The 57,671-nt window shown below is 60.7% G+C and carries 46 protein-coding genes, 1 tRNA gene and 1 pseudogene (1 of these 48 running past the window's edge); 19 read left to right on the top strand and 29 right to left on the bottom strand.

The genetic code is table 11. The annotated features are described in order from the left end of the window. A protein-coding gene (locus F6S08_RS21665) for a GGDEF domain-containing protein (protein ID WP_137212746.1) crosses the window boundary here: on the bottom strand, positions 1-532 show its 5' portion. The gene continues 395 nt to the left of window position 1, outside the view; the window shows 532 of its 927 coding nt (coding positions 1-532); the start codon lies at positions 530-532; the stop codon falls past the left edge of the window. 283 nt (positions 533-815) lie between these two features. After that, positions 816-1,958, bottom strand: coding sequence for an FMN-dependent L-lactate dehydrogenase LldD (gene lldD / locus F6S08_RS21660; RefSeq protein WP_065923910.1), 1,143 nt, complete (start codon positions 1,956-1,958; stop codon positions 816-818). 100 nt (positions 1,959-2,058) lie between these two features. Between lldD and F6S08_RS21655 the strand changes: the two genes are divergently transcribed. The 5 genes from F6S08_RS21655 to F6S08_RS21630 all read left to right on the top strand — a co-directional run bounded on the left by F6S08_RS21655 (position 2,059) and on the right by F6S08_RS21630 (position 13,318). Then, the gene (locus F6S08_RS21655; protein ID WP_315872331.1) at positions 2,059-2,955 is read left to right on the top strand and encodes a LysR family transcriptional regulator; all 897 of its coding nucleotides are present in this window, start codon (positions 2,059-2,061) and stop codon (positions 2,953-2,955) included. Between the two features lie 60 nt (positions 2,956-3,015). Next, positions 3,016-3,091: transfer RNA gene (locus F6S08_RS21650), tRNA-Asn, on the top strand. A 529-nt stretch (positions 3,092-3,620) separates the two neighbouring features. Further along, a complete protein-coding gene (locus F6S08_RS21640) occupies positions 3,621-5,342 on the top strand; it encodes a ShlB/FhaC/HecB family hemolysin secretion/activation protein (RefSeq protein WP_137212745.1) in 1,722 nt (573 codons plus the stop codon). A 33-nt stretch (positions 5,343-5,375) separates the two neighbouring features. After that, the gene (locus F6S08_RS21635) at positions 5,376-13,112 is read left to right on the top strand and encodes a DUF637 domain-containing protein (RefSeq protein WP_137212744.1); all 7,737 of its coding nucleotides are present in this window, start codon (positions 5,376-5,378) and stop codon (positions 13,110-13,112) included. Between the two features lie 5 nt (positions 13,113-13,117). Continuing rightward, positions 13,118-13,318, top strand: a complete 201-nt coding sequence (locus F6S08_RS21630; RefSeq protein WP_065923907.1) for a hypothetical protein — start codon at positions 13,118-13,120, stop codon at positions 13,316-13,318. Positions 13,319-13,521: 203 nt separating this feature from the next. On the opposite strand, the pseudogene tnpC reads toward F6S08_RS21630, so the two are convergent. Continuing rightward, positions 13,522-14,628, bottom strand: a pseudogene (gene tnpC / locus F6S08_RS21625) (IS66 family transposase); the annotation flags it as partial. 188 nt (positions 14,629-14,816) lie between these two features. Further along, positions 14,817-15,710 carry a LysR family transcriptional regulator gene (locus F6S08_RS21620; protein WP_027603978.1) on the bottom strand — a complete coding sequence of 298 codons (894 nt, stop codon included), beginning with the start codon at positions 15,708-15,710 and terminating at the stop codon, positions 14,817-14,819. 94 nt (positions 15,711-15,804) lie between these two features. On the opposite strand from F6S08_RS21620, the gene F6S08_RS21615 reads away from it, so the two are divergent. Beyond that, positions 15,805-16,971: an MFS transporter gene (locus F6S08_RS21615; protein WP_027603979.1), complete on the top strand. Its 1,167-nt coding sequence runs from the start codon at positions 15,805-15,807 to the stop codon at positions 16,969-16,971. Between the two features lie 297 nt (positions 16,972-17,268). On the opposite strand, the gene F6S08_RS21610 is transcribed toward F6S08_RS21615, so the two are convergent. Further along, entirely contained in the window at positions 17,269-18,201 is a 933-nt protein-coding gene (locus F6S08_RS21610; protein ID WP_065947611.1) for a LysR family transcriptional regulator, read from the bottom strand. A 109-nt stretch (positions 18,202-18,310) separates the two neighbouring features. On the opposite strand from F6S08_RS21610, the gene F6S08_RS21605 reads away from it, so the two are divergent. The 7 genes from F6S08_RS21605 (at position 18,311) to F6S08_RS21575 (ending at position 25,018) form a co-directional block, all read left to right on the top strand. Further along, entirely contained in the window at positions 18,311-19,396 is a 1,086-nt protein-coding gene (locus F6S08_RS21605; protein ID WP_315872330.1) for a TauD/TfdA family dioxygenase, read from the top strand. Between the two features lie 4 nt (positions 19,397-19,400). Further along, a complete protein-coding gene (locus F6S08_RS21600) occupies positions 19,401-20,159 on the top strand; it encodes a sulfite exporter TauE/SafE family protein (RefSeq protein WP_027603982.1) in 759 nt (252 codons plus the stop codon). A 16-nt stretch (positions 20,160-20,175) separates the two neighbouring features. Further along, a complete protein-coding gene (locus F6S08_RS21595) occupies positions 20,176-20,655 on the top strand; it encodes a YbaK/prolyl-tRNA synthetase associated domain-containing protein (RefSeq protein ID WP_027603983.1) in 480 nt (159 codons plus the stop codon). A 405-nt stretch (positions 20,656-21,060) separates the two neighbouring features. Next, entirely contained in the window at positions 21,061-22,164 is a 1,104-nt protein-coding gene (gene wecB / locus F6S08_RS21590) for a non-hydrolyzing UDP-N-acetylglucosamine 2-epimerase (protein ID WP_074847370.1), read from the top strand. Next, positions 22,161-23,267, top strand: coding sequence for a glycosyl transferase (locus F6S08_RS21585; RefSeq protein ID WP_065923904.1), 1,107 nt, complete (start codon positions 22,161-22,163; stop codon positions 23,265-23,267). The genes wecB and F6S08_RS21585 overlap by 4 nt, the downstream gene beginning before the upstream one ends. Beyond that, positions 23,245-24,156: a glycosyltransferase family 2 protein gene (locus F6S08_RS21580; protein ID WP_315872329.1), complete on the top strand. Its 912-nt coding sequence runs from the start codon at positions 23,245-23,247 to the stop codon at positions 24,154-24,156. Before F6S08_RS21585 ends, F6S08_RS21580 begins: the two co-directional genes overlap by 23 nt. Continuing rightward, positions 24,149-25,018, top strand: coding sequence for an NAD(P)H-binding protein (locus tag F6S08_RS21575; protein ID WP_065947614.1), 870 nt, complete (start codon positions 24,149-24,151; stop codon positions 25,016-25,018). The genes F6S08_RS21580 and F6S08_RS21575 overlap by 8 nt, the downstream gene beginning before the upstream one ends. Here F6S08_RS21575 and F6S08_RS21570 read toward each other — a convergent pair whose 3' ends face one another. Genes F6S08_RS21570 through F6S08_RS21540 form a run of 7 tightly spaced genes read right to left on the bottom strand, consistent with a single transcriptional unit; the run spans position 25,019 to position 34,356 of the window. Beyond that, positions 25,019-27,088 carry a glycosyltransferase gene (locus F6S08_RS21570; protein ID WP_315872328.1) on the bottom strand — a complete coding sequence of 690 codons (2,070 nt, stop codon included), beginning with the start codon at positions 27,086-27,088 and terminating at the stop codon, positions 25,019-25,021. It lies immediately after the preceding gene. A 13-nt stretch (positions 27,089-27,101) separates the two neighbouring features. Continuing rightward, positions 27,102-28,079, bottom strand: a complete 978-nt coding sequence (locus F6S08_RS21565; RefSeq protein ID WP_315872327.1) for a class I SAM-dependent methyltransferase — start codon at positions 28,077-28,079, stop codon at positions 27,102-27,104. Between the two features lie 19 nt (positions 28,080-28,098). Further along, positions 28,099-30,255, bottom strand: a complete 2,157-nt coding sequence (locus F6S08_RS21560) for a glycosyltransferase (RefSeq protein ID WP_315872326.1) — start codon at positions 30,253-30,255, stop codon at positions 28,099-28,101. Between the two features lie 11 nt (positions 30,256-30,266). Then, positions 30,267-30,971: a 2OG-Fe(II) oxygenase family protein gene (locus F6S08_RS21555; RefSeq protein ID WP_065923900.1), complete on the bottom strand. Its 705-nt coding sequence runs from the start codon at positions 30,969-30,971 to the stop codon at positions 30,267-30,269. Then, complete coding sequence (locus F6S08_RS21550) at positions 30,964-32,286, bottom strand: polysaccharide pyruvyl transferase family protein (protein ID WP_137212739.1); 1,323 nt, start codon at positions 32,284-32,286, stop codon at positions 30,964-30,966. Before F6S08_RS21550 ends, F6S08_RS21555 begins: the two co-directional genes overlap by 8 nt. After that, positions 32,283-33,551 (bottom strand): ABC transporter ATP-binding protein, encoded by a 1,269-nt coding sequence (locus tag F6S08_RS21545; protein WP_065923898.1) that lies wholly within the window; start codon positions 33,549-33,551, stop codon positions 32,283-32,285. Before F6S08_RS21545 ends, F6S08_RS21550 begins: the two co-directional genes overlap by 4 nt. Further along, entirely contained in the window at positions 33,541-34,356 is an 816-nt protein-coding gene (locus F6S08_RS21540; RefSeq protein ID WP_074847364.1) for an ABC transporter permease, read from the bottom strand. The genes F6S08_RS21545 and F6S08_RS21540 overlap by 11 nt, the downstream gene beginning before the upstream one ends. A gap of 256 nt (positions 34,357-34,612) precedes the next feature. Here F6S08_RS21540 and F6S08_RS21535 point away from each other — a divergent pair, with 256 nt between their 5' ends. Continuing rightward, positions 34,613-35,071, top strand: a complete 459-nt coding sequence (locus tag F6S08_RS21535) for an Hsp20 family protein (protein WP_027603994.1) — start codon at positions 34,613-34,615, stop codon at positions 35,069-35,071. A gap of 53 nt (positions 35,072-35,124) precedes the next feature. On the opposite strand, the gene F6S08_RS21530 is transcribed toward F6S08_RS21535, so the two are convergent. From F6S08_RS21530 to F6S08_RS21520, 3 genes are all read right to left on the bottom strand, one after another. Continuing rightward, positions 35,125-36,402 (bottom strand): cation:dicarboxylate symporter family transporter, encoded by a 1,278-nt coding sequence (locus F6S08_RS21530; RefSeq protein ID WP_315872325.1) that lies wholly within the window; start codon positions 36,400-36,402, stop codon positions 35,125-35,127. A 95-nt stretch (positions 36,403-36,497) separates the two neighbouring features. Then, positions 36,498-37,706 (bottom strand): pyridoxal phosphate-dependent aminotransferase, encoded by a 1,209-nt coding sequence (locus F6S08_RS21525; protein WP_315872324.1) that lies wholly within the window; start codon positions 37,704-37,706, stop codon positions 36,498-36,500. Between the two features lie 11 nt (positions 37,707-37,717). Beyond that, positions 37,718-38,380, bottom strand: coding sequence for an RraA family protein (locus F6S08_RS21520; protein ID WP_315872323.1), 663 nt, complete (start codon positions 38,378-38,380; stop codon positions 37,718-37,720). Positions 38,381-38,502: 122 nt separating this feature from the next. On the opposite strand from F6S08_RS21520, the gene F6S08_RS21515 reads away from it, so the two are divergent. Together F6S08_RS21515 and F6S08_RS21510 are read left to right on the top strand one after the other, a co-directional pair. Further along, positions 38,503-39,399, top strand: coding sequence for a LysR family transcriptional regulator (locus F6S08_RS21515; protein WP_315872322.1), 897 nt, complete (start codon positions 38,503-38,505; stop codon positions 39,397-39,399). 64 nt (positions 39,400-39,463) lie between these two features. Then, positions 39,464-40,519 carry an NAD(P)-dependent oxidoreductase gene (locus F6S08_RS21510; protein WP_315872321.1) on the top strand — a complete coding sequence of 352 codons (1,056 nt, stop codon included), beginning with the start codon at positions 39,464-39,466 and terminating at the stop codon, positions 40,517-40,519. A gap of 27 nt (positions 40,520-40,546) precedes the next feature. On the opposite strand, the gene F6S08_RS21505 is transcribed toward F6S08_RS21510, so the two are convergent. The 4 genes from F6S08_RS21505 to F6S08_RS21490 all read right to left on the bottom strand — a co-directional run bounded on the left by F6S08_RS21505 (position 40,547) and on the right by F6S08_RS21490 (position 45,285). Next, entirely contained in the window at positions 40,547-42,958 is a 2,412-nt protein-coding gene (locus tag F6S08_RS21505; protein ID WP_315872320.1) for a TonB-dependent siderophore receptor, read from the bottom strand. 75 nt (positions 42,959-43,033) lie between these two features. Continuing rightward, on the bottom strand, positions 43,034-43,984 hold the full coding sequence (locus F6S08_RS21500; protein WP_065923889.1) for a FecR family protein: 951 nt from the start codon (positions 43,982-43,984) through the stop codon (positions 43,034-43,036). Beyond that, a complete protein-coding gene (locus F6S08_RS21495) occupies positions 43,981-44,502 on the bottom strand; it encodes a sigma-70 family RNA polymerase sigma factor (RefSeq protein ID WP_065923888.1) in 522 nt (173 codons plus the stop codon). Before F6S08_RS21495 ends, F6S08_RS21500 begins: the two co-directional genes overlap by 4 nt. A gap of 141 nt (positions 44,503-44,643) precedes the next feature. Continuing rightward, positions 44,644-45,285: a TetR/AcrR family transcriptional regulator gene (locus F6S08_RS21490; protein WP_065947625.1), complete on the bottom strand. Its 642-nt coding sequence runs from the start codon at positions 45,283-45,285 to the stop codon at positions 44,644-44,646. A gap of 122 nt (positions 45,286-45,407) precedes the next feature. On the opposite strand from F6S08_RS21490, the gene F6S08_RS21485 reads away from it, so the two are divergent. Both F6S08_RS21485 and F6S08_RS21480 read left to right on the top strand, forming a co-directional pair. Beyond that, entirely contained in the window at positions 45,408-46,625 is a 1,218-nt protein-coding gene (locus tag F6S08_RS21485; protein WP_074847357.1) for an MFS transporter, read from the top strand. Between the two features lie 93 nt (positions 46,626-46,718). After that, positions 46,719-47,516, top strand: coding sequence for a DNA/RNA non-specific endonuclease (locus F6S08_RS21480; protein ID WP_315872319.1), 798 nt, complete (start codon positions 46,719-46,721; stop codon positions 47,514-47,516). 9 nt (positions 47,517-47,525) lie between these two features. Here the strand turns inward: F6S08_RS21480 and F6S08_RS21475 are convergent, their stop codons facing one another. The 3 genes from F6S08_RS21475 to F6S08_RS21465 are packed head-to-tail and all read right to left on the bottom strand — an operon-like array spanning position 47,526 to position 48,904. Beyond that, complete coding sequence (locus F6S08_RS21475; RefSeq protein WP_027604002.1) at positions 47,526-47,705, bottom strand: DUF1289 domain-containing protein; 180 nt, start codon at positions 47,703-47,705, stop codon at positions 47,526-47,528. 24 nt (positions 47,706-47,729) lie between these two features. After that, positions 47,730-48,632 (bottom strand): CDF family Co(II)/Ni(II) efflux transporter DmeF, encoded by a 903-nt coding sequence (gene dmeF, locus F6S08_RS21470; RefSeq protein WP_065923884.1) that lies wholly within the window; start codon positions 48,630-48,632, stop codon positions 47,730-47,732. After that, complete coding sequence (locus F6S08_RS21465; RefSeq protein WP_074847356.1) at positions 48,629-48,904, bottom strand: metal/formaldehyde-sensitive transcriptional repressor; 276 nt, start codon at positions 48,902-48,904, stop codon at positions 48,629-48,631. The genes dmeF and F6S08_RS21465 overlap by 4 nt, the downstream gene beginning before the upstream one ends. A 487-nt stretch (positions 48,905-49,391) precedes the next feature. Between F6S08_RS21465 and F6S08_RS21460 the strand changes: the two genes are divergently transcribed. After that, complete coding sequence (locus F6S08_RS21460) at positions 49,392-50,603, top strand: YeeE/YedE family protein (protein WP_074847355.1); 1,212 nt, start codon at positions 49,392-49,394, stop codon at positions 50,601-50,603. A 1-nt stretch (position 50,604) separates the two neighbouring features. On the opposite strand, the gene F6S08_RS21455 is transcribed toward F6S08_RS21460, so the two are convergent. The 7 genes from F6S08_RS21455 to F6S08_RS21425 form a co-directional block, all read right to left on the bottom strand. After that, positions 50,605-50,766, bottom strand: coding sequence for a DUF2986 domain-containing protein (locus F6S08_RS21455; RefSeq protein ID WP_065923882.1), 162 nt, complete (start codon positions 50,764-50,766; stop codon positions 50,605-50,607). Between the two features lie 80 nt (positions 50,767-50,846). Next, positions 50,847-52,073, bottom strand: coding sequence for an MFS transporter (locus F6S08_RS21450; RefSeq protein WP_315872318.1), 1,227 nt, complete (start codon positions 52,071-52,073; stop codon positions 50,847-50,849). A gap of 228 nt (positions 52,074-52,301) precedes the next feature. Beyond that, on the bottom strand, positions 52,302-52,820 hold the full coding sequence (locus F6S08_RS21445) for a DUF2569 domain-containing protein (RefSeq protein WP_065923880.1): 519 nt from the start codon (positions 52,818-52,820) through the stop codon (positions 52,302-52,304). An 83-nt stretch (positions 52,821-52,903) separates the two neighbouring features. Beyond that, positions 52,904-54,139 carry a type II toxin-antitoxin system HipA family toxin gene (locus F6S08_RS21440; RefSeq protein ID WP_065923879.1) on the bottom strand — a complete coding sequence of 412 codons (1,236 nt, stop codon included), beginning with the start codon at positions 54,137-54,139 and terminating at the stop codon, positions 52,904-52,906. Beyond that, complete coding sequence (locus F6S08_RS21435) at positions 54,132-54,377, bottom strand: helix-turn-helix domain-containing protein (RefSeq protein WP_027604011.1); 246 nt, start codon at positions 54,375-54,377, stop codon at positions 54,132-54,134. Before F6S08_RS21435 ends, F6S08_RS21440 begins: the two co-directional genes overlap by 8 nt. A gap of 87 nt (positions 54,378-54,464) precedes the next feature. Next, the gene (locus F6S08_RS21430; RefSeq protein ID WP_065923878.1) at positions 54,465-55,505 is read right to left on the bottom strand and encodes an alpha/beta hydrolase family protein; all 1,041 of its coding nucleotides are present in this window, start codon (positions 55,503-55,505) and stop codon (positions 54,465-54,467) included. 96 nt (positions 55,506-55,601) lie between these two features. Continuing rightward, on the bottom strand, positions 55,602-57,623 hold the full coding sequence (locus F6S08_RS21425) for a methyl-accepting chemotaxis protein (RefSeq protein WP_315872317.1): 2,022 nt from the start codon (positions 57,621-57,623) through the stop codon (positions 55,602-55,604). Positions 57,624-57,671 lie beyond the last annotated feature (48 nt).

Below are 57,671 nucleotides of genomic sequence, written 5' to 3'. Positions count from 1 at the left end.
GGTTCAGGTGCCGGCGCGCCATGTCGATTTCCCGTTGCAGGGTCTGGTCCATGGCAATGCGGTTGCCCGTTTCGGTCAACGGGTCGCGCAGGGCGCTGCGGGTGGCGACGCGGTAGAGCAGGGCGTTGCGCATCGGGTAGAGCAGGGTCGACAGCAGTGATTCGAGCTGGCCGAGTTCCTCTTCCAGCAGGCGCTGGTTGCGGCGAAAGACCAGCTCGCCGAGGTGCTCGCCTTCGTGGCTGAGGCTGTAGCTCACCGAGTGGTGGCCACGGTGGCCGAACTCCAGGCGCAGGTCACTGGTTTCGTGGCGATATTGCAGGGCATCCAGGGGGACCAGGCGCTGGATCTCACGGAAAAACACCGCGAGGATACGCTGCGGTTCCAGGCTGGTCTGCAATTGCATCCCCAGTTGCTGGCGAAGTTGTGCGACGGTCGTCGGGCGGCGAGGTACGAGTGATGGCTGACCAAAGCCCAGGCGTTGCAATTTTGCACTGTCGAAGTCAATTGCGTTGGTCTGGGTGGGGGTTTTCATAAGCAAACGGCCTCTAAGCACTTAGCTGTCTTACAGGCTGGATGAGAGTGGCAAATGCCAGGCGTCTTACTGTTCCTTCAGTTCCGTAAAACATTGGAAACAGTTTAGACCGCTTTACTGGGGGTTTATAACCCCTGGGCACTGCCGCACGTCTTGTCATCGCTTGACCTGCTTGGAAGGTGTTAGAGCGAGATTCGTGCCATTTCGTTTAAATAAATAAAAAACCTTACAAATCAAAGACCGTTTTTACAGTAAAAAAACGGTCGTTAAGCACTGACGTCAGTTATTTGGCTGATTGCACCAGCGTGTTGTGGTCAATCTGGTCGATGGACGTGACACCGGTCAACGTCATGGCCACGCGCATTTCCTTGGCGAAGATGTCCAGCAGGTTCTCTACCCCGTGCTGCCCGTCGGCGGCCAGTGCATAGGCGGTGGCGCGTCCGAGCAGGCACGCCTTGGCGCCGAGGGCGAGCATGCGCACCACGTCCAGCCCGGAACGGATGCCGGAGTCCACCAGCACCGTCAGGTCATCGCCCACGACATCGGCAATTGGTGGCAGAGCCTTGGCGGTGGACAGCACACCGTCCAGCTGACGGCCGCCATGGTTGGAAACCACGATGCCATCGGCGCCGAAACTCACTGCGTCCCTGGCGTCCTGAGGATCGAGGATGCCCTTGATAATCATCGGGCCTTTCCAGAAGTCGCGGATCCACTCCAGGTCTTTCCAACTGATGGAGGGGTCGAAGTTATTGGCCAGCCAGCCGATGTAATCTTCCAGGTGAGTGGGTTTGCCGAGGTACCTGGAGATATTGCCCAGGTCGTGGGGGCGGCCCATGAGCCCTACGTCGAACGCCCATTGCGGCTTGGTGACGGCTTGCAACATGCGCCGCTGCGCCGCGAACGGCCCGGACATGCCCGAGTGGGCATCGCGGTAGCGCGCACCGGGCGTGGGCATGTCCACGGTGAACACCAGGGTGGTGACCCCCGCCGCCTGGGCCCGCTCCAGGGCATTGCGCATAAAGCCCCGGTCCTTGAGCACATACAGCTGGAACCAGATTGACTGCGGGCTCTGCGACGCCACTTCTTCAATCGAACACACCGACACTGTCGACAGGCAGAAGGGGATGCCCTTGTTCGCCGCCGCCTTTGCCGCCTGTACTTCGCCGCGCCGCGCATACATGCCGGTCAAGCCGACAGGGCTGAGGATGACCGGCATGTCCAGGGCCTGGCCGAACAGCGTGGTCTTGAGGCTCAGGTTATCGACATTGCGCAGCACGCGTTGGCGCAGGCTGATCTCGGCCAGGTCCGAACTGTTCGCGCGCATCGTGTGCTCGGCGTAGGCACCGCCGTCGATGTAGTCGAACAGGAAGCGCGGCAGCTTGCGTTTGGCCGCTGCGCGGTAGTCGGAGGCGGACGAGATGATCATTAAGCGTGTCTCCACAAGGCTGGGCGGGTCAGGATAGGCAAATATATGTCATGATAAAAACAACTTTTATCGCTAGATACCAGTCGCTAAAGGAATACCCATGAACTTGAGAACGTTGCGCACGTTCGTCGAAGTGGTGCGCCAGGGCGGATTCTCCCAGGCCGCCGACGTGGTGGCCTTGACCCAATCCACGGTGAGCAAGGCGGTCAAGACCCTGGAGGAAGAACTCGGCATGCCGCTGCTCGATCGCCTGGGTCACCGCAACGAACTCACCGCTGCGGGTGAGATCGCCTACCGCCGCGCCCTGGTACTGCTCGCCGAACACCATGACCTGGTCGCCGAGATCAACGACCTGCGCGGCCTCAAGCGCGGCGTGTTGCGCATCGGCCTGCCACCGGTGGGGTGCGGGGTGTTGTTTGCGACGATGTTTGCCACCTATCGCAGTCGTTATCCGGACATCGACATCGAACTCACCGAATACGGTAGCAAGAGATTGCGCGAGTGCCTGGAAGCGGGGGAGGTCGACCTCGCTGCGTTGCTGCTGCCGGTGGATGCAGGTTTCGATTATCAGCCCGTGCGCAACGAACCGCTGATGGCCGTACTGCCCAGGAGCCACCCCCTGGCCCAGCGTCAACGCATCGACTTCGCCGATCTGGCGGATTCGCCGTTCATCCTGTTCGAAGCCGGCTTCGCCCTGAACGCCAAGATCCTCGCCGCCTGCGAGCGCAAAGGCGTGATACCCCGCGTGGCGGCGCGCAGCGGGCAGATCGACTTCATCGTCGACCTGGTCGCCGCCGGCCTCGGCGTCGCCTTCCTGCCCCGCATGCTGGCGCACAAGCATCAACACGCAGGCATCGCCCTGATCCCTCTCGACGAACCCCACACCGACTGGCACATCGCCCTGGCCTGGCGCGCCAGCGCCCACCTGCCACCCGCCGTGCGCGCCTGGCTGGACCTGGCCAAGGAGCAGCAGCTTTCAGCCGGTCATCCGAATTAATCGTCCAGGCCGTCAGGGAAAGCTTGACTTCTCCTTTTCAATCAGTAACATACGGCGCATTCCGCGATAGCTCAGTTGGTAGAGCAAATGACTGTTAATCATTGGGTCCCTGGTTCGAGTCCAGGTCGTGGAGCCAGATAGGGAAAAGCCTGCAGCGATGCAGGCTTTTTTTTGCCTTGGATTTTTCCGGGGCGATCAAAGCGCGCAGCGTGACCCGCATGAATGCATCTCAAATCCTACGATTCCGAGGTCAATATCATGAAAGTCACTGCGGTCGTTTCAACCAAAGGCGGGCCGGGTAAAACTGCGGTTGGCGTCAATCTGGGCGCGTTCTGCGCCGATGATGGGGTATACCTCACTGGCCGCACTCCTCTAAAAAAGGCAATCAGCCAATAGCACCACCATTGAGCGGTTTTCTCCCATAAAAAACTGCCGGCTAAGCCAGAGGCGCGAATTTACCTCCCAATTGCGTTGCCAAGTACGGACCTGAATTGCATGTTCACGATTTCTGTTAAGTAATTGATGTTAAAGGCCTTAATTTTTCAGACTACAAGTGATCGTGTGTCACCACTGAAACAAAGTTGTACATTTAATTGACGCCACTAAAACGCCACCATAAGATCGCCGCCAAGTGATGGCACAAAGCCATGTAGAGGGATCTAGAAATGTGGCGTTCGGCACACCGGACCAGGCTCAGTCTGCTGTCCGCTTTTTTTTGCCTGGGCTTTGCTGGGACAGCTCAAGGCGCTACCCCGCAGAACACGCCCGGCGTTACTGATCTGATCCGTGACCGCCAGGATCGCCTGCTCGAAGAGCAACAACGCCGACTCGAAGAACTCAAGGACCTGCCCGGCAAAGCTGCTACGCCTACCAAGCCGACAGCGCCCGCCGACACGCGCTGCTTTGCGATCAACACCATCGAACTTGCCGGCGCCGATGCCTTGTCCGATGGCGAGCGCGCCAGTCTGATCAAACCCTATATCGGCCAATGCCTCGGCGTGGCGCAGCTCAATGATCTGCTCAAAGTCATCACCGATCACTACCTCGCCAAAGGCCTGGTCACCAGTCGCGCCTATCTGCCGCAGCAAAACCTCGCCAGCGGAAACCTCAAGGTACAAGTGGTGGAAGGCCGGCTGGAAAGCTTGAAGGGCGCCGAAGGCAGCGGCATCACCGGCCGCCAGCTGTTTATGAGCTTCCCAGGCAAACCAGGCGATTTGCTCAACCTGCGCGAAATCGAGCAGATGGTCGACCAACTGAACCGTCTGCCCTCCAACCAGGCCCAGATGGAATTGGCCCCCGGCAAGGAAGTCGGCGGCAGCGACGTGCTGGTCAAAAACACCCCGCAAAAACCTTGGCGCGTCGGCCTGTCCCGCCACAACGGTGGCCAGCGCGCCACCGGCGAACAGCAGTGGGGCGCCAGCCTGGATTGGGACAACCCGCTGGGCCTGGCCGACCAACTCTCCCTGCGTGGCGGCCACGATGCCGTCAGCGACCACCAAAAAACCTCGCGCAATTCGATGCTCAATTACAACCTGCCATTTGGCTGGTGGAACCTCAATTACAGCTACAGCGAAACCGAATACCGCTCGCTGGCCCAGGCCAGCGGTTTCAACTTCAAGCAGTCCGGCGACAGCCAGAACCATCAACTGCGCCTGGAACGGGTGATTCACCGCGACGCCCTGAGCAAAACCTCCCTCAGCACCGGCGTGGCGTACCTGCGCACCAACAACTTCATCGAAGACAGCAAGCTCGCGTTGAGCAGTAACCGCCTCAGCGAAACCCAGTTCGGCATCAACCATGGTCGACGTATCGGCGGCTCATTCCTCAACATCGACCTGGGCATGCAGGACGGCATTGGCGCATTCGACGCCCAGGCCAACCACAATCCGCGCCCCGGCCAGGCCGATGCGCGCTACCGCAAATACACCGCGACCCTGAGCTACCTGTACCCGTTCAAGCTGTGGGGCGAGTCGTTCAGTTTCAGCAGCCTGATGACCGGCCAGCGCAGCGAAGACGTGCTGTTCAGCCCCCAGCGCATGAGCCTGGGCGGGCAGTCATCGATACGTGGTTACAAGGATCAAAGCCTGGCCGGCGATAGCGGCGGCTACTGGCGCAACGACCTGCGCTGGAGCCGCCCGGTGACCATCGCGTGGTTGCAGCCGGTGTTCAATGAATACGGCACCAGCCTTGGTTATGACCAAGGCGTGATCAGCCATGGCCGCTACAACGCCGAACAGCACGGACGCATGAGCAGCAACTCCGTGGAGTTGTTCGCGCGCGGCCAGAACGTCGCCGCCACGGTGACCTTTGCACACTCTTTGGAACGCCCGGGGCCGATCACTGAACGTGAAGCGCCGGTCTATTTTCGCCTGGATTTCTTCCTTTAAATTTTTACCGCCCCTTGGGCATCGAGACATCACATGGACGTTCGCCAGTTCGCCTTTCTTGCGCGCCAACCTTCTGCGGCCTTGAAAACGCGCTCCACTTTCCTGGGACTGCCCAAGCGCGGCTTGGCGTTGATCCTGGCCAACGCGATGTTCTGGCAGCCGTTGCTGGCGCAGGCGGATGGGATTGTGGTCAGCGCGCCGGGGACTACGCTGGGCCAGGCGGGCAATGGCGTACCCATCGTCAATATCGCGGCGCCCAATGGCAGCGGGTTGTCCCATAACCAGTTCCAGGATTACAACGTCGGCCAGCAGGGCGTCATCCTCAACAACGCCACCAGCCGCACCCAGTCGACCCAGTTGGGCGGGATTATCCTCGGCAACCAGAACCTCAACGGCACAGCAGCCAGCGTGATCCTCAACGAGGTCAACGGCGGCAGTCCGAGTCAGTTGCGCGGGTACACCGAGGTGGCTGGGCAGTCGGCCCACGTGATCGTGGCCAACCCGTATGGCATCACCTGCAATGGCTGCGGTTTTATCAATACCCCGCAAGCCACGTTGACCACCGGTAAAGCAGTGATCGAAAACGGCCAGGTCAATCGTTACCAAGTCGACGGAGGCAGCGTCGCCATCGAAGGTGCGGGCCTTAATGCCAACAACATCGATCGCTTCGAAATCATCACCCGCTCGGCCAAGCTCAATGCGGAGATCCAGGCCAAGAACCTGACGATCATTGCCGGCGCTAATGACGTTGACGCCAAGACGCTCAAGGCCACCGCGCGTGCCGCCGACCCGGCGACTGCACCGCAACTGGCGATCGACTCTTCGTCCCTGGGTGGGATGTATGCCGGGGCGATCAAGCTGGTCAGCAGTGAAGCTGGGGTCGGGGTAAAGCTTGACGGGAAAATGGCCGCCAGCGCGGGCGATATTCAGATCGCCGCCAATGGCGACCTGACCGTTGCGCAACTCGCTGCCACTGACGCAGTGACCGTCAAAGCTGCCAGTACCGATATGCAGGGCACGGTTTACGGCAGTAGCGTGAACTTGCAGGCCCGCGATGCGCTGAGTATCCAGCAAAACATCGCGGCTCGTGACCAGATCGTGCTTCGTACCCAGGGGCGGTTGACCAACAACGCGATCATCGAAGCGGGCGTCAACGACGACAACACCCGCAATACCACGGGCGATATCAAGATCCGCGCCCAGGACATGCATAACAACGGCAGTGTGGTTGCCAGCCATGACGTGCGTGTTTCGGTGGATCAAGCCCTGGATAACATCGGCGGTATTGTCAGCGCGCAACGTCTCGCGAAAATTACCGCAGGTACGCTGGATAACCGCAATGGCGGCAAGGTGCTCAGCGCTGATAAGGCCCGCATCAACGCAGATAATCTCCTCAATGCCCAAGGCAAAATTTATAGCCAGGGCGACTTGCGCATTGTCAGCGCAGACCTGGATAACCGCGGCGGTGCAATCGCCAGCAAGGTAAGTATCCGGCTGACTGGCGGCAGACTCAACAACAGCGACAACGGCAGCTTGATCGGCGAGCAAACGCTCACTATCAAAGCCGATCAGGTGCTTAACCAACTGGGCCTGATCTCTGGGTTGCAGGGCCTTGAAGTCAAAGGCGGCAAGCTCGACAACAGCAACCACGGCAAGCTCTCCAGCCTCAACGGCGAAGTCAGCGTCAAGCTCAGCGGCGATCTGGACAACAGCAACGCAGGCGCGCTGGTTAGCCAAAAAGCGCTGATGGTCAGTGCGGACAACATCGATAACCGGCAGGGTAGCCTGTCCAGCGGAGCAGGACAGACGCTCACCGTCAACGGTGTGTTGGATAACAGCGACAAGGGCCAGATGGACAGCGCAGAGACGCTGGTCGCCGCCGCCATGACGCTGCGCAACGTCAGCGGCGCCATCAGCTCCCAACTCGGCCTGACCGTCACCGGTACCGATGTGGACAACACTGCCGGCAGCATCGCGACCAACGCAGAGGCCACCCTTGATCTGCTGGGCACCCTGACCAACACCAAGGGCACAGTCGCCAGTGTGGGAGACCTGCTGCTCAAGCGAGCCGATCAGGTCGATAACCAGGGCGGTCAGCTCGCCAGCCAGAGCATGATGACGCTGCTTATCGGTGGCCTGGACAACCGTAACGGCGGCACAGTCGCCGCCAACGGTCAGCTTCTGTTGACGGCCACCGGCAAGGTGCAGAATGACAACGACGGTCTGATCTACAGCAAGAACGCAAACCTCAACCTGCATGTCGCCAGCGTGGAGAACAGCAACGGCACGCTGCAAAGCCAAACGACGCTGGTGCTTGAAACCAAAGGTGATGTCGACAACCTCGACGGCAAAATCATCGCCCAGGACGGCGAACTGAGCGTTACCGCCGACAACGTGGATAACCGTGGCGGCACGCTGTCCAGCCTGAAAAACGCCTTCACCGCACGCCTTGTTGGCGTACTCAAGAACGGTTACGACCTCGACGGCAAAGGCGGCACGGTCCAGGCGAGCGCGCTTGATTTGCGCGCGCTGGCAGGTATCAACAGCAACGGCGGACGCATCGCTGCACAAGATGGTGACGCGCTGATCGACACCCGAACTGCTGACTTCGATAACCGCAAGGGTGGGCTCTATGCAAAGCAGGGCGTGATCGTCACCGGCAACAACTTCGACAACAGCGGCGATAAAGGTGGCCAAATCTCCGGCCAGATAATCGACCTGACCCTCGACGGTGATTTGAACAACCGACTCGGCATTATCGAAAGCGACAGTACCCTAACGATCACAGCGGCCAGCATCGACAACCAGACCGGCAAACTGCGCGCACTCGGCAACAGTGGCATCACCCGCTTCCAGATTGGTGGGCGGCTGAATAACCAGAGCGGCATGCTGGAGACGGCAAACAACGATATCAACCTCACGACCGGCAGTTTGCTGAACACTGGCGGTAGCATCGTGCATGCCGGCAAAGGCAACTTTGGTGTGGCCAGCAGCGATGTAATGAACGCCGGCGGCAGCTTCACCACGGGCGGTGACCTGACTCTGGATGCCGAAAGCTGGACCAACAGCGGGGTCATTCAGGCCGGCACGCTCAACGTCAACATTAAGGACTTCACACAAACCGCTACCGGGCAATTGTTGGCGTCGACGGCGTTTGTCGGTACAGGCGACACCTGGGTCAATGACGGCGTGATCGGCAGCGACGGGACGCTGGGCCTGAAGTTGACCGGTGGCTACTCGGGCAGCGGCCGGATGAGCAGCCTGGCCGAGCTGAAAGTGGCTGCCTCTCAGCTGGACCTCGGCGCTACCGCCAGTATCACGGGCGGCGGTAAAACCGATATCAATGTCATCGGCCAGTTGAATAACTACGGCCGATTGACCTCTGGCAGCGATATGACCGTGACTGCCACGGGCCTCGCCAACTACGGGGCCCTGGCGGCCTCGCAAGACCTGGTCATCAACGCTGAGACACTCCTTAACGATCAGGCCGAAGACGGCAGCCGCGGCTTCATATTCAGCGGTCGGAATATGAGCCTCCAGGCGAACAGCATCAAAAACCGCTACGCCGACATCTACAGCATTGGCAATCTTATCGTCACAGGCAGAGCGCCAGGCAGCTCAGCCCAACGCCTGGAAAACCGCTCCGGCAGCATCGAGGCCGGCGGCGACATCAACGTCGACGCCGCAAACTTCGCTAACCAGCGCGACAAATTCAGCATGGAGCAGGTGGTCGTAGGCGGCTTCATGACCATGTCCTGCGTACAACACTGTGACGGCCCTCAAAGCCCACGTGTGCGTGGCCCGGTATTCATTTACAAAACAGTTGAAAGCACCGTGAGCGTTGACTCACCCATGGCCACATTTGTGTCTGGGCACAACCTCACGGTTAACAGCACAAGCGTCCTCAACCAATACAGCCTGCTGTCGGCGGCAAACGACCTATCCATCACCAGCACCAACATCACCAACCAGGCGGCTCTTTCCGCATCGGGCACATCCGGTCACGAGGTGGGCGCCGGCAACTGGGTTTCGGGGAGTGACTTTTACCGGTTGATGAGCGATGTACGCACCTACAACAACCAGCATCCGAGTTCGGGGCCGTTTGATCCCGTGGCGTTTGGCCAACTGGTCGCGAAGTTTGATCCTTCCTTGTTTTATGGCATCAACGACCCTGTGACGGTACAGGCCGATGGCAAAGCGGCTGCACCGGCCATCATCCAGGCTGGCGGCGCCTCCAAAGTCTCAGCAAGTAACGACATCAGCAATCTGGTGGTTCAGAAAACCACGACGGCCGTTGAGGAGCGGTCAGTGAACACCAGCGTTTTCAGCGTGACCCAACCTTCAACCGTCTTGCTCAACCGCCAGTTGCCGCCGGACCTGGCAGAACTGCAAGTTGACCCAACTGCGTTGCCGGGTTTCAGCCTGCCGACGGGTCAAAACGGCTTGTTCCGACTAAACGCCCAGGACACCTCGGGTGCGGCCGTCAGCCAAATCGTGGGCGTGCAAGGCCTCCCTAACAGCGTGACGGCGGTCAAGCCGCCGAAGTACCTGATCGAAACCAACCCCGCACTCACCGACCTCAAGCAATTCATGAGTTCGGACTACTTGCTCACACGCCTTGGCTACGACCCCGATACCAGCGCCAAGCGCCTCGGTGACGGGCTCTACGAACAACGCTTGGTACAGCAAGCTGTGGTCGCTCGCACCGGCCAAGCCTTCATCGATGGCCAGACCTCCAATGAGGATCAGTTCAAGTACCTGATGAACAACGCGATCGCGAGTAAGAATGAACTCAATCTCGCAGTTGGTGTGACCCTGACGTCGCAACAGGTCGCGGCGCTGACTCACGACATAGTCTGGCTTGAAGAACATGAGGTTAATGGCGAGAAGGTGCTGGTGCCGGTGTTGTACATGGCGCAGGCCAATAATCGGCTGGCACCTAATGGGGCGCTGATTCAAGGCACCGATGTGACGATGATCGCCGGCAAGAACCTGACCAATGCCGGTACATTAAAAGCCACCAATAACCTGTCTGCCGTTGCTGGCCAGGACATGGTCAGCAGCGGGCTGGTGCAGGCGGGTGGTCGATTGGATCTGTTGGCCAGCAAGGACCTCACCAACAAGGCGGGCGGCGTTATCGCCGGTAAGGATGTGGCGTTAACGGCGCTTACAGGCGATGTAACAAACGAGCGCACGGTGACTTCGTCGCAGATTGCTTACGGAAAAGATCAGGTTCGTAACGATTACGTCGACAGCGCGGCTCGCGTCGAGTCGGCCAACGACCTGAATATTTCGGCGGGGCGAGATATCAATAACATCGGTGGCGCACTGCAAAGTGGGCGTGACGTGATCTTGGGCGCCAGTCGGGACGTGAACATCGCTTCCGCGCAGGCCACCAATAGTCTGGGTCGCGGCGTCAACCGCAACAGCAGCAGCACTACTCAGTACAGCGCCAGTATCAGTGCCGGGAGGGACGTTTCGGTTCAGGCTGGCCGCGATGTTACGGTTGTTGCGGGCGACATCGATGCTGAGCGGGATATCGCCATGGTCGGGGCGGGTGACGTAACTATTGCTTCAGCCGCAGATGAAAACCATTTTCTCTTCAAAAGTAAAAAGCTGACGATTCAGGAGGACCACGTCCGGCAGGTCGCGAGCAGTATAAGCGCTGGTGGGAATGTGGCCGTGACGGCCGGTAAAGACATGGCGGTGATCTCCAGCAGCATTACTGCTGGCAAGGAAGCGTATCTCGCAGCGGGTAACAAACTTGGAGTTTTCGCCGCTCAGAACAGTGATTACTCCCTTTACGATGAAAAGAGCAAAGGCTCTTTCGGCGCCAAGAAAACCAAGCGTGACGAAGTCACGCAAGTTACCAATATCAGTAGTCAGATCACCTCTGGCGGCGACATGGTGCTCGCCAGCGGTGGAAACCAGCGCTATCAGGCAGCGAAGCTCAACAGCGGCGAAGACCTGATTATCAACAGTGGCGGTTCAGTGACCTTCGAGGCAGTCAAGGATCTGCATCAGGAGAGCCACGAGAAGAGCAGTACTAGCCTGGCTTGGACATCGATGTCGACCAAAAGCGCGACCGATGAAACATTGCGTCAGAGCCAGATCACCGCGAAGGGAGAACTGGTGATCAATGCTGTTGAAGGCCTACACATTGACGTGAAACAGGTCGATCAGGAAACCGTTAGCCAGGCCATTGATGCGATGGTCAAGGCCGATCCAGCTCTTGCGTGGATGAAGGAGGCAGAGAAGCGCGGTGACGTGGACTGGCGCATGGTCAAGGAGGTGCACGAGTCCTTCAAGTACAGCCATTCCGGGCTGGGAGCTGGTGCTCAGGTAATCCTTGCCATCGCTCTATCTCTGGTAATGGGGCCAGCAGGTCTTGGGCTTAGTCCTATGCAGGCAGCAGTGGCTGTCAGTCTATCCAGCACAGCAATCAACAGTACGATTTCCAACAAGGGCAACCTGGGTATCGCGCTCAAGGATACTTTCAGCGGCAGTAGCCTGAAAAATGCTGCTATCGCAGGTGTTACGGCAGGTCTTATCGATTATGCAGACACCAAATGGTTTTCCGGCACTAGCGGAGCGGCGAATGGTGGATCGAAAGTCATCAGCACTGGGCCGTTGCAGAACCCAGGTTATGCTTCCAGTATGCTCAGCCCGGAAAACTGGGCGGATACCCTATTGCGCAGCGGCACTCATGCCCTGATCAATAGTGGTGTGTCTACTGCTATCAATGGTGGAAGTTTTGGCTCGAACCTAGGAGATGCGTTGATCGGTGAGGGCATCGATCTTGGCGCCGCTTTAGGTAACAAGGCAATTGGTGATTTGGCGGCGGGCCTGGAAGTAGCGCCTAAGATTGCTGAGAAGCTGATCCTGCATGCGGCGTTGGGCGGTTTGATCGCCAAGGCTCGCGGTGATAGTTTTGCCAGCGGAGCCATCGCAGGCGGTGTGGCTGAGGGCCTGACGCCTATTGCGAATGGTCTACTGTCAGAGTTCGTCAGCTCCCGCTTTGATGCGACTGACTTGAGCGCCGCAGGAAGCCAACTGAAAATCGGCACAGCGCAGATCATTGGATTGATTGCGGCCGGTGTGGCGGGTGGAAATCCAGCGACGGGCAGCCTGATTGGTGGGACGGCGGAGAAGTACAATGACCAAGGGTTCCACCTTGATCCTACGGATCAGTCTGATGACAACGGAATGTCGATGCAGCAGTCGGTATCCGACATTGACAAGCTCAAGAAAAATATTTCTCTGCTGATACTGACTGGCCTCTTCCCAGAGTTTTTCTTGGAGGAGGGAGCCGCCGGCAGCGTTGGCTTCCTGTCAAAAATAAAGGGAATGTTCAGTGAGTCTGCTGAGGGAGAAGCATTAGCTGGAGGGGGCACAAGCGCCGGGAAAGGCGGAGCTATTGAGGCTGGTACCGATGCCCAAGTCACTGGGAGCTCCGCAACGGCTGCTGCCAATGCGGGAAAACGAGCGCAGGAAATTGCTGAAGAAATAGCTGACGGTCATGCATTTGATAAGCATGTGGTTGATCAAGAAGAATATAAAGACCTTGGGATAACTACACGTGAGGAGTTTTCGAAGCATATTAAAGAAGTTGTTAGCAAGCCTACGTCGTCTCGCGAACTGAGTGGAGGAAGAAGTGCCTTTTGGGATGAGGCTAGTGGTACAGTTGTTATCAGAAACCCCAACGCTGTTGATGGTGGAACCGCATTTCGTCCTACCGGTGGGCGTGCATATTTTGATAATTTGAAGTGAGAATAATGAAAATCATTGAATCTGTATCTAATCAGACTAGCATCAGTATCGAACGTGAGGAGCTTTTGCTCATTTATGCGGCTCTGAATGAAATATGTAATGGTATAGAAGTTTTTGAGTTTGAAACTCGAATCGGGGTTAATAGGGAACGAGCTTTAGACTTTATGAGTGAGGTTGGAGTACTGCTTGATCAGATTGAAGAGTGAACAGAGTAAGGGGTTGACCCTCCGCTTCCTCGATTCTTCTTAAGAAAAATTAAGAAGTTGGAGTTATGGGAGAAGCCTGCACGAGTCGGCAACTTGGTTTGCACCACATAAAACTAAGATCCCGAACCCATGCAGGCCATTCGATTTTTACACTGAGCGTACGCCCAAGCACTGTAAGCTTCCGGAAATGCCGTCTTGTGCAGCTAAGCCGGTTGCCATCGATGCGGCAACAACTCCCCACTCTCACTCGCCCGCTGCGTCGGCAGGCGAGTAAGAACATCCTTCAGATAAGCATACGCATCGTGACCGTTGAGCTTGGCCGACTGGATCAAACTCATTAGAGCAGCAGCGCGTTGGCCACTGCGTAGTGACGCGGCGAACAGCCAGTTTTTTCTTCCAAGAGCCCAAGGTCGAACTTGCTGCTCGATATGGTTGTTGTCTATGGGCACCGTGCCGTCGTTCAGATAACGGCTCAACGCAGCCCTACGTTTTAGGCTGTAATCCAAGGCTTTGGTAATCCCCAAACCTTCATGCAAAAGCTCGCGCTGGGCGGTCATCCAGGCATGAAACGCGTCCATCAGGGGCGCTGCTTTTTCCTGACGTATTCGTCGCCGGACATCCGGTTCCAAATCGCGGACTTCGCGTTCAATTTCATATAGGGCCGCGATGTACCGCAACGCTTGCTCGGCGAGCACGCTTTTATTGGTGATGTGCAGATCATAAAACTTTCGGCGGGCGTGGGTCATGCAACCGATTTCAGTGACGCCAAGTGCAAAACTGGCTTTGTAACCACTGTAATCATCACAGACCAATTTGCCTTTCCAGTCGCCGAGGAAGTTGCGGGCATACTCGCCCGAGCGGCCAGGGCTGAAGTCGTACACCACCGCACTGATCTCAGCGAAGGCAGTCGTGGCATAGCCCCAAACATAAGCACGATGGGTCTTCTTCTCGCCCGGTGCGAGCATCTGCACCGGCGTTTCATCGACATGCACCACGTTGTGCTCAAGCACGACGTCGCGCAGAGCATCCACCAGTGGCTGCAATTGCACACCGCAAGCGCCGACCCAACTGGCCAGCGTTGATCGAGGAATTGCGAGACCGGCTCGCCCGAAGATTTGCTCCTGGCGGTACAGCGGCAAATGATCGGCGTATTTCACGATCATCACCTGAGCCAGCAGCCCGGCAGTCGGGATGCCTTTGTCGATAACTTGCGCCGGCACCGGCTCTTGAATCAAGGTTTCGCAGTTGTCGCAAACCCATTTGCCACGAATATGGCGTTCGACGCTGAACACGCCAGGCGTGTAATACAGCTAGCAAATGACTGTTAATCAGCCGTCGCTGTCGTCGTTCTATGCGCTATCGCATGAGGCGCGCGGTGGAACCTATCAACTGATCGCGAACAACGAGGCCCGGGCCGACTAGGTCATTTCGCACACCTGCATTCCTAATCTCTCACTGATCCATTCCAATGGTTCGTTCAATCAGCTGACGCCACCGCTTACATCCGGTGATGCTCCAGCAAGAAGTCTACGAACAATCGCACCCGCGCCGGCATTGCCGAGCCGCCTACGAACACCGCATGAATCGGTTCCCGGTCGCCGGGGTTCCAGGCTTCCAGCAGCGGTATCAGGTCACCGCGCTGCAGATCCTCGCTCACGCTGAACTCGCCGATACGCGCAATGCCCGCACCTACTCGCGCAAGTTGTGCCAGCGCTTCACCACTGCTGCATTCGATGTTGCCGCAGACCTTCAGGGAGAACTCTCTTGCGTCGCGGATGAACGGCCAGTTGGGTTCGGCACGCCGGAAGTTGAAGCGCAGGCAGTTATGCCGTAGCAGGTCTTCCGGTTCGCGAGGGATGCCGTGGCGTTGCAGATACTCGGGCGATGCCACCACTACCTGGCCGGTGTCGCCGATCCTGCGCGCGGTCAGCGGGCTGTCGGGCAGATGGCCAAAACGTACCGCCACATCGGCCTGGCCGCCGAGAATATCGACCACTTCGTCGCCGAGGGTGAGGTCGACCAAGATGTTCGGATGGCGGGCGCTGAATGCCGCCACCAAGGGAACGATGGCCAGCCGCCCGTGGCCAAGGGCGGCACTGACCCGCAATCGGCCCCTGGGTACGCCCTGGTCGGCGATGGCTTCTTCCACCTCGGCCATATCGGCCAGGATACGCCGGGCGCCGCGCAGGAAAGCCTCGCCCTCGGCAGTGAAGCTGATCGCTCGGGTGGTGCGCAACAGCAGTCGGGTGCCAAGGCGCTGTTCGGTACGCGCGATGATCCGACTGACCGCCGAGGGTGTGAGCCCTAATGCACGCGCGGCAGCCGATAGGCTGCCTTCCTGCGCCACGGTGGCGAACACGAGCATGTCACCGGATCTGCCGTTGAAGTCCATTTGTGCCCCTTACGCATAGGTGATTGCCAAAAATGCTATCTACCGCCTTAAAACGCTGGATCGTAGCATTGGCGGCATAGATAAGGAGCCTTCCATGCGTATCAATCCACCACTTGTCGCACTTGCCATAGGTGCCTTTGGCATCGGTGTTACCGAGTTCGCCCCCATGGGCATGTTGCCGGGCATCGCTGCGGATCTCGGCGTTTCTATTCCCGCTGCGGGACTGTTGGTCAGTGCTTACGCCTTGGGTGTACTGCTCGGCGCGCCGCTGATGACCCTGACTACCGGCAGGATCCCCCGGCGCTATCTGCTGATCGGACTCATGGCGATTTTCACCCTGGGTAATCTGATGTCAGCCCTGGCGACCGATTACTACAGCCTCATGATCGCCAGGGTGGTGACCTCACTGAACCACGGTGCGTTCTTTGGCGTTGGCTCTATCGTTGCTGCCAGCGTGGTCGCCCCTGAGAAACGTGCCGGAGCGGTCGCGGCAATGTTTATGGGCCTCACCCTGGCGACCATTGGCGGTGTGCCGCTGGCCGCCTGGTTTGGCGAAATGTTCGGTTGGCGCACTGCATTCTGGGGCATTACCGGCCTCGGCGTGGTCGCCATGGCCGCGTTATGGTTCGCCCTGCCCAACCTGAAGGCGCCGCCAGGCGTCGGTGTAATGGCCGAAATTCGCGTACTGGGCCGTGGCCCGGTGCTGGGCGCGTTGGCCCTCACGGTAGTCGGCTCGGGCGCAATGTTTACCGTCTTCACCTACATCGCGCCGATCCTTAGCAGCGAGACCCACGCGTCCACCGCCTACATAACCGCCATGCTGGTTCTGTTCGGTGTGGGCCTGACACTGGGCAACATGTGGGGCGGCAAGGCCGCCGACCGCTCGATAGATCGCACACTGATCGTTTCGCTGAGCGTGCTGATTCTCGTGTTGCTGGCGTTTACGGTACTGATGCGTTGGCCGCTGCCGGCGGCCGTTGCCATCCTGATATGGGGTATCGCCAGTTTCGCCTTGGTGCCGCCGCTACAGATGCGCGTCATGGAAGCTGCCAAGGACGCGCCCAATCTGGCCTCGGCGGTGAACATCGGTGCGTTTAACTTCGGCAATGCGATTGGTGCGGCACTGGGCGGTGCGGTGATCAATGCAGGGCTAGGTTATCCGGCGATTTCCCTGGCTGGAGCGGCAGTGGCGGGGCTAGGGCTGCTGATGGTGCTGGGATTTGCCTGGCGTTCCAGAAAGATTGCAACTGCATTGGTGTGAGCTTGATGGGAGAGCCAGTCACTCAGTTGCTCCGTGACTTCCATTGTGATTTTGGCATGACCAAATTGGATGGCTGAATCGCCGAGTAACACACGCTTTGCTTGCCCGCGGGAGTACTTGGAGTGGAGCCCAATATAGCGTTTGAACAAGGAATCTAAGGTCAGCGCTTACACCCTCTATCTTCCTCCCATGACGCCTCATTAATGAACGTAGCCTGGCAGGCTGGAGATGTCTACGGTGCCGGGGCGATTCAGAATGCTTGAATGAATCCCCCTCACAGCGACGTGAGGGCCGTCTTCATAGAGGTGCTGAGCCGCGTTTACATTCGAGGCTTTCACCTAAGCCACGGATCATCTCCATCAATGCCTTCACCCGCAGCGGCAAGTTTCCGGCCGGGTATACCGCGTGCATCTGTGGGCTCTCACCGCTGCTGGAGGTGAGCTTGTACTCAGGACACACCCGGAGCAGGCGCCCAGTTTCCACTTCGGGTTCCGCCATCCAATCCGCCAGGCGGGCGATCCCGACGCCCGCCAGGGCTGCCTGGAATACTGCCAGGCCAGAGCTGAAACGAAATTTTGGATGAACCCGAAAGCTGATGGCCTGCTCCTCGCTGCGAAAATTCCACTCCTTGAGAATCCGCGGCGCCGTATGCAGGATCAGCGAATGCGACTCCAGTGTCTCGATGGAGTCGGGCATGCCGTTGCGCTCCAGGTAGCCGGGGCTGGCATACAGGTAACGTGAGTAACTCCAGAGCGCAAAGCCGATCAAGTCGCTGGATTGTGGAAACGCACCGCGAATCGAGAAGTCCAGCTTGCTCTTGGCCGGGTCGATGATCTCATCAGTGAAAATCACATCGATGTTAACGTCTGGATAACGCTCGCAGTATTGCGCGATCAACCGGGGCAATACCCCGTGTCCGAGCACCTCGGGGGCGGAAAAACGGATCCAGCCGGAGGCCAGGCCGCTGAGACCGGCCAGGTCTTCATCCACCTCACGTTGCAGATCGAGCATTTTGTACGCGTGGGGCAATAAGCATTCGCCCGCTTCGGTCAAGCTCACGGCATTGGACGAGCGATTGAACAACTTGAGCCCCACACTTTCCTCCAGGGCTTGAACGGCACGGGTCAGTGCGCTGGGGGAGCGCCCCAGCGTCCGTGCCGCGGCGACGAAGCTGCGCTTGCGAGCCACGGTCGCGAAGGCTTCAAGTTCCCCCAACATATTCAATGCCACTTTCCACCTCATTGCATTTTTCACAACGCGGCATTGCAACACAAAAAAGGCCCTTCCGTTAACCTTCCCGTTCAACCCACAAGGATGGTGCAAACAGGAGCGCAAGGACGTGTCGAAGCTGGATGAAGTAATCGGGAAAGCCGCAGCGTGTATTGATGAAGTCATTCATGAAAGGCTGGAAAAAAAATCAGTGACTTCGACCCGACGGGAGATACCGCAAATTCATCTGTCGCTGGAAGAACAACGCACACTTCAGGCCGGGCTGGCATCGCTGGACGTGACCGATAGCGCCTCGGGGATCCGCCACATGCCGGCCCTGGGGCGGTTGCTGGAAAGTGTCCTGGGCACCGAGAAAATCCAGCAGCTGCGCAATTTTCCACAAGCCCGTGACGTGGCGATGATCGTCAGGGGGCTGCCGCTGGACCCGCAACTGCCTGCCACGCCCTATGACCTGGAGCCGGGTATCGAGAACCTGTCGATTCTGGCCGGGGCTATTTTGTCCGTGCTGCACACTCTGCAAACCCGTCCGCTGGCGTACGAGGGCGAAAGCACCGACACCGTGTTCCGTCACGTATCGCCCAAGCGCAAGCGAGAGACCGAAAAGAGCTCCTATGGCTCGCGCGCGGATCTGGACATGCATGTCGACAACCCTCACCTGCCTTTGACCTGCGAACCCGTCTCGCAGTTGTCGGCCTGTCCGGAGTACCTGTCCCTGACCGGCCTGCGCTGCGAGCTCGAGGTGCCGACGCGCATCGTCGCCATTGACGAGGTGCTGGCCATTCTGCCGGCCTACGTCGAAGAAGAACTATCACGACCGAACTTCACCGTTCGCCGACCGGCCTCCTTCGGCAAGCAGGGGAATGTGCTGGAAAACGTCCCCTTGCTCTACAGAAGCGCAACCGATGGCTTGTATTGCCGCTATAACAAAGCGAGTGTCGAAGCGACCTGCGGCCCTGCGCAGTTTGCCCTCCAGCTGTTTGCCGCCGCCGCCAATCATCCCGATGTCGTGCACCACATCATGCTGCAACCAGGGGACATGCTGATCTTCAAGAACCAGCAAACCCTGCATGCCCGGGATGGTTTTACCCCCCGCTACGACGGCCGTGATCGCTGGATGTTGCGTGTCTTCGGGGTCAATGATCCGGCACGCGTGGTGCCGCTGGACCCTCATCAACCCTACATAGTCAGAGCCTGATTTCATGGTCGATATTGTCATCCTTTGCGTGTTCGCCTTCGCCGCCGGCCTGATCGATGCGGCGGTGGGCGGCGGCGGACTGATCCAGATTCCCGCGCTATTCAACGTGCTACCCACCGCTCAACCGGCGGCGCTGCTGGGTACCAATAAGGTCGCGGCCGCCTGCGGTACCGCATTCGCGGCCCGGTCCTTCGTGCGCAAGGTGGTGATCGACTGGGGACTTGTGATCCCCGCCGCCTGCGCGGCCTTTGTCATGGCCTTCTTCGGAGCCGCCACGGTGTCGTTCGTACCCCAGTCGATGATCCGGCCGGCGGTGCTGGTGTTGATTGTGCTGATGGCGATCTACACCTTCTGGAAAAAAGATTTCGGCGCCCTGCACAAACCCATGCGCATCGGTACCAAGGAAAAACTGCTGGCGATCGTCATCGGCGGCGCCATCGGTTTCTACGATGGTCTGTTCGGTCCCGGCACTGGCAGCTTCCTGATCTTCCTGTTTATCCGCTGCTTCGCCTTCGACTTTCTCCATGCCTCGGCATCGGCCAAGCTAGTGAACATCGCGACCAACGTAGCGGCACTGATATTCTTCATTCCGACGGGTAACGTGCTCTACCTGATCGCAATCCCCATGGCGGCATTCAACATCCTGGGCGCGCTCACCGGCACCTGGCTGGCGGTTCATAAAGGCGTGCCCTTTGTCCGGGCTCTATTCCTGGTGTTACTGGTGATTCTGATCAGCAAGCTGTCCTACGACCTGTTCCTGTAAACCAGAGGAAAACTCCATGCATCCCATGTTTGATCGCCTCGTGGCACTACTCGATGCCCGCTCTGCGTCCTACCGGGTGTTGATGCACGATGCCGAGGGCCAGTCGGCGCGCGTCGCCGAAATCCGTGGCACCGAGCCCGGCCAAGGCGCGAAGGCCATGCTTTGCGCCCTCAAGGGTCAGGCCGGCCCCTATGCACTGGTGATACTGCCAGGCGACCAAAAGCTGGACATGAAGAAAGTCGGAGCGGCCCTGGGCGGGAAAAAAGCCGAGCTGGTGAAGGCCGAAACCGCCATGGAACTGACCGGGTGCCGGATCGGCGCCATCCCTCCTTTTGTTTTCGATGAGCGGATTCAATTGATCGTCGATCCGGCCTTGACCACAGGCTACGCCGAAATAGCCTTCAACGCGGGGCGGCTGGATGCGTCGATGGTGCTCGATACGCAGGACTATCTGGCGATCGCCATGCCTCGATTGCTGGATATCAGCCAGGCCTGAGCAGGCGTTTTCACAGACGCTGCAAAAAAACGGATAGCCGCCTTGGCCTGTTATGCACTGTAACTGGCCGGTCTTCAGGCTCGAACGACGGGTCGGTCACGTCATTTCCAGAGCACCCGCATCAGGCATGAACCGGTGCGCTCATTCCCTGGCGTAGATTTGCGGGAATTCGTCGGGACCAGGCCGTCCTTTAGTCCATCCACCGTGCAGGTATTGCAGTCTGTGTCTATGCTGCAGTATGGGCGTCGAGACCCGCTACGAACCTGTCTCGACGCCGCACTCTCGCTGTCCGCAGTCCGGATTTTCACCATTACAGCATCAAAACAGCACAGCGGAATGTGCGTGAGCATGAGCTTGAACGCCTGAGCGATTCAGCCACTTATCGAATAGGGAAATAGGCTTGATGTGTCGGTAAAAAAAATTCTTTGCGTGGTCGGAACGCGTCCCGAAGCGATCAAAATGACCCCGGTCATTCTGGCCTTGAAGCAGCAGGGCTGGGTCGATGTGCGTGTGGTCGCCACGGCACAGCATCGCGACATGCTGGATCAGGTCCTGGCGTTTTTCGGCATCGAGCCCGATATCGACTTGGACGTCATGCGACCCAATCAAACCTTGGCCACCCTGACCGGGCAGTTATTGCTCAAGCTGGATGTTGTCCTGCTCGAAGAACGGCCCGATGCGGTTCTGGTGCAAGGCGATACCACCACGGTGATGGCCTGTGCCCTGGCCTGTTTTTATCGGCGTATACCGGTGGGGCATATTGAGGCCGGCCTGCGCACGTGGGATCTGCAGCATCCGTTCCCCGAGGAAGCCAACCGGGTCATTGCCGGTAAATTAGCGCACTGGCACTTCGCGGCAACGCAAGGCACTCGGCAAAACCTGCTGAAAGAAGGCGTAGCCAGTGGGGACATTTTCGTCACGGGCAACACGGTGATCGATGCCCTGCTCATGACCGCGGCCAGTGAGGTGGAGATCGGCCTTGATCTTGATCCGAGCAAGCGCCTGGTGCTGGTGACGGCCCATCGCAGGGAGCATTTTGGCGCGCCGTTTCTCGACATCTGCCGAGCGCTGCGCACCCTTGCCGAGAACAACCCTGGGGTTCAGTTTCTCTACCCTGTGCACCCGAACCCGAATATCCAGGACGTCGCCCAGGCGTGCCTGGCAGGTATACCGAACTTCAGGCTGTGCGCGCCGCTGGGTTACGCGGCGTTCATCGCCGCCATGAAAGCGGCGTATTTCATCCTGACCGACTCGGGAGGCGTCCAGGAAGAGGCGCCGGCGCTGGGTAAGCCGGTGCTGGTCATGCGGGATGAAACCGAGCGCCCGGAAGCGGTGGAGCAGGGCAGCGTCAAGCTGGTGGGGGCCAACTATGAACGTATCATCGAGCAGGCGCAGCGCCTGCTTGACGATGAATCGGCCTACCGTGGCATGGTACGAGGTGTTTCGCCCTACGGCGATGGGCAGGCTGCCGGGCGTATCGTGAAGGTCCTGCGCGAGCACTTTTCTTGAAGCGCCTGGTATTTCTCTCGCCGTTGCCCTGGCACAGCTTCGCCCAGCGGCCGCACAAGTTTGTCAATTGGGTGCACAGCCGCACAGGGGCGTCGGTGCTCTGGGTCGATCCTTATCCCACGCGGCTGCCCAGATGGAGCGATCTCAAGGCGGCTGCGCCCTGCGCGCAAACGAGTCCACCCAGCGGTACGCCGCCATGGCTCACCTTGATCAAGCCTGGCGGTCTACCGATAGAACCTCTACCGGGCTCGGGCTGGGTGAACCGCTTTTGCTGGCGGCATGCATTGAGCAGGATCGATCAATTCACCCACGCCTCCCCAGCCTTGCTCGTGGTCGGCAAGCCCTCGGTCCTGGCACATCTGTTGTTGCAGCGGCTTCGTCACTGCGCGTCCTTGTATGACGCGATGGACGATTTCCCGGCGTTTTATACCGGCCTCTCGCGATCGGCCCTGGCGCGCCGTGAGCGGCTGATCGCCCAGCGCGTGGACGTCATCTGGACGTCGAGTTCCGTGCTCGACGCGCAGTGGCGGCGTTATCGCAACGAGGTGTGCCTGGTGCTGAACGGCCTGGACTTGGCGGCGATCTCTGCCGTAAAGCGGGCGTCGACGTCATCGAGTCGAAAGGTTTTTGGCTACGTGGGCACCCTGGCCACCTGGTTTGACTGGGCCTGGGTGGCGGCTTTGGCCGAAGCCAGGCCCAACGATGAAATTCGTTTGATGGGGCCGATCTTCGGCGCCGTGCCCGCGCACTTGCCTAGCAACGTAGTGGTGTTGCCTGCCGATAATCATGGCGCGGCGTTGGCCGCCATGGCCGAGTTCGACGTGGGCTTGATTCCTTTCAAAAAGACCCTGCTCACCGCGTCGGTCGATCCGATCAAGTACTACGAATACCGCGGCCTGGCATTGCCGGTGATCTCGACTGACTTCGGCGAGATGCATGGCCGTTCAGGGCTGCCGGGTGTTTTCATCAGTCACTCGCACAGCGATATTGCCGGGCTGGCCGAGGCCGCCTTGCAGTGTGAGCGCAATGCGGATCAAGCCCGTGCATTTGCACTGCAACACTCATGGGAAGCGCGTTTTGATGCCGCCACGCTTCATCCATGACTGCGACGTGATCGTCGTCAACTACAACGTCGGCACGCTGCTCGGCGAATGCGTGGCGTCGGCCTTCAGGGAAGGCGCGCGGCGGGTGATTGTGGTGGACAACGCCTCGAGTGACGGCAGCCTGGCGTACCTGGATGGGTGCCTGGCCGATACGCGCCTGAGCATCATCCGGAATCAGCGGAATATGGGCTTTGCCTCGGCCTGTAATACCGGTGTGGGGGTGTCGAGTGCCGGCGCATTGTTGTTCCTGAACCCGGATTGTGTCCTGCTGCCGGGCTCATTGCAGGGCATGATGGAAGCGCTGCACGCGGATGCCGCCACGGGCATGGTGGGGGGCTTTCTATGCAACCCCGATGGGTCCGAACAGCCGGGCGGGCGTCGGGTGTTTCCGACCCCCAGGAGAGCATTCGTCCGGGCTTTTGGCTTATCGCGCCTGGATGGAGTGTTTCCCACGCTGTGCGCCGACTTCCTGTTGCATCGTGAGCCGCTGCCCACCGAGCCCGCCGCGGTGGAAGCCATTTCCGGTGCCTGCATGCTGGTCAAGCGTGAAGCGTTGAAGTCTGTGGGCCTCTGGGACGAAGGCTATTTTCTGCATTGCGAGGATCTGGACTGGTGCATGCGCTTCAAGCTGAAACAGTGGCGCGTCGTGTTTGTGCCACAGGCGCGCGTCATGCACTGGCGGGGCGCCTGTAGCCGGAATCGACCGTTTTTTGTCGAGTGGCACAAACACCGAGGGATGGTGCGGTTCTACGCAAAGTTCTTCAGGGTCAACTACCCCAAGGGGTTGTGGTGGTGGGTGGTCCTGGGGGTGTGGCTGCGCTTCGGTTTGGTCTGCATCTACCATGGATTCAATTGGTTGCTGGGACGATCCCGGGGTGGGCATGCCTGAGGTCACGGTCGGTGTGCTGGGGGCCAGTAGCCTGGTAGGCCGCTGCCTGCTTGCGTTGCTTGTGCGCGAACAGTTCAAGGTCGTCGCTTTTTCCCGCCAGCCCCGGCACGGCAGCGACAGTGACACGGTCAGTTGGCAACGGCTTTCTGAGACGGGTGTAAGCGCGTATGCCGCGCCGATTCCCTACTGGATCTGCGTGGCACCGATTTGGACGCTGCCGCAGCATTTTGCGCTGCTGCAGGCCTGCGGAGCGCGCAAAGTCGTGGCCTTGTCTTCCACCAGTCGCTTTAGCAAAAGCCACTCCGTCGACTCCGCAGAGCGGCGCCTCGCCAACCTGTTGGGCGATGCCGAGGCGCGTGTTGAGCAGTGGGCGCAGGACCACGGGGTGCACTGGGGCATCCTGCGTCCGACCTTGATCTACGGCCAGGGCCGCGACAAAAACATCACCGAGATCGCACGCTTTATTCGGCGCTTCGGCTTTTTCCCGCTGTTGGGGGGCGCGATGGGGCTGCGTCAACCCGTGCATGCCGAGGATGTGGCGAGCGCCTGTGTGCGTGCGTTGCAGGCACCCCAGGTGTGCCGCCATGCCTACAACCTCAGCGGCGCAGAAACATTGCCCTATCGGGAGATGGTCTCCCGCGTGTTCACCGCGCAGAAGCGCCGCCCGCGTTTTCTCACGGTGCCGCTCTGGGTGTTCCGGATGACGTTGTGGCTGTTGCGAGTACTGCCACGCTACCGCCATTGGTCGGCGGCGATGGCGCAGCGCATGAACCAGGACCTGGTGTTCGAGCATACCGAGGCTGCCCGGGATCTTGGCTTCGCGCCCAGGGGATTTTTATTGTCACAGGACGACCTGCGTTAGTTACTCATATTCATGGGGCACCCACGGGCCCCACTTGGCTTCATAGATCGCCTTGTTGCGCTCGAACAGGGCTTGGCGTTCATCCCGGTTCATGAGCGCGAACGATGCCGAAAGCTGGTGATGGATAAACGCATCGCGGGCGCAGGCATTCACCAGGCCGGCGTGTTCGACACGTCGGCAGTAGTCGTCATCCTCGAAGAATCCACGGCCATAGACTTCGTCGAGCGGGCCGATTCGCGTGTAGGTACTGCGCGGCATCATCACGCAGAAGAACGCCAGGGTCGGCAGCCGGACCACCTCGCCAAGGTGGCGGCAGGTAAAGCGCCGAGCCGCTTGTGGCATGTCTGCGAGGTTGGTGTAGTCGATGTCGATCCTGGCCTGGTTGCCGATGTTGTTGGTCACCGGGCCAATCAGGCCAAGCTCGGGATTGCGTTGTAAATGCCGGCGCAAGGTACTCGCCCAGCCGCTGGTAACCTGCGTGTCGTTATTGAGCAGCACCAGGTACTCACCGTTGGCGATCGCCAGGCCCTGGTTGTTCGCGGCGGCGAAACCGCGGTTGTCGGTGTTGAGTACGATCGTCTGGCCGCTGTCGGCCGCCCATTGCGAGAGAAATTCAGCGGTGCCGTCACTGGATGCGTTGTCCACCACGATGATTTCCAGTTCAGGCCCCTCGCTGTCGTGCTCGAGGCTGTCCAGGCACGCCCGCGTCAGCGCCAGGTTGTTGTAGGTCACGACGATCACGCTGATGCATGCCGCGTGGTCGCGGCGTTCGGCCAGGGTGATGAGCGCATCGGCGCGGTGTGTCCAGGTTTGTCGGGCAGCGAACGCCTGACGCTGGGCAATCTGTTCGGTCGTCGCTGGCAGCAATGCCCGCGTGATTGCGGCAATGAACGCCGGGCCGTCGCGGCCAACCTGCACCAGGGAGCCGAATTGTTGCATTTCTGGCAGGTCGACCGAGACCACCGGTTTCCCGGCACTCAGGTACTCGTAGACCTTGACCGGGTTGGTAGCGAGCGTCAGTGCCGTGATGTGAAACGGCACGATGCCCACATCGAAGCCATGCAGGTAATAGGGCAGGGTGGCATAGGGCACTTCGCCGGTGAATTCTACGTTCGCATAGCCACTCAATTGCGCCCGCGCGCCCACCGTATCGGCGCCGATCAGCAGCACCACATGCTGTGGAAACGCCTCGGCGATGCGGGCGACGAGTGCCTGGTCGAACCAGTGTGCAATGGCGCCGTAGTAGCCAATCACCTTACGTTGCAAGCGATCCCGGTAGATCGAGACAGGTGGGGTGCAGAACTGGGTGAAGTCGGCGGCATTGCGCAGGATGGCGCGAGTTTCATTGGCCTGGGCCGGCCATTGCTCGGCCAACCAATCGGAGGTGAACAGCCGAACGTCCGCGTTGCGCACCAGCCGTTGCTCCAGCTGCAGGATGCTTGGGCCGTTGTCGCCGAAGCCTTGATGATGGTCCATGCAATCGTAGATCAATCGGCTGTTGGGTAATTCACCGGCAATGTCACACCAGAAAGGGTGCTGCACCAGTGAAATGACCCGGGCGGAACCGGCCCAGAGGAGTACCTCGCCAATACTGCGGCACAGCTGCCGAACCAGTGCGGCGTCAGGCGCTGCGGCGTAGATAAACGGTGCACCACGGGCAAACAGCTTGACCTGGAACAACCGCTGGGTCTGGTCCAGCGACTCGAGTTCAAAGCCGGCCTGGGGGGCGTGTATCAACGAGGCCGATACGTAGATGACCCGCCGCCCGGTGGCGCTCAGCACCTGGGCCAGTTGCTGCGGGCGCTGGTGGCGCAAGTCCCAGTCGATAGCGCCCCAGATAATGTAATCCGCCAGTCCGGCCTGTTGTGGCTGAGGCGCAGGCTGAGACGACGGCGCTGGGTCGGCGAAGGTTTTCATCGGTTGCAGTACGCCGCGCAATGCGCGCGCAGCGGGCAGCAGTGCACGTCGGTAGATGACTGCCAGGAGTTTTTTCGCGCTGGCCGGCAACGGCAGCCGGTGATACACCGCGCGCCAGCGCTGCCGGCCAGATGGGCGTCGCTCGATCAGCATGGGCGGGGCGACCTCATCCTGACGTTTTCGGCGATGCGGCGACCACCACAAAGTCGCTTTTCAGCGTGCCCGACTCGATCAGCCCGTCTTCGATGTCGAACAACATCTGCAGCACCCTGAGGGACTGCGGGTTGTCCGCGGTGAAGTTGCCGGCGATACCGTGCAGCAGAAACTGCAGCAGCGAACCGCCGCAGAGGTTCAGCGCACGCACATCAAAGTGCTCCTGCACCACCTGCAGAATATCTGCCGAACGCACGGCTTCCGACGGGTCGACTTTCACCACCTCGGCGGGGTCGGGCAGTGGCACGACCTGTTGAACCTGGCCGTATGAACCCTTCACGAATGAGCGGCGCAAATGCTCGGGAATCAAGCCGAACGCATGGCTGATGGCCGCCCTTTGCTGGGCATCAAAGGCAAAGTGATTGGCCCCGACATATTCATTGAAAAACAGCCAGCCGCCGGGTTTCAGGCTATGGCGAACCCGCTGGCAGACCACTTCCAGCTCGCGGATATGGTGCAGTGAGCCATTGAACCAGACTGCGTCGTAGTGATTGCCTGGCAGGTCAGTGCGTTCGATATCACACAGGGAGTACTGGATCGTCGACGCGCCCATCGCCAGCGCCTCGGCTCTGGCCACCTCGAGGGCGGCAGGCGCTATATCCACGCCGTCACAGTGCTCGAACGCCTTGAGCCTGTAGAGTTCGCGCTCCAGGGTGCCGGTGCCGCAGCCGATGCTCAGCATCCGTGTGCCTGGCGCCGGGTTGCCGAGAAACTCCTTCAGGCAGTACTGCACCCAGCCCGGATGGCCGCTGCCCGCCGTTGCCTTGTGCTGATGGCGGCGTTGTACGGTCGGTACCGCCAGCCAATAGACATCCGCAGAAAAGGCGTCGGAGCCGGCCATGTTTTCTGACCAGTGATCCGCTGTGACTTGCTTGTCGGCGCCGATCCCTTCGCGCTTGCCGTTGAGCTTGTGCATGATTCGCTTGAACACGGTGTCTTCCTTTGGTTGGTCAAGGGTTACCCGATTTGCGCTGCGGTTCAGGGCGCGTCCATGTGCCCCATTTGCTTTCAAAGTACGCCTGGTTCTTGTCCCACAGCGCTTGATACTCGCCGCTGGCAATCAGCTTCTTGAAGGACGCCTGCCCGTAGTGGTGGATAAAGGCATCCTCGGCACACACGGTCCTGAGGCCGGCCGCCTGGATGCGCCGGCTGTAGTCATCGTCTTCGAACATGCCGATGCCGAACGCCTCATCCAGCCAACCGATGCGTTCCAGCACCTCGCGGCGCATGGCCACGCAGAACATGGCGAGCATGCTGATATCGAAGGTGCGACCGCGATGCCGCGCGACGTGTTGATCGGCGAAGGCCTCCATGTGTTCGAGGCCGACGTAGTCGACGAGCACTTTCGCTTCGTTGCCTACCGAGTTGGTCATCGGGCCGACCAGGCCAATCTGCGGGTCTTGCAGGTGGCGCAGCAACGGGTCGACCCAGCCCTTGGGCACCACGGTATCGTTGTTGAGCAGCACCAGGTATTCCCCGGCCGCCAGGCGCAGCCCCTGGTTATTCGCGGCGGCGAAGCCCAGGTTGCTGTCATTGAGCACCAGGGTGACGTTCGCGTGGGTGCGGCCCAGGTAACGCAGGTAGTTGCGCGTGTCGTCCGAGGACGCATTGTCGACAATGATCAGTTCGTAATCGGGGTACGTGGTGTTGCGCAACAGGCTTTGGATGCAGCCCTGGGTCAGTTCGACATTGTTATAGGTGACGATCACGATCGACACTTTCGGGTGCAAGGACTTCAGCGCACTGAGGTTGGCGTCGAAGCGGTGGCGCCAGTCATTGGCGCTGGCGAGTGCCACGCGCCGGCTGGCGGCCTGGGTATCGGTTTCGTTCAGGGCGCGCTCGATCTGCTCGATGAAGGCCTGCGGTTCGCTGGCGAAATACACGAAATCCGCGTAGATCTGCATTTCTTCCAGTGGCACCGACACCACCGGTTTGCCCGCGCTGATGAATTCGTAGAACTTCACCGGGTCGACCGCATGGGTCACGTTATACAGGCGAAACGGGATCAGGCAGACATTGAAGTGGTAGAGGTACAACGGCATCTGTGCATAGGGCTTCCTGCCGAGTAAATGCACATTGGGCAGGCGGTCCAGCCCGGCCAGGTCCTTGACGAAAATGTCGCCGATCAACACAAAGTTCCAGTCCGGCCGCAGCCGGGCGATGCCCGCGATCAAGGGCAAATCGACCCATTCGGCCAGGGCACCGTAGAAGCCGATCAGCGGCCGCTCGATCTCCGCCATCAAGGGGTTGGGCACACAATTGCGCTCGAAGAACTCGACATCCACGCCATTGCGCAGCAACAGGCAGTTGCGGCTCATCGCGGCCCATTTTTCCTGCAGCAGGGCGGCGGTGACCGTCACTAGGTCGGCGTCTCGGACCAGGGTGTGCTCTTCCTCCAGCAACGTCGCGCCGATCCCCGGAAAGCCCACCCAGTCATCCATGCAGTCGTACTGGATTTTCCAGCCGTGGGTGCCGCGCAACCGATGCGCGAGCGCAGACCAGAACGCCAGGTGCACCACGCTGACTGCGGTTTTTATGCGCCAATCCTTGGCCAGCGCATCGATTGCGTTGGCGTAGGTTTGCAGGTGTTTTTCCGACATGCGCTGGGTGTAGCAGTCTACGAACTCGTCGCGCTGCAATGTCACCTCGAATACCCCGGGTGCCACTTCCAAGGTGCTGTAGGCCTGGCCAGGCTCGGCGCTGCGGGAGGGCATGATGTAGAACACGCGGTGGCCGTGACGGGCGAACTGGCTCATCAACTGCTGGGGCCGCTGGAAGCGTGCGGCCCAGTCGATGTTGGCGAAGCAGAGGATGTCGAAGCGCGCCTCTGGTGATGCTGAATCAGCCGATGGCGACAGTGTTTTTTTCGATGCAGTGTGCAACGGCAGATATTGCCCGTGCAGGAAGTCGGGCGTGTCGGCTTCTGTGTGCGGCGCCCGATACCTCAACCAATGCAGCAGCGCCCGCAAGGGCTTGGTGATCCGCCACGAGCGGGTATTTTTCAACATGGCGATGTAGGCCAGCGCCGCGTCTCGCTCCCTGATGGCCGCATCGCGTTCCATGCGAACGCTTTCGCGCTCAAGGGTGGCCAGAGTGTCCTTATCCATGATGCCGTCCTTCATGAAAACCTTGTGTTGTGCTGTTCGCCGTAAGCGTGCAGAGGTGTCGGGTCGTTGTCCGGCCACATCGAGCTGGTAGAGCCGGGGCGGTAAAACGTCACCGTCACGCTGCGCCTGGAAGAACGACAACCCTCGACCACCCGTGAAACCGCATGCCAGGAGTTGTCGGCGCGCACCAGAATCGCCGAGTTGCCGACCTCGGGCGTCACTTGCGCGACGATATCGGTGGGCCTGGCAGAGCCGAGGATCTGCAGGCAGCCGCCATCGGCGGGGTCCCAGGTCTGATTGAAGTACAAAATGTGCGTGACCAGTTTGTCGTCTAGGTCCGGGTGCGGCCCGAGGTTGGCCCCGGGGCCGTAGTGGAACAGGTTGGCCTCCATGGGGACCTCGGTCACGTCCACCCCGGTCAGCGCGGAGAGGGCCTGGCGGTACTGCGGCGAACAGAGGCTGTGGGCCAGTGCCAGCCATTGCGGGCTCAAGGCTTGTGGATTGACCACTTCGTGGCTGCCCATGGCGATCAATTGCCGCGCCTCGTATTCGTAGTCCTTGGCCCCGCCGTAGCCGGAGACCGTCTTGAAGTGGTCGTGCGGGTAGGTTTCGGCCAGCGCCTTGGCATCGTCGGGGGTGTAGAGCGCACCGATTTGCGCCCAGGAAAAAGGCACGGTCTGCAGGCGGTGGGCCGTCAGTTTGCTCAGGTCAATCATGTCGAAGGGCTCCCAGCCATTTGTTCAGGGTTCGGCGCAGATGGCGCAATGGCGCCGTCAGCTTGAACGAGTTGGAGCGGTACAGCTTTTCCAGTGCCTGTTGATGTTGCTCGCGTTCGTGTTGCCGCTCGGCGGCCTGGCTTTCGAGGAGTGAGTGCAGGTCTTCGAGAACACCCGGCAAGGCTTGCCAGTAGCGGTTGAGCGCGGGCTGCGTGGGCCTGCGACCTTCGCGGATCAACTCGGCCACGCGGTCCCAATGTGCGTCGATCTGTACCATCGCGTCGGCGGTCACCTGGGACACCGGTTGCTTGCCCAGCTGTGCGCGAAACCACTGCGGATCAATCGGCTGGTCCCGGCGTAATTGGAATATTCGTCCATGGCTCGGCAGCGCAGTGTATTTGCCGGTGCCCAGGTCCGCCGAGCAGAAGATCGGCACACCAAAGGCCAATGCACTGATCGCCAGGTGGTAGCTGTGTCCGATTACTCCTTCGGCATGGGCGAGCAGTTCTGCCAGCAGCAGGGGCTCTGGCCAGAAGGGCAGGCAACGCGCGCGCGCAAGGCCGTCGCCCAGTACGGATTCGTGATCACCCAGTACTGGCCCTATGGGCAGCAGCAGCAGTTGCACGTCCTCGAACTGCCCGGCATGGGTTTGCCACAGCTGCAGGAAGCTGTTCAACCCCCACATCGCATGCACCACCAGATAGGGTTGGGTCAGGCCGGCGCTGCTGCACAGCTCCAGGAACGGGGCAGAAGGCGATTGAGGGTCGAGCAGGCGTGGCAGGCCAAAGGCCGTGTCGGGAAGCACCTCGACCTGGGCCGTCGGTGACAGTTGGGCCAGGGCCGATTGGGACAGCGCATCGCGTACCCTGATGTGCGGGCTGTGTTCGAGGGTCAGTTGCACCAGTGGTGCGGCCCACGGCGGGATGTCGTTGCAATGCATGCCCGGCGCATTCCAGATCAACGGGATGCCATGTTGCAGCGCGATCAGCGCGGGCGTCAGCCAGTAGCCGGTGGGGTGGTGAATGGCGGCATCCGGGGGGTAATAACCGCTTGCCACCAGCTTGTCGAAACGCACAATGAAACCACCGCCGATCAATACTCCATCCAACTGACCGGCGATGTCCGGCAAACGGCTCAGTGAGGTGACCTCGTACGGCCATTCGGACGGCGTTTTCCCGTGATAGGAAAACCGGTGCAGCGTTATCGTGCCCAGGCGCCGGGTCAATTCCGCCTCGGCGAGGATGGGAAACAGCAAGTCGCCATAATTGGCGACATCGAATGTGCCGAAGATCCCGACCTGCCACTCTCGGCTCATTGCAGCACCCCCGGTTCATTCGTGTGAGGGGCAGGACCGGCCTCTATTCCCAGATCGACGAAACCAAGGAATTCCCGGGGGCCCGGCAAGGTGTCGAACGCCAGCAGCGCGACCTGCTTCTCGATAAGCTGCGCGGTTTCTTCGAGGTGGCCATTCATCAGTTTCAGCGTGATGTGGTACTTGCCCGCCGCAAGGTTGGCGGGGAAGCGGACGTTGAGCGTCGCCTTGCGCCAGCCCTCGTGCGCTGCCTCCAGGTGCAGCGGCAGGTTGGCGCCGCCGATCACCAGCAGCCGGGCCTCCTGGATCGTCACGCTGAGGGTCGGCAGCTCGATGCTTTCGCGTACCCGGGTTTCGATGCGCAGCTGGATGGTCTCGCCATACACAAAACTCGAATACAGGCTGTCCGTGTTGGTAAAGCAGGCCGCAACGATATGCCCCTCATCGGTGCCAAAGGCGATGCCTGCCTGTTGGGCAAGAAACGCCTTGGGGGCGACCGCCACCGCGCCGCCGCTGGCCCAGCGACGCTGTTCGTCACGCATCTCCAGCAGGTAGAGTTCGGCCATTTCTTCGGGAGAGCCACTGGCACGCACCTGGCCTTCGCGCAGGTAAATCACTCGATTGCAAAAGCGCTTGACCATGGCCATGTCATGGGACACGAACAGCAGCGTCGTGCCTTGCTGGGTGAGTGCTTCCAGCCGATTGAGGCACTTGAACTGGAAGGACGCGTCGCCCACTGCCAGGGCTTCATCGACGATCAGGATGTCGGGGTCCACGCACACCGCGACGGCGAAGGCCAGTCGCACCAGCATGCCGCTTGAGTAGGTCTTGGTGGGTTGGTCGATGAAGTCGCCAATATTGGCAAAGTCGGTGATCTGGGCAAAACGGGCGTCGATTTCCGCGTGACTGAGCCCCAATACCGCACCGTTCATATAGACGTTTTCACGCCCGGTGAAATCGTGATTGAAGCCCGAGCCCAGCTCCAGCAACGCCGCCACGCGGCCATGGCTCTCAATGCTGCCGGAGGTGGCACTGAGCGTGCCGCAGATCAGTTGCAGCAGCGTCGATTTGCCGCTGCCGTTGCGACCGATGATCCCTACCGTTTCACCTTTGCACAGTTGCAGCGACACGTCCCGCAGTGCCCAGAATTCTCGATAGAACTGCTTTTGCCCGCGAGACAACAGCTGCCACAGGCGATCCCTGGGCGTGTCGTAGATGTGGTAGCTCTTACTCAGGTGGGCCGTTTGTACGGCGATGTCAGAGCACATCGGCAAATCCTTTGCGGGTTTTCTGGAACCAGGTGAACCCCAGCCAGGCGATACCCCCGGCCACCAGCAGGCCGCAGGCCCAGGTGAAAGGGTCCGGTATCACGCCCCAGAACAGCACGTCACGGGCCTGTTCGACCACCAGGGTGAGCGGGTTGAGGTGAAGGATGCCCTGGTAGGCCGGCGGAAATGCGCTGGTCGGGTAAAAAATCGCCGAGACAAACATCAATGCCGTGGTCAGCACGCCCACCACCTGGCCGACATCACGCAGGTAAACCCCCAGCGCTGCCAATAGCCAGGTGACTCCCAGTGTGAAGAGCGCCAGTGGCAATAACACCAGGGGCAGCAACACACTGGTCAGGGGCGGCCAGCCGAAAAACACCAGGTGGAAGACCAGCCAGATCACCAGGCTGGCCAGGGTGTGGAACAACACGGCGCCCAGCACCACCCACGGCAGGATCTCGAGGGGGAACACGACTTTCTTGACGTAGTTGGCATTGGCGATGATCAGGCCCGGCGCACGCCCCACGCATTCGGCGAACACGTTGAACACCAGCAGGCCGGCAAATACCAGCAGCGCAAACTCGGTGCGCGAACCGTCGCCCGCGGGCCAGCGCAGCTTGAACATCACGCTGAACACGAAGGTGTAGACCAGCAACATGAATAGCGGGTTAAGGAACGACCACAACAGCCCCATGATGGAGCCTCGATAACGCCCAATCACTTCCCGCTGGACCATGGAAAACAACAACTCCCTGTGTCGCCACGGGCTGGAAAACATCCCTGCCCGCGCGTTTGTTTCACTCATGCAGCGATTCCCATTGCCAGTGCAGTGCGCCCATGAGTCTAGTCAACAATTGTCGTTTCGCTATGTGGCGTTGAGTGATTGTTCGACCTAGGGGGATGCTCATTGCGTCAGCCTGTCTGCACGCAATCACAGCAGCGGATAAATTTTTTTGCTGGCGCTGCTTGAAATTTTTTCCCCTGAACCTACTTAGGTTTTACGCGATGCCGAATACGGGTCGCGTGTCAAATCACTTGGAGAAAACTCAGGAGATTTTGCAATGGCTACTACTCTTTCGTTGGCCCCACTGTTCCGTCATTCCGTCGGCTTTGACCGCTTCAATGACCTTTTTGAATCGGCGCTTCGCAGCGAGGCCGGTACCACCTACCCACCTCACAACGTCGAGAAGCACGGTGAAGATCACTACCGGATCGTCATCGCGGCGGCAGGCCTGGTGGAGGATGACCTGGAGATCCAGGTGGAAAAAGGCGTGTTGACCGTCGCCGGCGGCAAGCGCGAACACGATGAGGGCATCACCTACCTGCACCAGGGCATCGCCCAGCGCGCGTTCCGTTTGTCGTTCCGCCTGGTCGACCACATTGAAGTGCAGGGCGCACAACTCGCCAACGGGTTGCTGAGCATCGACCTGCTCAGGGTGGTACCGGAGGAAGCCAAGCCTAAGCGCATTGCGATTGGCGGTGCTGCCAAGGCCGAGGTGAAATCCATCAGCGAGCAGTAAGGCTGGAATGAATAAAGGCGCTCTTCGGAGCGCCTTTATTCGTAGCGTTCACATTACAGCGTGGGAACATTTCTCCCTCTAGACTCATGCCCCGCCCGCCCCTCACGCCCCTCCCACTTGGCAATCACCAACGGCGCCAGCGCATTGCCCAGCACATTCAGCGCCGTGGTCGGCATCTCCATCAAGCGATACACCCCAGCGATAAACGCGATGCCTTCCAACGGCAAACCCGCGCTGGCCAGGGTGGCCGAGAGGATCACGAACATGAATCCCGGTACTCCGGCGGCCCCCTTGGAGGTGAGCACCATGGTCACCACCAGCAAGGCCTGATCGCCCAGGCTCAGGTCGATGCCGTACAACTGCGCGACGAACAGGGTGCCGATGCCGAGGAACAGGGAAGCGCCGTCGAGGTTGAACGAGTAACCCACCGGCACCACAAAGCTCACCAGCGAAGGGGGTACGCCGTAGGTTTCGAGTTTTTTCATCAGTTGCGGCATCACCGCCGCCGAGCTGGCGGTGGAGAAGGCCAGCACCAGCTCATCCTTGATATGGCGCATCAGCGCGAACAGGTTGATCCCGCACACGCGCGCCACCAGGTTGAGCACCACCAGCACAAAGAACGCGATGGCCACATAGCTGACCATGATCAGCTTGGCCAACGGCAGCAATGAGCTGAAGCCGAAGTTGGCCACGGTCACGGCGATCATGCCGAACACGCCGATGGGCGAGTAGGCCATGATCATCGAGGTGACCTTGAACATCGCGTCGCTGACCCCGCGCAACAGCGCGATGACCGGGTCCTTGCGCTCGGCGGGCAGGCGCGCCACGCCCAGGCCGAACATCACCGCAAAAAACAGCACCGACAACAGGCTGCCCTGGGCCATGGCGTTGACCACGTTGTCGGGGATGATGCCGACGATGATCTGCCCCAGGCTATGACCGGCGCCGTTGCTGGTGGGCAGGGTGATATTCGCCGCGTGCAGGCTGGACAGTTCAGTGCCGGCGCCGGGCTTGAGCAGGTTGCCCATGACCAGGCCGATGATGATCGCCAGGGTGGTGATGCAGAAAAAATAGCCCAGGGATTTGACCCCGATACGGCCCAGGGATTTGCCGTCACCGTGGCCGGCAATGCCCACCACCATGCAGGCAAACACGATAGGCACCACGATCATCTTCATCAGCTTGATAAAGATATCGCCCGCCGGTTGCAGGAGATTGTCCACCAGCCACGGTCGGGACTCGGGAAAGCGGTGCAGCAGGGCACCAATGGCGATACCGGCGAGCAAGCCGATCATGATTTGCCAGACCAGCGCGATACGGGGCGTGTGCATGGGAATGCCTCATTTGAGATCAATGATTTTTAAGTTGTTGTTCTAGGCAGTCAAAAGGCGACCGTCCGCTGGTCGCCGGGTGTTACGGGTGGCCGTCAGCGCAGGTCATGGCATGCGTCTTTGAGGCGACGGCACCCTTCTTCGATCACGTCCAGGGCGCTTGCGAACGACAGGCGCACATACGGCGACATGCCGTAGGCCGCGCCGCTGACCGTGGCCAGGCCGTAGTCGCGCAGCAGGTAGTCCACCAGTTGGGTGTCGCTGTCGAGGCGATCACCCTGGGGGGTGAGCTTGCCCATCAGGCCGCTGACGTTGGCGAACACATAAAACGCGCCATCGGGCGGGATGATGCCCAGGCCTGGAATACCCGCCAGTCGCTCCAGCATCAGGGCACGACGCTGCCGGTATTCTTCGCGCATCGCCGCAATAGGCGCCTGGTCACCGGCGAATGCAGCCACGGCGGCGGCCTGGCTCACTGAGCTGGGGCAGGTAGTGGTCTGCGACAGCAGCTTGGCGATGGCCGCGATCAGCCACGCCGGCCCGGCGCCAAAGCCCAGGCGCCAACCGGTCATCGCATAGCCCTTGGACGCGCCGTTGACGATCAGCGTGCGTGGCTTGAGGTCGGGCGCCAGGCGTGTCAGCGGCACATGTTGGGCGTCGCCGTAGACGAAGTGTTCGTAGATCTCATCGGCCATGACCAGCACATGGGGGTGGCGGCGCAGCACCTGCGCCAGGGCCAGCAGCTCGGCTTCGCTGTACACCGCGCCGCTGGGGTTGTTCGGGCTGTTGAGGATCACCCATTTGGTGCGTGGGGTGATCGCCTCTTCGAGGGCGTCGGGCGACAGCTTGAAACCCAGGCTTTCATCGCCCGGGATGATCACCGGCGTGGCATCGTTGAGCCGTGCGATGTCCGGGTACGAGACCCAATACGGCGTGTGCACGATGACTTCATCGCCGCGATTCAAGGTGGCGGCCAACGCGTGATAAATGATGTGCTTGCCGCCGCAACCGGCGACGACTTCGTCCAGGCCATACACCAGATCATTGTCGCGCTGCAGTTTCAGGCAGATGGCCTGGCGCAGCGCGAGGGTGCCGGTGGTGGCGGTGTAATGGGTGTCACCGCTGCGCATCGCCTGGCTGGCGGCCTCGAGAATGTGCGCCGGGGTGTCGAAGTCCGGCTCGCCCACGGTGAAGTTGACGATGTCGCGGCCCTGGGCACGCAACTCGGTGACCAGGGCGTTGGCGGCGATGCTGGGGGAGGGTGCGATGCCCAGGACGCGGTCCGACAAAAATGCAGTGCTCATCTCGGACTCCTTCACGCCAGGCCGGCGTTGTTGAGGGCCTTGTCGATCCAGCTCTGGCGCACCGCACCGCTGGCGATCTCTGCCTTGACCGCTTCTTCATGTTCGGCATGTTGTGCGGCACGGCGCAGCACTTCGGCGGCGTCGGCCTGGGAGAACGCGACCAGGCCGTCTTCATCACCCACCAGCAGGTCGCCGGGGTTGATCACCATGCCGCCGATGGACACCGGCACGTTCACTTCGCCGGGGCCGGTCTTGTACGGGCCGGTATGCACCACGGCGCGGGCGTAGCAGGGGGTGTGCTCAAAGCTGGCGACATCGCGAATCGCGCCGTCGATCACAAACCCCACGCAACCGCGCTGTTGGGCATACAGCTTGATCAACTCGCCGATCACCGCGTTGTTGGTGTCGCCCTGGCCGTCCACCACCAGCACATGGCCGGGTTGCAGCAGGCTCATGGCCTTGTAGATCAGCAGGTTGTCGCCGGGGCGGGTCTTGACCGTGATCGCCGTACCCACCAGCTTGCCGCTGCGGTTGTAGCGGTTCAGGCCACGGGCGCCGATATGACGGCCGAGGTTGTCGCTGATATGCGGGGTGACGACATGGGCAAACGCCTCGACCAGTTCGGCCGGCGCCATGGGCGCGTTGGGAAGGATGCGTGAACCGGGCAAGGACATGGCAAATCTCCAGAATTGTTGGATAGCGATGGGCTATGGCCGGATCTTAGGAGTGATGATGGGAGAGTTTTAGCGATATTTTATGATGTGATAGCATCGCTTTTTTTCATGAGTTGGTCGCCATGATCACCTTCAAGCAAATCGATGCGCTGTATTGGATCGCCGAACTCGGCAGCTTCGAAGCGGCGGCGAACAAGCTGAACATGTCTCAGTCGGCCATCTCCAAGCGCATCCAGGAGCTGGAAGACACCTTCGACGTCGAGATTTTCGACCGCAGCAAGCGCAACGCCCGGCTGACGGAGAAGGGCGGTGAGCTGCTCGACTATGCCCGCGACCTGCTCGACAGCCGCGACCAACTGCTCGAACGGGTCAGCGCCCGCGAGGTGCTGGTGCGCCGTTTTCGCCTCGGCGTCACCGAACTCACCGCCTTGACCTGGCTGCCGGCGCTGGTGGAAGCGTTGCGCCAGGCCTACCCCAAGGTGCAGATCGAACCGTCAGTGGAACTGAGCAGCGAACTGTTTCGCAAGTTGGAAAGCGACCAGCTCGACTTGGTGATTGTGCCGGACGTCTACAGCGACCCGCGCTTCCACAGCACCGCGCTGCAAAGCGTGGAAAACGCCTGGATCTGCGCGCCTGGCCTGATCCCGCACCCCGACCCCGTCAGCCTGGAAGTGCTGGCCGATTACACCGTGCTGACCCAGGGTTCGCAGTCGGGCACCGGCCTGATCTACGAGCGTTGGCTGGCCGCGCACAATGTGCAGATGCCGCGCACCCTCACCAGCCATAACCTGCTGGTGCAGGTGGGGTTGGCGCTGTCGGGGATCGGCGTGAGTTATTTGCCCAAGGCGTGTTTGTCGCACCTGATCGAGCACGGTGCATTACGCGCGCTGGTCACGCAGCCGGAGTTGCCGAATATCCAGTATGTAGCGTTGCATCGCGTGGATCGACAGTTCGGCTTGAACCAGGACGTGGCGCGGATGGCGCAGGTGTGCTGCGATTTTTCGCGATTGTTGTTTTAGAGCAAGTGTGGCGCGATGCTAGTGTATTGGTGCGGTTGAACACCCTTTAAAGAGGCTCACAGGTATGGCATTCACCACCCTGATACTGGATGCACCCGGCCCGCCGTTGCTGTTCGAGGAAGTCGACCGATTCCTTGAGTTGGGCCTGGTCGTTACCCTGAATCTCTACTATTTCACCGATAAACACAGTATCCGCGAGCATTATGGCGAGCGCATCCGGTACACCGAGATCAATGGCCACGACAGGCACGCTTTCATCGACGCCGTGACCCAGGCCGGGGGGTATAGCGTGTTCAAGACGCGCCTGAATATTCCCCTTGAGCGCGAGCTGATCCGCGCCGCTGCATCACCGGCCCTGCCAACGCCGCTGCGCGCCATCGCCCAGGCGGGTACAGGCGTTAACCATATCGACCGGCAAGAGGCTGAACGGTGGGGCGTGAGCGTACTCAACACACCGGGCTCCAACGCGGCGGCGGTGGCCGAATACGTCATCGCCCAGGCGTTGTTTTTATCCAGGGACCTGGACCACTACAACGCCCAAACGCATAACGGTCGCTGGGCCAAGGGCACCCTGGCGCCAGGCCGCGAATTCGGTGAACTCACGCTCGGGTTGGTCGGTACCGGCAGCATTGCCCAAGCCGTCGCACGCAAAGCGGGATCGCTCGGTATCAAGGTCATCGCCAGCGGTTCAGAGCGTTTTACGCAGCAGGTCGCGCACAGCCTTGGGCTTGAGCGACGGCAAACCCTCGAGCAATTGCTGGGGGAGGCCGACGTGGTGTCTATCCACGTACCGCTGACACCGCTGACCCAAGGCCTGTTCGGCCTTGCCCAGTTCAGGCAGATGCGCCAAGGCTCGATACTGATCAATACCGCTCGCGGCGGCATCGTCGACGAAGCCCAGTTGGCAAGCTTCATGACCGCGTTTCCCAGGCATATAAAAGCGGTTGCCATCGACACCTTTGTCCACGAAAAAGACCGCTTTGATTCGCCACTGGCAGGCATCGGCAACGCCCAACTGACACCGCATATCGCCGGCAGCACGACGACGGCGATCCGTAAGGCTTCACGGCAGATTGTCGACAAGATCCACGCGCTCAGCCTGGCTGCGGACCCAGGCTGAACATTGCCGAGCCGCTGCCGGTGCGCCTTACCAGCGATACGTCAACGAACTGACCAACTGTCGCTCATCGCCATAGCGGCAAATCGCGAATTCGCAGTAGGTGTAGCGCTTGTTGGTGACGTTATTGGCGTTCAGCGCGACTTCCCAATGCGGGTCGATCTCGTAGCTGGCGCGGGCGTCGTACAGGGTATAAGCGGGCATCGATGACGGCACGCCGGAGGCCTGGGTAGTGCCTTTGTAGCGGGCGCCGCCGCCGATGCGCAGTTGCGGGATGCCGAGCGCCGCCAGGCGGTAATCGGCCCAGAGGGCGGCCTGGTGGTAGGGGGTGTCTTCGCTGCGCTGGCCGATTTCGCTGGCGATATCGCTTTTGGTGATGCGTGCGTCGATGTAGGCGTAGGACGAGATCAGGCTGAGGTTGGGGGTGACTTCGGTCTTGGCTTCCAACTCGAAACCACGGGAGCGCACTTCGCCGACCTGTACCGAGAAATTGAGGTCGGTGCGGTCCTGGCTCAACACGTTGCGCTGTTCCAACTGGTACACCGCCGCACTCAGCAGCGTGGCGCTGCCTTCGGGTTGATAGCGGATACCGATCTCATATTGCTTGCCCTCGGTGGGCACAAAGCTTTGCTCTGCCTTGTTGGCTCCGGCCACCGGGAAGAACGATTCGCTGTAGCTGATGTAGGGCGCCAGGCCGTTGTCGGCCTTGTACACCAGGCCCGCGCGCCAGGTGGTGGCTTCATCGCTTTTGCCGCTGTCGGCGCCATTGCGGAACAGTTCGGTGTGCTGGTCCGCCCAATCATGACGGCCACCGAGCAGCAGTATCCAACGTTCGTCGAACTTGATCTGGTCCTGGAAGTAGATGCCTTTTTGCAGAGTATCGATCTGCGAGCCACGGTCGGTCGCGGGGTTTTTATTGACCACCACCGGCTGGCCGTAGTTGTAGGTCGCCAGGTTCAGCGACGGTGCGTTGCCACGGAAGTTGTGCGAATCGTAACTGGTGTCGTAGCCATCGAAACCCAGCAGGAAGGTGTGCTGCCAGTCGCCGAACTGCCATTTGCTCTCGATATTGGTGTCGCTGGCCAGGCCTCGCGAGCGTTCCTGGCGGTCGCTGTATTGGCGTCGCAGCAGGCCGGTGGTTTGTGCGGTGCCGATGTTGGTGCCGGCGATGTTGACTTGCAGGTAACGCCAGGTCACATCCGACTGGTAGTAACGCAGCTTGTTGCTGATGCGCGTGTGTTCATCGAAGCGATGTTCGAACTCATAGCCCAGCGCCGACATCTCGCCGTTCATTTCGTCGTAGTCCGGCTCGCCGATAAAGTCGTGGCGGCCGATCTGGAACCGGCCTTCGCCGACGCTTTTGGTCAACTGATAGGGCAGGGGCGCGGAGAAGCCGGTTTCGGTCTTCTGGTAGAACGACAGCAGGGTCAGCGAAGTGTCGTCGTCGGGCCGCCAGGTCAGGGCCGGGGCCACGTAGATCTTATCGTTGTTGATATGGTCGGCGGCGGTGTCGCTCTTGCGATCGAGCAGGGTCAGGCGGTAGCTCAAGGTGTCGCTGTCGCCCAACGGGCCGGTGAAGTCCGCGGACAGTTGCTTGCGGTCGTTCTGCCCGGCTTGCAGGTTGATCTCGTGGTAGGGCGTCTGGCTGGGGCGCTTGCTCACGGTATTGATCAGGCCGCCCGGCGACAGCTGGCCATACAGCACCGACGCCGCGCCGCGAATCACTTCCGCACGTTCCAGGCCATAGGGTTCCTGCACGCCGTCGTAGGAGTTGTTCTGCAAGCGCAGGCCGTCGCGCAGGGAGCCGCCGGTGGCCGATTCCACATCGAAGCCGCGAATGCGGAAGCGGTCCGAGGTGCGGTTGAAGCTGGTGGGTTGGCTGGTGAAGCCCGGGGTCAGGTCGAGGGTCTGCGACAGGGTTTCCGATTGGCGGTCGCGGATCTCGTCGCTGGTGACCACCGACAGCGATTGTGGGGTTTCGATGATCGGCGTGTCGGTCTTGGTGGCGCTGAGGTTGCGCGTGGCGACATAGCCCTGGACGTGATCGGTGCTGCTCTCTTCGATCCGTCCGGTGATCGACGTGGGCCCCAGTTCCAAGGAGCCTGTGGTGTCGATCGGCACCAGCACGTAGCCATTGGCGCCTTGCACCGCCCGCAAGCCACTGCCGCGCAGCAACTGGGCAAAACCCTGGGCCACCGGGAAGTCGCCTTGCAGGCCGGTGGTGTTGAGGCCGGCGACGGTTGTGCTGTCGAACAACAGCGCCACATGGGCCTGCTGGGCGAACAGATTCAGCGCAGGTCCCAGGGGGCCGGCGGCAATGGCATAACGCGCCGCCTCCTGCGCCGCCACCGGGCTGCACACGCCTAAGCTCAGCGCAGCCAGGCTGGCCAGGTTGATCGCCAGGGCGAGGGGTATGGGAGAACGCTTGAGGTGGCGGGGCATGGAAGAAATTCCTGTTATTGAGGTGCTTTCTTCCTTGACGGGGCAGGCGTGAAAAGCGGAACCCGGCAGGCGAAACTATTTTTCCAGGCGTTCGACCTGCAACCACAACGGGCTGAATGCGCGGATACGCACCGGCAGGCCGTCGGCAATCAATTGCAGGGCGCGCCGCGGGTTATCCAGCGGCAACACCGCGGACACGCGCAGGTCGGCCAACTGCTGGCGATCGAACTGCACGTGGCCGCCGTACTGGCGCGCGAGTTCGTCGAGTACCTCCGGTAACGGCCGGTCCTGCACCACCAATTGATGGTGTTTCCAGGCGTCGTCCGTGGCGCGTGGGTCGATCTTGCCCAACAGCGTGACCGCGTCCGGGGTGATGCGTGCCTGTTCGCCGGCGCTGACCTGGACGGCGTCATGCCGGCTGGCGTCGGTGGCGGCGACGGTGGATTCGAGCATACCCAGCAGTGTGCCCGGTGCTTCGCGCTTGACCGTGAAGCGCGTGCCGAGGGCACGCATCTGGCCGTCGTCGGTCACCACCGTAAACGGCCGCGTCGCATCATGGGCCACTTGCACGAGGATTTCGCCGCGCAGCAAGCGCACCTGGCGCTGCTGGCCGTTGAAAGTCAGGTCGACGGCGCTGTTGCCGCCGAGGGTCAATTGCGAGCCATCTTCCAGGTCGACCCGCTGCCATTGCGCCGGGGCGGTGCGCTGGTCGGCCAGCCAGTAACCGGGCGGGTAGGTTCGCAGTGCCAGGGCCACCGGCAACGCCAGCAACAGGCCCAGCAGCACGCGGCCGGCCGGGTTGCGCCGACGTACCCGTGCCGCTTCCAGCGCGGCCTGCACCGGCGCCTGTTGCGGGCGCAACGCCTGCAAACGCCCGACAAAACCCTGCAAGCGCTCAAACGCCGCCACGTGCCGTGGGTCGGCGGCCTTCCAGCGTTCGAATTGCTGTTGCTCGCGCTCGCTGAGGTTGCCTTCATTCAGGCGAATCACCCAGTTGGCGGCCTGCTGGTCGAGGTCGCTGCTCATACGTCCAACGCGTGGTTGCAGTGCATCAGTGCGTTCATCAAATGCTTGCGCACCATGCGCTCGGAAATCCCCAGGCGGCTGGCGATGTCGCTTTGGCGCAGGCCTTCGAGGAAGTACAGCAGGAACGCCTGCCGCGCATTCAGGGCCAGGCCGTCGAGCACGAAGGCGATCTGCTCCAGCGCTTCCAGGGTGACGAGGATTTGTTCCGGCGACTGTTGGCATTGCTCCATCATCTCGACGGTCTGCGCCAGTTCCCGCAGGTAGGCCTCTTCCAACCGGCGGCGGCGTGCGCGGTCGATAATCAGGTGGCGCGCCGTTGTGGTGAGAAACGCCCGGGGCTCGCGCATGCCACCGAGGGCATCGCGGGAGGCGAGGATTCGCACAAACGTATCGTGGGAAAGATCCGCGGCGTTATGGGGGCAACCCAGCTTTTTGCGCAGCCAGCCGAACAGCCAGCCATGGTGCTCGGTGTAGAGCGCATGGACAGCCTGGTTCAAGGGAAGGTTGCTTGCCGACATGGAAGAATACGTCTGCGGATAAGAATTATTCGCAAGATTAGCGGTGTGCCATCAGCGAAAGCAAGCGTGGCCCGCAGGGAGCGCCGTATTTATATCGCCGGGGCTGAACATCCGCTGGGTTATCCCCCCCATGGAAGGCGGTTATTTCGAAGGTGTGCTACGGGGAGGTACCGTTGACGCGGCAACATCCCAGCTCATCAGCAACTGGCTGATCGCCGCGTCGAGGGTGGCATGGGGCACATTGTCCCGCGCCAAGATCGACACCCCCTGCAAAAAACTGTCAAACACACTCGCCATCACGGCGGGCTGGGTCTGTTGCGGCAACTGGCCCAACCGAACCGCGCGCTCCACGCACGCCACAATCCCCGCCCGCGTACGCAGGCGCGACTGGGTCAACCCGTCGGCCACCCGCGCATTTTCCGGGCTGGGCGCACTCATCACGCCCAGCGCCACCATGCAGCCTTTGGGGTGCCCGTCTTCGCATTGCATGCGCGCCGACTGGCGCAGCGCGGTTTCGACGGCCTGGCGCGGGGGCAGGGTGTCGTCCCACAGGCATTCGGTGACCTGGGCGTAGGTCGCCAGGTAGCGCTGCACACACTCGTCGAACAACGCCTCCTTGGAGCCGAACGCCGCGTAGAAACTCGGCGCGGAGATCCCGCCACCCAAGCCCGCCTTGAGTTGAGCCAGGGAAGTGGCGTCGTAGCCATGCTGCCAAAACAGGTGCATGGCCTGTTCCACGGCGTGTTCGCGGTCGAAGGTGCGGGGGCGGCCCATTTGTGCCATGTCAGGTCTCCGGTGGGAAAGCGAGATAAATACTAGTCGATACATAAGTCGTTGACAACGCGCACCAATCGCCCGCAACATTTATATCGATCAGTATCTATGTCTTGCCCAAGGAGTTTCCCGTGACCCCCTCACTCACTTTATCGGCCGCCTCCGAGCGCCTGCCCATCGGTGCCTTGCTCGCCCTGGCGATGACGGGCTTCATCTGTATCGTCACCGAAACCCTGCCCGCCGGCCTGTTGCCGTTGATCAGCGATGGCCTGGCGATTTCGCCGTCGATGGCCGGGCAGATGGTCACCGCGTATGCGCTGGGCTCGGTGCTGGCGGTGATCCCCATGACCATCGCCACCCGTGGCTGGCGCCGGCGCAATGTGCTGCTGCTGACCATCGTCGGTTTCCTGCTGTTCAACTCGATCACTGCGTTGTCGTCCCACTATGGCGTGACGCTGGTGGCGCGCTTCTTTGCCGGGGTGGCGGCGGGGTTGGCCTGGAGCCTGCTGGCCGGTTACGCCCGGCGCATGGTTGCGCCCCACCAACAGGGCAAGGCACTGGCGCTGGCGATGGTCGGCACGCCGATTGCGCTGTCGTTGGGAGTGCCGCTGGGCACCTGGCTCGGTGGCCTGGTGGGCTGGCGCACCACCTTCGGCCTGATGTCGGCGGTGAGCCTGATACTGATCGCCTGGGTGCTGGTAAAAGTCCCGGACTACGCGCCGCAGCCCGCCCATCAACGCCTGTCGCTGGGCAAGGTGCTGACCACGCCGGGCGTGCGCCCTGTGCTGGCGGTGGTGATCAGTTGGATGCTGGCGCACAACATTCTGTACACCTACATCGCACCGTTCGTGGCGCCGGCCGGTTTGGCCGAGCGCGTGGACCTGGTGTTGCTGGTCTTCGGGATCGCTGCGCTGGCGGGGATTTGGCTCACGGCCAGGCTGGTTGAGCCGTTATTGCGCAACACCGTGCTGGCAAGCCTGGCGAGCTTTGCGCTCATCAGCCTGGTGTTCGGCTTACTGGGAACGATGCCGCAGGTGATTTACCTCGGCGTGGCGGTCTGGGGCCTGAGCTTCGGCGGCGCCGCGACCTTGCTGCAAACCGCCCTGGCGGATGCGGCGGGAGAGGGCGCGGATGTGGCGCTGTCGCTGAACGTGGTGGCGTGGAACAGCGCGATTGCCGGCAGCGGCGTGGTCGGTGGCGTGCTGCTGGACACCTGGGGCGTGGGCGCATTTGCGTGGGCGATGCTGCTGTTGGTGGCCGTGTCGTTTGCCATTGCCTGGGTGGCCAGCGCCCATGGCTTCAAGCCGGGCGCGCGGGGTGCGGGAAAGCCGGCGTCGCTCGGGCACTAATCTGACATCTGCTAGTCCATAATCCTCGAAATATCATTCACTTGGCTCCGTACGCGGAGCCTGCCGCTTCACTTTCCTTCGAAGATTCAATCCATGTACCTACGCAACATTGCAGTTGGGCTATCGGCCTTTATCCTGTTTTCGGCCGGGGCGCATGCCCGTGGTGCGATAGACCTTTATTCCACTCAGGAACGGCAGTTGTCGTTCGACAGCTGTGCCGATGTATTCCCTGGCGCGACGCCGATCAAAACCGCAACCATCCCCGCCAGCATGAAACCCCTGGCGCTGTGCTCCGACCATTTCGCCGTGCTGTATTCGCAAACCAGCAAGACGCCGCTGGTGGTGGTCGAGCGCCTCAACGCCCGCCAGCTCAAGGACGCCAAAGGCGAGGAACGGACCAACCATTTCTACGCGGACCCGCGCATTCCCAAGGGCGCGCGGGCCGAGTTGAGCGACTACCATGGCCAGCAACCGGCCATGGATCGCGGCCATCAATCCCCGGCCGCCGATGCCCCCGATGCCAAGGCCATGGCCCAGTCGTTTGCGCTGTCGAACATGGTGCCTCAGGACCCCACCAACAACCGCAAGATCTGGAGTAAGGTCGAGGCCGACGTGCGCAAGTTCGCGGTGCGCGCGGGCGGTGACGTGTATGTGTTCACCGGGCCGCTGTTCGACCCGGGCTACAGCACCATCGGCGCCAACAAGGTCTGGGTGCCGACGCGCCTGTTCAAGCTGGTGTACGACGCCTCCAGCCAGCGCGCCTGGGCCTACGTGCTGCCCAACGCCGAAACGCGTATCCAGAAGCCGATGGACTACGACACCTTCGTGAAAAGCACCGGGCTCAAATTGCTGGGTAACCTTCCGGTATCGGGGTCGGTGGGGCGCTCCTGATCAAGCGGCTTACCTGGCTTTTTTCAACGCTTTCAAGCGTTGGGTTGCACGTTGCACGGCGGCCATTTTCTCGGGGCGTTTCATGCGTTTCCACTTGCGGATCTCGTCCTTGCTGCGGCCACAGCTGACGCACAGGTCGCCGCTGAGCTGGCAGGTGGAGACGCAGGGGTTTTCGATGTCTTTAGCCAAGGGGTCACCTGGGGGGGTAAAGGCTTACGCCGAACGAAACTCAATGGTGAGGTGGCTCACTTCATGCACCGCCTTGAGACGCTCGCGAAGGGTGTCGGCATCCGTGGTCGCCTGGCCGAGCACACTCACGATCGCTGCGTGGGCGTCGGGGCCCACGCGCCACACGTGCAGGTCGGTAATCCTGGCGTCGCCGGGTTGCTCGACCAACTCGCGGATCTCGGCGGCGACGTGCTCATCGGTTTGATCCAACAGCACACCGGCGGTCACCCCCATCAGGCTCCAGGCCCAGCGCGCGATCACGATGGCACCGACGATACCCATCACCGGGTCCAGCCACACCCAGCCCAGGTAACGCCCGGCCAGCAAGGCGGCGATGGCGAGGACCGAGGTCAGCGCATCGGCGAGCACATGCACATAGGCGGATTTGAGGTTGTTGTCGCTGCCGTGGTGGTGCTCGTGATCGTGCTCATGGCTGTGACCGTGGCCCAGCAACAGCGCACTGACGATATTCACCACCAGGCCCACGACGGCAATCAGGGTGGCGGTACCGAACTGCACCTCGGTGGGTTTCAGCAGGCGGATCACCGACTCGACGCCAATGCCCAGGGCCACCAGCGCCAGGATCAGCGCCGAGGCGAAGCCACCCAGGTCGCCCACCTTGCCGGTGCCGAAGCTGTAGCGCGGGCTGCGCGCATGGCGTTTGGCATAGGCATAGGCTGCGGCGGCAATGCCCAAGGCACCGGCATGGGTCGCCATATGAAAACCGTCGGCCAGCAGGGCCATGGAGCCGGTGAGGTAGCCGGCGGCAATTTCCGCCACCATCATCACCACCGTCAGCATCACCACCCACAGGGTGCGCCTGGCGTTCTCGTCGTGGGCGGCGCCGAGGAACACATGGTCGTGGGCGTGGTGGGTCGTGGGCGTCATTTGGCGTAGCGCCGGATGGCTTCGAGCAGTTCTTCGACGCCCTTGCTGCGTTCTTCCTCGCTGAGGGAGGGATCGGCCACGTGCGCCCTGGCGTGTTCTTCGATGATTTCTTCCATCAAGCCGTTGATGGCGCCGCGCGTAGCGGCCACCAGGTGCAGGGTCTTGGCGCAGTCGGCGTCCGACGCCAGGGCTTTTTCCACCGCCTGAATCTGCCCGGCGATGCGCTTGACCCGTTTTATCAGGCTGTCTTTCTTGGCTGCGATATGGCCCACGGTATACCCCCCTACCTATAGTGCGGCGGAGTGTGTCATACCCCACCCCCCTATACAAGGTGACCGCAGCGAGAGGCTGTTGTGTAGCCAACTGGGACCCTGTAGTGAGCGGGCTTGTCCCGCGTTGGGCTGCGCAGCAGCCCCAAAACCAGGCGCGGAGGAGTACCTGATACACCGCATTCATCTTCATCAGAGGCGCTTCGCACCCCAACGCGGGACAAGCCCGCTCACCACAGGAATTCGGTCAGCCTGAAATTGTTTATGCAAGACTCAAGACTTTTTTGTTAAGTTTTAATCCTTAAAAATCAATTGGTTATTTTGATTTGATAAGAGTTATCGAGCCCTGGCGAGGCTGCGCTGACGGTGGCATCGCTTGCATCTACGTTGCCTGACACATCGCTATCGCAGCCTCGCTGAAGATCGACAACGCCCACAGGTTATACTCGCCCCTTCGCAATCACCCCTTCAAATCAAACCGAGATACCCCATGAGCACCTCTCTTTCCCTCACCCCTGCGCGCAAGCCTGTCGCGCCGCTGGTGGCCTTTTTCATCCTGGTGCTGGGCGCCCTGTTCCTGCAAAACAGCGTCGGTTCGCGCCAGGTGCTGTTGCTGGTGGTTGGCGCCGCGCTGGGCTTGACCCTTTACCACGCTGCCTTCGGCTTCACCTCTGCCTGGCGCGTGTTTATCAATGATCGCCGTGGCGCTGGCCTGCGGGCGCAGATGGTGATGCTCGCGCTGGCGGTGCTGCTGTTTTTCCCGGCGCTGGGGGCGGGCACGTTGTTCGGGCAACCGGTGGTCGGGCTGGTGGCGCCGGCCGGGGTGTCGGTGGTGTTCGGCGCGTTTATTTTCGGCATCGGCATGCAGTTGGGCGGCGGGTGTGCCTCGGGCACGCTGTTCACGGTGGGCGGCGGTAATGCGCGCATGCTGGTGACGCTGTTGTTCTTTATCTGCGGCTCGCTGATCGCCACCCACCATGTGGACTGGTGGTTTGCATTGCCGGCGTTCCCGGCGGTGTCCATCGTCAAGAGCTTCGGCGTAGTGCCCGCGTTGCTCGCCAGCCTGGCCATGTTTGCGCTCATCGCGGCCGTCACCGTGAGCCTGGAAAAGCGCCGCCACGGCCAGCTTGAAGAAGGCGTGACCAGCGAACACCAAGGCCTGCGCCGATTCCTGCGTGGGCCATGGCCGTTGGTATGGGGCGCGATTGGTTTGGCGTTGCTCAACTACGCCACCCTGGCGCTGGCCGGGCGGCCGTGGGGGATTACCTCGGCCTTCGCGCTGTGGGGCGCCAAGGTGGCAAACGGGTTGGGTGTGGACGTGGCCAGCTGGGCGTTCTGGCAAATGCCGGGCAACGCCAAGGCCCTGGCTGCGCCGGTGTGGGAAGACATCACCAGCGTCATGGACATCGGTATCGTCCTCGGTGCGCTGTTGGCCGCCGGCCTGGCCGGACGCTTTGCCCCCAGCCTGAAGATCCCGGCCCGCTCGCTGCTGGCCGCAGTGATCGGCGGCCTGCTGCTCGGCTACGGCTCGCGCCTGGCCTACGGCTGCAACATCGGCGCGTACTTCAGCGGCATCGCCTCGGGCAGCCTGCATGGCTGGGTGTGGCTGGTGGCGGCGTTTATCGGCAACGGCGTGGGCGTGCGCCTGCGGCCGTTTTTCTTTGCCGGTGAGCGCCGGCCCGAAGCGCTGAGCGGTTGCTGAGTTAACCCTCGGGGGACATGTCTGGCGCCTGGGCGGCCTCAGCCGCCAGCTTTTCCCGCTCGGCCTTGCTGATGTACTTATCCTTGGATTTCGGTGCCAATTTGGCGCTGGCCTTTTTGGCTTTGGCCTTGAACAGCTGTTGCAGTTTTTTCTGGCGATTCATAGGTTGTACCCGGGTTGGACAGGCCGCGATGATACCAGCTTAAAAATGGCGACAGCTCCCCACGTAGCCGCCGCACAGGCCTAGCCAGGCTGGGTCGCCAGGCTATTACTGACGTTGCGCCCCAACACCAGCACGGTGACAAAACCGCAGCCCAGCAGCGCCGTGGCCAGGCTCAACAGCACCGAGCTGCCCAACTGGTCGACGATCCGCCCACCGAAGAACGAGCCCAAGGCAATGATTACTTGGAACAAGGCCACAAACAGCGGCATGCCGCGTTCGACATCCTTGGGCGCCACCACAAACATCCAGATACTGGCACAGGCCGGGAAGGCGCCGAAGGCGAAGCCCCACAGCCCGATCAGCATCGCTGCGCCGGTCATGCCGGTGGCGAAGTGGGGGAACAGCGCGGTGCTGGTGCCGATCATCAGCGCCACCAGCAACAGGGTGTGACGCACGCTGCGGTTGGCGGCGAAACCGGCAAAGATATTGCCGAACACCCCGGCCACGCCGAAGAGCAGCAACAGCGAACCAATCGTCGGCCCGTCGAAGCCGGAACTGTATTTGAAGAACGGCGCGACATAGGTATAGGCCGCAAAGTGCGCCAGGCCGATCAACAGCACCGCGATCAACCCGATCCGCGCCTGTGGGTTGATAAACAACGCCGGCAGGTCACTGATGCGAATGGCCTTCTCCGGGGTGAGCCGCGGCAGCAGGAACACCTGCGCCAGCAGCACCGGCACGCCCAGCAACGCAGTGACCAGGAACGTCATGCGCCAGCCCATCAGGCCGCTGAGCCAGGTACCGACGGGCACGCCGAGCACGGTGGCCAGGGTCACGCCCATCATGATGATCGAGGTGGCCTTCGCGACGCCCACGCCCTTGGGCGCCAACCGCCCACTGAGGGCAATGGCCGTGGCCCAGAACCCGCCGATGCTGATGCCCAGCAATACGCGGCCGAACAGCAGCAGGTTGAAGTCACTGGCAAAGGCCACGACCGAGTTGGCGATGATCATGATCAGCGTCAGGCCGATCAGCAGGTAACGACGGTCCATGGCGCCAATGCTCACCGACAGGAACGGCGCGGCGAGGGCAGCCATGATGCCCGGCAGCGTCACCATCAGCCCGGCGCGACCGGCACTGATACCGAGGTCGGCGGCGACGTCGTTGAGTACACCCACCGGCAGGAATTCACTGGTCACCAGGGCGAAGGCGCCCACCGCGACCGAGAGAATCGCCAGCCACTGCTGTTTGAGGCTTTGTTGATTATGTTCGGGACGGCCGCTGGGGGCCTGGAGGGCGCTTGGCATGATGCTGGGTTCCAAGGGGGGGATGTTGCCTGAGGCCAGGCGAGGGTGAAAAATTAGAAGGTTATTATAGGAATCGGGCTCGGCAACGCTAGGCGAGAGGTTCGATAGTAATCATCAGTGCTATCGATGTGATGGGGGCAGCCTGCCTGGCAGGGTGTGGCTGGTGGTGGCGTTTTTCTTTGCCGGTGAGCGCCAGCCGGTCATCGGGCAGGCTCGATGCTCACCGCGTCAAAGGCTGACGGGGCCAGGCGCTTGCGCCGCAACCGGCCGGCGTTGGACAAACGTTGCCTTGACCCTTTTGGAGAACAGTATGTAGGGGACCCAGATCGAGGTGGACACCAATCCGCGGACGGTTTCCTTGGTCGTGTTGTAGTCGAATATGGGTTCATCCACCAGAACAAGCGAGCTGAACCATGCATCAAGTGGAACGTAAACAGCCGAGGCAATGAGCGTGACGATATAAACCTTGGGGAATAAATAATGTTCGCAGAAGAACAGGTAAACCAAATAACCAAAGGCCGCGATAAAGACTGCATTGACGAGGGTTTCTGAAATCAGGATCGCGCCCCACAGGGCGTTAGTCATCGTCGGGCCGGATGAGGTGAGGGTACTAAACGCGCCATCTGCGAATATCGGGTAATACACCGCGATAAGGGCATAACCCAGACGCGCCAAGGCTATAAACAGGCCCAACCCAACCACGATCAGCCAACCGCCCAGTCCCTTCAGTGGTTTACTTTCTTGCATGTTCGCTCCGCCGTTCAATAAAGTTAAAACGATAAATAGTCAGCCGTGCTGCTGAATCACCGCCCTATACCAAGCAAGCACAATCACGCCGGTTCAATACTCCTCGCCAGCCCTGTTGCCCATGCAGCGGTCATCTTTTCCCCAACAACATCAAACTCCGGATGGGTGCTTCGATACTCCGAAAGCTCCACCATTGCACGGCTCATACCGCTGTGGACTCTGGCGAGCAATTCATTGCAACGGGCTTCTGTCAAACTGCACGAACTGCGCCCGAACTGGACCAGCATCTTACGTTTTGGCCAAGCCTTTGAACCGCCGAGCAACAGACCCATAATGTCGTTGACTTGATACACCGTGGTCGTCACAAGGTCGTAAGCTGGCGCGAGCCAAATATCGGCGTCTTCTGCGCAGTTCTCATAGAGCAGGCCGAAATTCTTCAAGTGCCCGTCTCCATTTTGTATGCCGGCGCAGAGCGCCACCATCATAAAAAAGTCCTCAAGTGCCTTGGTCACAAGAGAAGGAGAGACGTAAGTCTTGATCAACTTCGCGCAACCCTGGTAGCTACCGTCGTACTTTTTATCTGTCCCCCATCCGGATAAAACGCACATATCTTCAAAACCAAGGTAGGCGCTTTCACCGATGTCGAACCGTTTGACCACCAGAAACTTACCCTGCTGACTCAACTGGCATTCAGGCACTTCAAGGCCTGTATGAAATGCCGCGCGCATGCAGAAAAACTCATTGGCGGCCAGTTGCGCGAAGTCTGAATCATTGAAGGCCTTCACCAAGTGCGTAGCGCCACGATGGGTGAGACGCGCAACGTCAGGATTCGTATCGTCAACGTTGCGCACCAGTACCTTCGGCTGAACGCCCGAAACGCCTGAGTAGGCTGCGTAGGTTTTCATCAGGTCGTCGAACAGATCTTTCGCCCCGTCATACACGAGCAGCTCGGAGAGTTTTATTTCAGGTAGTAATTCATCCGCAGTGGCTCGGGCGACGCTGATGCGGCCCAGTTGATGGGGGCCGACGATACCCAGCAATGTGAAGTCATCAAAGCCTCGCACTGACTTGCTGAAACGTCGCACAAGCTCCGCTTTCAGGTGGCCTTCGGGGAGATGCATCTCAAACAGGGGATGGATGCCATACGCCCAGATGTAGCTCTCCAGGCGCACCGGCATGGTCAGGGAAACCGCGTTCTTTTCGGTGACTGCCGGGTTATACGAAAACACCGAATCGCGCTGGTTTTCTTCGCCGCGCCCGAGTATTCCGGCAGGCACTCCGCTGGTGCCGATGTGCAGCCGATCGCTTGGTCTAGTCATGGACGTTTTCTGCTTTCAGTTCATCCAGCGTTTTGCGTCGACGCTTAGGTGTCGCGGTTAACTCGTACCCTAACCCTTCAAGGATCGCAGCCACCTTGCGAATTCCCACTTCGGGGATGGTGTTGTTCTCGATTCCGGAGATGGTTGCACGACTCATACCGTGCCGAAGTGCGAGCTGGCTTTGGGAAAGGCCAGCTGCCTTTCGCAGGTTTTTGATCAGGAAACCTAAATCGTCCACAGTTTTTGCATCCTATACAATGCATTTGTGAGGGTTAATGCACTTCTGCATCGTATTTGATTCGTTTTTTCTTGAATAGCCTTTTCTTTAGTTAGGCGCTTTGCGCCCCAAAAACTCACTGATCAGCCCCACCACCTGCTGCTGAATCACCGCCCGTGGCCGAGCCCCCTCACCATCGCGGCAAATCATGCCGTCGCCTGGCGAACTCTCCTCAATCAACGCCATGCCGCCCGGCTTGCAGATCGACATAAAGCTGAAGTGGGTGGCGTCGCTGATCTCCACATACTTGGTCGTTGCTTCAGGCAGGCGCTTGACCATATCAGCGGACTCCAACTGCGGGTCCATATCTTCCGACGGCACACCCCCCGCAATCACCAGCGCCGGTACCGGCAGCGCAGCCAGGCTGGCGTCGGTGAAGCCGCGCGACAGGCCCAGGTCCAGGGACACGATGGCGGTGACGCGCTTGTCGCTCAAATCCGCCGCCAAGCGCGCTTTACCTTCTGGCGTGCCAGCGGGATTCATCTCCTGATAGCCGATGCAGCCGCCGAGCTTGGGGTGGGCGCTGCAGTCGCGGCTGAACAGCTCGGGGTCGAAGCGCGCCCCGGCGATTTCCAGCACGGTCCAGCCGCCAAGGGAATGGCCCACGGCGGCAATCTGGCCATTCGCGACCGCGCCAAATGGCTTCGGCTGGGCCAATACCGCGTCGATCACGCGGCTCAGGTCGGCCGGGCGTTGCCATAACTGCGCGGCGGTTTGCAGGTTGCGATCCTTGGTGGTGGTGCCGGGGTGGTTGACCGCCGCCACGATGTAGCCCTGATGCGCCAACGCACTGGCCAGCCACACCTGCTTGCCCCAGTTACCGCCATACCCGTGGGAGAGCACCACCAGCGGATGCTCACCGGCAGCCGGCGGGGCGTCGGGTACGGCGAGGGCACCGATGAATACCGCGTTGTCGGCGATCAGGGTGGGTTTGGCGGTGGTGGTGGCGGGGTACCAGACGACCAGTTCGAGTGGTCGGTTTTCTTGCGTATCGGGCAGGGTGACGGTCTTGAAGCCGACGGGGTTTTCGGCGGCGAAGGCGGGAGCGGTCAGGCACAGCAATAGCAGGGCGGCGAGGGCGCTTTTCACGGTTGTTATCGTCCTTGATATGAGCGACGCATCATGCACTGAATTCCCCGTTCAGTGCCATGAGCCCCGCGCCGTTTTTTTACCTGCTGCTAGCGCCTACGCATGGGTGAGCCCGGTCAACGTATCGGCAATGGTCTTGGTCCGTTGCGCCGTGCCTTCGGTGGCGCGGCTCGACGCCTCCAGCACATCCAGCATCTCCCGCAGCGCACCCACCCCGGTGGACTGGTCTTCAATCTGCTGGGCCACCCGCTGGATCTCACTCGACAACAAGTCGATATCCACACCAATTTCCGCCGCATTCTTGCGCGTGATTTCCGCCAGCTTGCGCACCTCGTCTGCCACCACCGCAAAGCCACGGCCGAGGTCGCCGGCGCGCGCGGCTTCAATGGCCGCGTTGAGCGCCAGCAAATTGGTTTGCCCGGCGATCTGCTGGATCACCTGCACAATCGACTGAATACGCAAACTCGACCCCGCCAGCGTACGTGCGCCCTGCACCGCGACATCCGCCTGGCTCGACAGCCCTTCCACCGTGGCCCCGGCCTGGGCAGACACGCTGTTCTGCTGGCCAATCGTGCCCACCAGTTCATCCATCGAGGCGTGCAACTCGCCGGAGTAATGCTTGAGCTGCGAAGCGATGTCCTCCTGCTGACGCTCGGCCTGGGCCAACACCAGGCCCAAGTCGGCCAGGCCCTCGAAGACTGGCAGGATATTACGGTCCAGGCCTCGGGTATTCAGGGTGTCGGTGAAATCATTGTTCTTGAACGCGGTAATCTGCTTGACCACCACATGGTTCAACCCCGCCAGCTTCTTCACCTGACGCCGTAGGAAAAACGCCTTGAACTCGCCGTAATGGGCGATGAAATTGTCCACGTACTCATCACTGAAACTCGCACCCTTGGCCACCCGAAAGAAGAAAATCGCCGTCAGCGTCTGGTTCAGGTTCAGGCCCAAAATCTCCCCGAAGGTCGAAAACCCCGCCAACGGCACATCTCCAAAAATGCCGGCCATGCTGCCCAGCTCGGAGCCGTTGTTCAGCCGGCGCAGAATGCAGTCATTCAAAATCCCCGCCACCGGCTGGCCACCCTTACCACGCAAGAACTGCTCATAGTCCAGGCGCGTCGCCTCACGCAACGGCGTACGCCGCACCATCACCAACTCCTCGCCCGGCGCCACGTCGCAAAACAACTGCACGATCTGCTGCTCATAATCGATACGCGCGATAGACCGCACAAACAACTCACTGCCCACCCGAATCGCAAACGAATAATCCGCCAGCTTCGACTCCAACGCCTGTGGCGCGCAACTGAACGCATCACACAGCGCCTGCACCATGCTCTTGATATTGCCGCTGCTGTCGATCACCTGGTCAATGGTGCGGTCCTCCACCGACGCCGTCAGCACACTGAAGGTCAAATCCGCCGCCTTGAAATTCTGGCTCTTGAACACCCCAAACCGCACATGGGCCGCCGTCTTCAAGAACACAATCTGCGCATGGTTCTGATAACTGCGCTGGCCGTCATGAATCAGCGTCTTCTGGAAATCCGACTTACCCCCGGCCGATCCCCCCACAAACAAACACGGAAACCGCCCTGACTCATACAGCGCCTCCATGAAAAACGACTCCGACGCCGACAACCCATCGAACACCACATACGCCAACGTATCGCGATGATCAATCGACGTACGCACCTGCACCCGCTTGATATTGGCCACCAACTTGGCAATCCGCTCCTGCATCCCCAGGCGAGTGCCGCCACCGCGAATGTCCTCACACTCCAGTGGCACCATCACCACCTCGGCCGAGGCGATCAGACTGTCGTCGAACAGCTGCAACACAACCCGGTCCCAGCGCTCACCGGTGGCGCAATACAGCGAACCGGGCGCATTGCAGAGCTCGCCGGAGGTGGTGCACAGGCTGAGGGTGGACTGGGGGAAACGGCGCTTGAGCTTGGCGGCGATGGCGTCGATGTCCAGATGGGGGGAGATGAAGCCGGTGATCAGGGAGGGGTTGATGCGTAGGGCGGTGAGGGCGGCGTCCAGATTGTTGGCGGTGCTGGTGAGGGTGGTGGTGCCTTGGCGAGCGGGCCGGGATTTTTTCAGGAGGGAGAGTGGATTCATGGGGTGGGCTCGGTCGGGTGGGGATGCGGGGGTAGGCATGTGATTAGT

The organism is Pseudomonas sp. JV449 (assembly GCF_032424295.1).
GTDB lineage: Bacteria > Pseudomonadota > Gammaproteobacteria > Pseudomonadales > Pseudomonadaceae > Aquipseudomonas > Aquipseudomonas marginalis.
This window is presented reverse-complemented; position numbering and strand designations above follow the sequence as displayed.

Bases quoted from the DNA above. Each gene is read 5' to 3' on its own strand.
- lldD (WP_065923910.1), bottom strand. From the start codon at position 1,958: ATGATCATCTCGTCCGCCTCCGACTACCGCGCAGCGGCCAAACGCAAG.
- F6S08_RS21655 (WP_315872331.1), top strand. From the start codon at position 2,059: ATGAACTTGAGAACGTTGCGCACGTTCGTCGAAGTGGTGCGCCAGGGC.
- F6S08_RS21640 (WP_137212745.1), top strand. From the start codon at position 3,621: ATGTGGCGTTCGGCACACCGGACCAGGCTCAGTCTGCTGTCCGCTTTT.
- F6S08_RS21635 (WP_137212744.1), top strand. From the start codon at position 5,376: ATGGACGTTCGCCAGTTCGCCTTTCTTGCGCGCCAACCTTCTGCGGCC.
- F6S08_RS21630 (WP_065923907.1), top strand. From the start codon at position 13,118: ATGAAAATCATTGAATCTGTATCTAATCAGACTAGCATCAGTATCGAA.
- F6S08_RS21620 (WP_027603978.1), bottom strand. From the start codon at position 15,710: ATGGACTTCAACGGCAGATCCGGTGACATGCTCGTGTTCGCCACCGTG.
- F6S08_RS21615 (WP_027603979.1), top strand. From the start codon at position 15,805: ATGCGTATCAATCCACCACTTGTCGCACTTGCCATAGGTGCCTTTGGC.
- F6S08_RS21600 (WP_027603982.1), top strand. From the start codon at position 19,401: ATGGTCGATATTGTCATCCTTTGCGTGTTCGCCTTCGCCGCCGGCCTG.
- F6S08_RS21595 (WP_027603983.1), top strand. From the start codon at position 20,176: ATGCATCCCATGTTTGATCGCCTCGTGGCACTACTCGATGCCCGCTCT.
- F6S08_RS21580 (WP_315872329.1), top strand. From the start codon at position 23,245: ATGCCGCCACGCTTCATCCATGACTGCGACGTGATCGTCGTCAACTAC.
- F6S08_RS21575 (WP_065947614.1), top strand. From the start codon at position 24,149: ATGCCTGAGGTCACGGTCGGTGTGCTGGGGGCCAGTAGCCTGGTAGGC.
- F6S08_RS21570 (WP_315872328.1), bottom strand. From the start codon at position 27,088: ATGCTGATCGAGCGACGCCCATCTGGCCGGCAGCGCTGGCGCGCGGTG.
- F6S08_RS21560 (WP_315872326.1), bottom strand. From the start codon at position 30,255: ATGGATAAGGACACTCTGGCCACCCTTGAGCGCGAAAGCGTTCGCATG.
- F6S08_RS21555 (WP_065923900.1), bottom strand. From the start codon at position 30,971: ATGATTGACCTGAGCAAACTGACGGCCCACCGCCTGCAGACCGTGCCT.
- F6S08_RS21550 (WP_137212739.1), bottom strand. From the start codon at position 32,286: ATGAGCCGAGAGTGGCAGGTCGGGATCTTCGGCACATTCGATGTCGCC.
- F6S08_RS21545 (WP_065923898.1), bottom strand. From the start codon at position 33,551: ATGTGCTCTGACATCGCCGTACAAACGGCCCACCTGAGTAAGAGCTAC.
- F6S08_RS21540 (WP_074847364.1), bottom strand. From the start codon at position 34,356: ATGAGTGAAACAAACGCGCGGGCAGGGATGTTTTCCAGCCCGTGGCGA.
- F6S08_RS21535 (WP_027603994.1), top strand. From the start codon at position 34,613: ATGGCTACTACTCTTTCGTTGGCCCCACTGTTCCGTCATTCCGTCGGC.
- F6S08_RS21530 (WP_315872325.1), bottom strand. From the start codon at position 36,402: ATGCACACGCCCCGTATCGCGCTGGTCTGGCAAATCATGATCGGCTTG.
- F6S08_RS21525 (WP_315872324.1), bottom strand. From the start codon at position 37,706: ATGAGCACTGCATTTTTGTCGGACCGCGTCCTGGGCATCGCACCCTCC.
- F6S08_RS21520 (WP_315872323.1), bottom strand. From the start codon at position 38,380: ATGTCCTTGCCCGGTTCACGCATCCTTCCCAACGCGCCCATGGCGCCG.
- F6S08_RS21515 (WP_315872322.1), top strand. From the start codon at position 38,503: ATGATCACCTTCAAGCAAATCGATGCGCTGTATTGGATCGCCGAACTC.
- F6S08_RS21510 (WP_315872321.1), top strand. From the start codon at position 39,464: ATGGCATTCACCACCCTGATACTGGATGCACCCGGCCCGCCGTTGCTG.
- F6S08_RS21505 (WP_315872320.1), bottom strand. From the start codon at position 42,958: ATGCCCCGCCACCTCAAGCGTTCTCCCATACCCCTCGCCCTGGCGATC.
- F6S08_RS21500 (WP_065923889.1), bottom strand. From the start codon at position 43,984: ATGAGCAGCGACCTCGACCAGCAGGCCGCCAACTGGGTGATTCGCCTG.
- F6S08_RS21495 (WP_065923888.1), bottom strand. From the start codon at position 44,502: ATGTCGGCAAGCAACCTTCCCTTGAACCAGGCTGTCCATGCGCTCTAC.
- F6S08_RS21490 (WP_065947625.1), bottom strand. From the start codon at position 45,285: ATGGCACAAATGGGCCGCCCCCGCACCTTCGACCGCGAACACGCCGTG.
- F6S08_RS21480 (WP_315872319.1), top strand. From the start codon at position 46,719: ATGTACCTACGCAACATTGCAGTTGGGCTATCGGCCTTTATCCTGTTT.
- dmeF (WP_065923884.1), bottom strand. From the start codon at position 48,632: ATGACGCCCACGACCCACCACGCCCACGACCATGTGTTCCTCGGCGCC.
- F6S08_RS21460 (WP_074847355.1), top strand. From the start codon at position 49,392: ATGAGCACCTCTCTTTCCCTCACCCCTGCGCGCAAGCCTGTCGCGCCG.
- F6S08_RS21455 (WP_065923882.1), bottom strand. From the start codon at position 50,766: ATGAATCGCCAGAAAAAACTGCAACAGCTGTTCAAGGCCAAAGCCAAA.
- F6S08_RS21450 (WP_315872318.1), bottom strand. From the start codon at position 52,073: ATGCCAAGCGCCCTCCAGGCCCCCAGCGGCCGTCCCGAACATAATCAA.
- F6S08_RS21445 (WP_065923880.1), bottom strand. From the start codon at position 52,820: ATGCAAGAAAGTAAACCACTGAAGGGACTGGGCGGTTGGCTGATCGTG.
- F6S08_RS21440 (WP_065923879.1), bottom strand. From the start codon at position 54,139: ATGACTAGACCAAGCGATCGGCTGCACATCGGCACCAGCGGAGTGCCT.
- F6S08_RS21425 (WP_315872317.1), bottom strand. From the start codon at position 57,623: ATGAATCCACTCTCCCTCCTGAAAAAATCCCGGCCCGCTCGCCAAGGC.